The sequence below is a fragment of the Streptomyces sp. NPDC042102 genome, from assembly GCF_055582305.1.
Genome location: NZ_JBVJDL010000001.1, coordinates 1,861,227 through 1,918,897, shown reverse-complemented (window position 1 = coordinate 1,918,897; position 57,671 = coordinate 1,861,227). Strand labels below are relative to the sequence as shown.

The following is a 57,671-nucleotide window of genomic DNA, read 5'->3' as shown; positions in this document are numbered from 1 at the left end:
GCACGCTCTGTGGGGAACAATCGCTGGGCTTTTGCGGCATGCCCGGTCTGTATCAGGGAAGCAGCCTTGCGGACCTGCGGGGTGAGGTCGGTGAGGCTGACAATCCAGTCGTCGGTGAACGTGCGAATCAGATGGCGGCCGATGCCGACCTGGATGCTGTAGTGGTTGAGCGCTGCCCCGCGCGGTGAGCGCTCCGGGTCCCATTGGACGTGCACGGCCGCCTGGGCCACGGCCGCTGGGTCTGCGGTCGTGAGCACGGCCTGCGACAGGGCCTCCTCCCAGCCCTCGCGCGTTATCCGCACCGCGAGAACGCGCTCCTGACCGGGTTTGCGGGCCCAGTTGCTCCGGTGCATCAGCCACATGAACGACGGCTTGATCCACGTCATCCTGTGGAATGAGAACGGTGCAACGAAGCGGCCTGCCTGCAGTGCCGCGTCGGCGATGGCAGGCGCGTACGCCTGGTAGACCACGATCGTGCGAGCGTCGTAATCGGCACGAATCTGATACTGGGGGGCCATACGCCGCACCCTGCCACCGCCCCAGGAGCCTCGCGAGCCGTTTTTCTCGCACTGGCCGCGCAGCCGGTTACGAAAGTGCTGGTCACAGCCACTCGTTGAGAGCCGCGACGAGGACGGTTGCTTCGTAGCGGACGGCGAGTTTCTCGTAGCGGGTGGCCACCGCGCGGTGCATCCCACCTCAAGATCCACTTTCGATACACGGCCTAAGGCCTGCGGGGGTTGGGTCCGGTGTTCAGGACGGCCCAGACGCGGCGGCCGTCGTCCGCGAGGTCGTCGCCGCAGCTGTCCACCGTGGCCAGGGTGCGGAGCCCGCCGAACACGTCGCCTTCCGGGCTGCTCCCGGCCTGGTGGCTGAGCGCGACCACGAGGATCTTGTCCTCCTGATCGCCGAGGTGCATGCTGACCCGGCGCCCCCCGTCCCGCACGGCGGCGTCGACCAGAAGGCGGACGGCGGCCTCCAAGTCCTGCTCGTCCAGCCCCTGGTGGCCCCAGCCCCGTACCGTCCTCAGGACCTGTTCGGCGGCCTTCTTCGCGGCCCACCGGTCCGCCGGGAAGGTCAGGGCCACTGTCTGGCGGTTCCGGATCCTCATCCTCGGCCGGGGCAGGCTGAGCCGGGACGTGGGTCCGGTGTCCGGCTGGCGGCTGGGGGCCTCCACCGGCTGCTTCTGCGGCGGGTGCGACGGGGGAAGGTTGGGCCCACTGGCCTCTGGAATGCTCAACTCGTCCTCCTGGAACGGACGCCACGTGGAATCGCCCATTCTGGCAGTGCCCTCCGCGGCCAGGGGCCGAAACACTCCCACGGTCATGCCCCCTGGGTAGGCTGGCGGTCTGTTCGAACGGGACCAGGGGCTGCGGTGATGTCGCCGGAGGAGCGGGGGACTGTGATCCAGCTTCCGAAGGGGTCCTGGTGGGACTGGGACGTCGTGGCCTGGGACGCCGGACGGCTCACGCTGACTGCCGGCTACGACCTGGCGTACCACCACGGCCTGGAACTGGTCTTCGGCGAACCGGAGTTCGTCAGCTGCCCGTCCGCCTTCCAGGATCCGGTCTTCAGCGCTTCGCTCCCTGGGTGCGGTCCCCCGGGCGGTAGACGGTCTCGGGCCGGGCCCGCGAGGCACGCCGGGCTCGTGGGCCGGGACCCGAGGGGCGTGCGGGGTGCGGGGCGGGCGTGCGGGACGGGTGCGCGCTTCTGCTTTTTGGTGGTTCGGACCGTGTTCTGTGGCACCTCCCGCCCCGCTCCGGAACCCTGGCATTCATGATCACTGCACGCATGAGGCCCGCACGCCTCGGCCGCGCGGCTCTGGCCGCCGCTGCCGCCCTGGCCATCTTCGCCACCTTGCCCGCCAGCAGCGCCCACGCCGCCAACGGCACCTTCTTCTACCACTCCCCCCAGTCCGGTGACCTGGAGCTCGTCGACCCCGACAACGGGGAGTGCTACCTCCTGCTCCAAGGCGCTGACAGCGCCCAGAACCTCACCGACACCACCGCCACCCTCCACTACGACCAAGGGTGCGAGGATCCTGCGGACACCCTCGCCGCCGGGGAGGGACGTGGCTACGTCGGGGCCCTTCCCCACAGCGTGTCGTTCGGCTGAGGGGCGCGAGGGCGGGGGCGGCCGGCCCGGCGACGGGTGCTCCGTGCCGGCGTCCGGTCCCCCGCTGCATACCCTCGTCCTCGTGCCGCCCTCCTCACGACTCCGCCGTGTCGCCGTCCTCGTCCTCGAAGGGGCCAAGCCCCTCGACGTCGGCATCCCGGCGCAGGTGTTCAGCACCCGCGCGAGCATGCCGTACGAGGTGCGGGTGTGCGGTGCCGCGCCCGGGCTCGTGACCGGCGGCGACGGGCTGTCGTACCACGTCACCCACGGGCTGGAGGCGCTCGCCTGGGCCGACATCGTCTTCGTCCCCGGCTACCGCTTCCCCGACCGCGAGGACCCGCCGCCCGCCGTCCTCGACGCGCTGGCCGCCGCCCACCGGCGCGGCGCGCGGCTCGCCGCCATCTCCACCGGGGCGTTCGCGCTCGCCGCCACGGGCCTGCTCGACGGCAAGCGGGCCACCACCCACTGGCATTACGCGCGGGCGTTCATGGCGAAGCATCCGCTCGTACAGCTCGACGAGAACGTCCTGTTCGTCGACGAGGGCAGCGTGCTGACCTCGGCCGGGGCCGCCTCGGGCATCGACCTGTGCCTGCACATCCTGCGCCGCGACCTCGGCGTGGCCGCCTCGAACCACGCGGCGCGGCGGCTGGTCGCCGCCCCGTACCGCAGCGGCGGCCAGGCGCAGTACGTTCCGCGCAGCGTTCCCGAGCCGCTCGGCGAGCGGTTCGCGGCCACCCGCGAGTGGGCGCTGCACCGGCTCGGCGAGGCCCTCACGCTCGATGCGCTCGCCGCGCACGCCGGGGTCTCGCCGCGCACGTTCTCGCGGCGCTTCGCCGAGGACACCGGATACACGCCGATGCAGTGGGTGATGCGGGCCCGGATCGACGTGGCGCGCGAGCTGCTGGAGCGTTCGGAGCGCAGTGTCGAGCAGATCGCCGCCGATGTGGGCCTGGGCACCGGGTCGAACCTGCGGCTGCACTTCCACCGCATCCTCGGCACCACCCCGACCGAGTACCGGCGCACCTTCACCCGGGGTGAATGACCCCGGGTGGGTGGGAAGTGGGTGCGGGTGGGTGGGGGCTGCGAGCTCCTGGCGAGATCCTTGCGAACCGTGGCGATCTCGCCGCTGTCGCTGCCGGGCGGCGCGGGCGAACCTGAGGGCGAACGAAAGGGACATCGCTCATGACTCGCATCGCCATCAACGGTTTCGGCCGCATCGGACGCAACGTGCTCCGTGCGCTCCTCGAACGCGACAGCGACCTCGAGGTCGTCGCCGTCAACGACCTCACCGAGCCCGCCACCCTCGCGCGGCTGCTCGCCTACGACACCACCTCGGGCCGGCTCGGCCGGCCGGTCACCGTCGACGGGAACACGCTCGTCGTCGACGGCCGCCGCATCGCGGTGCTCGCCGAGCGCGAGCCGGAGCAGCTGCCGTGGGCCGAGCTCGGCGTCGACATCGTGCTGGAGGCGACCGGCCGCTTCACGTCGGCCGAGGCCGCCCGCGGCCACCTCAAGGCGGGTGCGCGCAAGGTGCTCGTCAGCGCGCCGTCCGACGGGGCCGACGTCACACTGGCGTACGGCGTCAACACCGACGCCTACGACCCGGGCGCGCACACGGTCGTCTCGAACGCCTCGTGCACGACCAACGCGCTCGCTCCGCTGGCCGCCGTACTCGACGACCTCGCCGGCATCGAGCACGGGTTCATGACGACGGTGCACGCCTACACGCAGGAGCAGAACCTGCAGGACGGCCCGCACCGCGACCCCCGGCGCGCCCGTGCCGCCGGCGTCAACATCGTGCCGACCTCGACGGGTGCCGCCAAGGCGATCGGGCTCGTGCTGCCGAACCTCTCGGGCAAGCTGTCGGGCGACTCGATCCGCGTGCCGGTCCCGGTGGGCTCGATCGTCGAGCTCAACACCACCGTCGCGCGGGACGTGACGCGCGAGGAGATCCTGGAGGCCTACCGCGCCGCGGCCGAGGGTCCGCTGGCCGGCGTCCTCGAGTACTCCGACGACCCGCTGGTGTCCTCGGACATCACCGGCAACCCCGCCTCGTCGATCTTCGACTCGGAGCTCACGCGTGTCGACGGCCGCCATGTGAAGGTGGTCGCCTGGTACGACAACGAGTGGGGCTTCTCGAACCGCGTGATCGACACGCTCACGCTCCTCGCCACCGCCGGCTGACCGAAGACCTCCTGGGGCCTTCCGGTTCTGTTCTGAATCCTTTTTCCCCGACGGTGTCTCTCATACGTGTGCGGACGAGCGTGTCCGCCGGTACCGGGAGGTTGTTGTCGTGGTGGTAGCGGTTGTCATCGCCGGGGTGGTCCTGGTGTGCGCCTGCGTCGTGACGCTGGCGCGGCGGCGGGGGCGTGCCCGTGGCTGAGGTCGAGTGGCCGGGCGAGCAGCTGATCGCGGCCGCCCGGTGCGGTGACGCGGAGGCGACGGCCGCCGTGCTGGCCGGGTCGCATCCGCACGTGCGGCGGTTCGCCCGGTCCCTGTGCGCCTCGCCGCAGGACGCCGAGGACGCCGCCCAGGAGGCGTTGATCATCCTGTACCGGAAGATCGGCATGCTGCGTGCTTCGGGGGCGCTGGCGTCGTGGATGTTCCGCATCGTGCGCAACGAATGCCTGCGCCGGGCCCGGCTGATGCTCCGCACCGACGGGCCGCCGGCAGCGGAGGAGGCCGTCCCCTCCTTCGAGGACGACGTACTGCTGCGCCTCGAGGCGGGGCGGGTGGCGCAGGCCGTCGCGGCGCTGCCTCCCGACCAGCGGCAGGTGCTGATCATGCGGGACATCCAGGGCTACAGCGGCCGGATGGTCGCCGACGCGCTCGGTCTGAGCACGGCGGCGATGAAGTCCCGGCTGCACCGGGCCCGTTCGGCCGTACGCCAGGCACTGGAGCCGGCCGACAGCACCCCCGGGAGGCCGTGATGCCCGGTCCGGGGGTGTTCACCAGCAGCACGCTGCCCCGGCACGTCGTGCGCGGGGCCGCGGGTTTCGGCCTCCTGGCCGCGGCGGTGCTGCTCATTCCGGTCCTGGGGGTGGGCAGCGTGCTGCTGGCGGTCGCGGGGCTCGTCGCGCTGCGCGGCTGCCCGCTGTGCTGGACGCTGGGCCTCGTGCAGATGCTCTCCGCCGGGCGTCTGCGCCGTACGTGCTCGGACGGCGTCTGCACGGTGCGGCGGTCCTCGGAGGGCCCGACGTAGGGGTGCGGTGAGGTGGCGGCAGGTGGCCCTCCCGGGGCGGGGCGGGGCGGGGCGGGCCACCTGCCGCCGATGGACGGGGGACGGGGGACGGGGGACGGGGGACGGCCGTTCGGACGGGACTGCTCCCGTCGTCGGTCGTGCTCAGGCGGGTGGCTGCGGCGGTGCTCCGGCTGCCGGTGACGTCGCGTGCGCGACGGTGTCCGGGTGCGGCCCGGCGTCGTCCTCGGCGGCACACCGCCCGGTCGCACGGATCCGTTGCCGTCGGAAGGCCGGCACGCCCAGCAGGGCGAAGCCGAGGGCCGCCGCCGTGAGATGGCCGACGGTGGTGAAGTCCGGCAGCGGCCCGGTCGTCCAGTCGGCGCCGCCGAGGGGCCAGGCGAGAACGAAGACGGCCCACGGCAGGCGGCCCCGGCGCGGCAGGGCGAGGGTGCCGACCGCCAGCACGGTCTGAGCGCCGTAGCTGACCCCGTAGTCCATGGCGTGCCGCACGTCCGCCGGGTACCAGCCGTGCCGTACGGCGACGGTGATGACGGCGGCGGTGAGCAGGGTGGCCATGACGTGCCCGCCGAGGAACACGGCCACGGCGCGCGCCGTGCCCCACCGGTGCTCCGCCCAGGCCAGGAAGCAGCCGACACCGAGCCCCAGGGTGATCAAGGTACCCACGAAGCCGGCGGAGGTGACGTCCGTGAGCGTGCCGTCGAAGAACAGCGCGCTGCCGGGCAGCGCGGACCACGGATGGTCTCGCAGGTTGTCCAGGTTGGTGCTGACGTGACCCAGCACGGCGGCCGCCCGGTCGGCGGACGGTCCGTGGCCGACCCAGGCGTGGCCGGCCAGCAGCAGGCAGACGTAGGCGAGGGTCAGCGGCGCGCGGCGCGGGTACTGCCGTACCGCGCGGGCCAGTCGTCCCAGAGGGCCCCACAGTGACTGAGCGTTCATGCGGTGGCATTCTCCAGGTCGAGGTGGTGCGGCGACCGGCCGGGGTCCGCGCCACCCGCAAAGCGGCCCGCGGTGACGGCTCTTCGGCTTCAATGGATTCAATCGCTTCCATGACTTCCATGGCTTCCATGGGGCGGGGACGACGGAGGGGGGCGTGATGAGCGACGGTTTACCCGCGGGGAGCGGCACGACGACGGACGACGTGGACGGGGACGCGGGCGGGCGCAGCAGCCGGACCCGCCGGATGGCGGAGCTCGCCGCCGTGGTCTCCGCCGCCACGGCGCTGGCGGCCCTGCTGCTGGGCATCTTCGGACTGACCGGCTCGGGCGGCGCGCCCCGGACGCCGTCGGCGCCGCCCGCCGAGACTCCCACGACCGCTCCCACGGCAACCGCCTCGCCCTCGCCCCGGTCGGCCGCCACTCCCCCGGCCACCGGTCCCACCGGTACGCCGCCCGCCGCCTTCCCCACGGTCATGCAGCCGCCCCCGGCGGGCTGGACCCGTACGGAGGTACGCGCGCTGACCGCCTCGCTCGCGCTGCCCGACGGCTGGCGGATCAAGGACGACGACGCGCTGCACGTGAACTGGACGTCCCCCGACGGCCGGTACGTGATCGGCGTCAAACGCGACGGCACCCACGGCAGCACCGCCCAGGCCGCTTCCATCGGGCAGCTCGCCTGGTACCGCGAGAGCCCCGAGTCGAAGATGGTCGGCCTCACGTCCACCTCCCACTCGGTCGACCACCACGGGCGTGCCGCCGTCCGGCTCGACATGGACTTCCGGTGGGAGGGCGAGAGCGCCCCCTCCCGCCGGGTCGAGCTCTTCGTCGCGGGCGAGAACGGGCAGGTCTACCAACTCCTGGCCGAGGACAAGCACATGGCCCAGGGCTCCGGGATCACCGAGCTGTTCGAGACCGCCCGCGCCCATCTCCATATCGACGTCCGCTGACGCACGCGCGCCCGCACCCGCACGCCGCCGCCCGGCGCCGGGCGGCGGCACTCCCGCGTCACCGCTTCGGCCAGTACCACAGCGGCTCGTCCAGGGGCCCTTCGCGGCCCGCGACCTCGGTACGGCCGAACTCCTTGATCAGTTCGACCGTCCGCAGGTCCACCCGGTGCCGGCGGGTGCCCTTGGCCAGGGCCTCGGCCAGGGGCGTCGCGTGGGTGACGACCACCGTCTGGGTGTCCCGGGCGGCCGTCAGGATCAGGTCCGCCAGCGGGGGCAGGAGATCCGGGTGGAGGCTGGTCTCCGGTTCGTTGAGGACCATCAGCGCCGGCGGGCGCGGGGTGAGCAGGGCCGCCACCCACAGCAGGTAGCGCAGGGTGCCGTCGGAGAGTTCGGCCGCGCCCAGCGGGCGCAGCAGGCCGTGCTGGTGGAGCTCGAGGCCGAAGCGGCCGTCCTGGTCGGTGACGGAGACCCGGGTCCCGGGGAAGGCGGCCTCGACGGCGGCGTCCAGCGCGGCCGCGTCGCCGGTCTCCCGGATCGTCTGGAGCGCGGCCGGCAGGTCGGAGCCGTCCGCGGCCAGTACCGGGGTGCGGGTGCCGACCCGGGGGGTGCGGGCCGGGGCGTCGGCGTCGGTGCGCAGGTGGTCGTAGAACCGCCAGGACCGGATGCGTTCGCGCAGGGCGAGCAGATCGGGGGCCAGTTGCGGGTCCGCGAGCTCGGTGAGCATGGAGTCGTAGGGGCGCAGCGCGTTCTGCGTACGGTGCCAGCCCCCGTCCGCCGTGCGGGTGCGTACGGCGGGCCCCGACCGGTCGGACAGGATCGCCGCCGGCCGCAGGACGGGGCCCGACCAGGTGCACTCGCGCTTGATCTCGGGGTCGAGGGTGAAGAGGGAGCCCGCGACCGGGACGGGGTGTCCGAAGTCCACGGCGTACCCGAACTCGTCCCCGGAGAAGCCCAGACGCAGGCTGACCGGTTCGGTGCGGACCGTGCCCTGGAGCGGGGCCAGCCCCTCGCGGACGGCGCGACCCAGCTTCTCCGGCCCCGCCCACAGGGTGGAGGGCAGGCCGCCCTCCCGGGCGAGGGCGGCGATCGCGCCGCCCCGGGCGGAGTCGGCGAGCAGGCGCAGCGAACGGTAGAGGCTGGACTTCCCCGTGCCGTTTGCCCCGGTGACGACGGTGAGCCGGCCGAGCGGGACGATCAGCCGGCGCAGGGAACGGTAGTTCTCGACGGCAAGTGTGGTGATCACACATCGATCATGCCGGGTCGCCGCGTCCGGCGGCGGCCGGGCAACATGCCGCGTTCGGCGTAATGGCCGGATCGGGCCGCGCTCGCTCCCCACGCTGTGACCGTCGGTCACCCTCGTGCCAGGAGGCCCATGTGTTCAGGTCCCGTCGGTGGGTGGCGCCGCGGACGGCGCGCGGGGGCGGGCGGTGACGCGCCATCTCGTCCACGCGAGATCGGTCGCCGAGGCCCTGATGCGGGCCCTGCTGCGACCGGTGCCGCACCAGGTCGGACACCTGCTGGCGGCCAGCCTGTACCGGCCGAGCGAGGTGGGCACCATGGTGGGCGGCGACCTGTTCGACATCCGCGCCACCCCCTTCGGGGAACGCGCCGTCATCGGTGACGTGCGCGGCAAGGGCCTCCAGGCGGTCCGCGCGGTCGCGGCGATCCTCGGCAGCTTCCGCGAGGCCGTGTACGAGGCCGAGGACCTGCCGGTCGTCGCGGCCCGGCTGGAGCGCCGGCTGGAGCGGGAGACGGACGGGCTGGTGGAGGCCCGCGCGGGGCGGCCTCACCCCCGGGGCTCGGGTGCGCGGGTGATGCTGCGGGTGGCGGAGCGCAGTGCGAAGGCCATGACCACTTCGAACACGCCGAGCAGGACGAGCCACAGTCCGAGCAGGCGGGTCAGGGCGACGGCCGAGTCCACCGGGAAGCAGAGCACCACGATGCCGGCGACGGCGCCCAGGACCCCCAGGCCGAAGAGCAGGCCACGGTGCATGAGGGCGTGGTCGGCGATCGCGACGTACGCCGTGAGCACACCGGTCATCAGCCAGAACACCCCGACGATGAGCGACAGTGCGCCGATCGTCTGCATGGGATGGCGCAGCACGAGGACGCCCGCCAGGAACGCCAGCATGGCGATCAGGATGCCGGCCAGTCTGCTGCCGCCGCCGTCGCCGCTGTGCGAGAAGGCCGCGACGAAGCGGAACCCGCCCGCGACCAGGAACTGCAGGCCGATGATCACGGCCAGGATGTGCAACGTCTCGTCGGGCCAGACCAGCACCAGAATGCCGGGAATGAGGGTCGCGAGGGCCAGGCCGAGCGCCCAGTGCCACGAACCTCCGAGCTGCTTGAGCGCGTCCTCGGGATCGCTTTGCGCGCGGTGCGGCGCCGCGTCGGGGGATACGGTCATCACGCCTCCCACCTTTTTAACCTTTGCCCCATTTTAGGGCGGTGGGGTGCGCCCCGCCGTTCCGGCGGGTCCACGATCCACGGCTGCCGGCGTCGGGGCTGACTCCGGCTCCGGACGGCTGCGGCGTCAGTCGCCGGTCAGGGTGAGCGCCAGCTTGCCCGTGACCCGGCCGTCGAGAAGGTGCCGGACGGCCGCGGCGGTCTCGGTGAGCGGGTAGACGTGGTCCACGGCGGGGCTGAGCGTGCCCGCGTCGATGAGCGAGGTGAGGTCGCGCAGTCCGTCGGCGTGCTCGGAGGAGATGAACGTGCCGAGGTGCTGTGTGGTGAACGGGGACAGCATCTGCGCGCGGAGCTGCCGGTCGGTGCCACCGAGCCAGAGTCCGTCCGTCTCACCGCCGGCGATGACCAGCGTGCCGCGGGGCGTGAGGGCGCGGCGCAGGTCGCGCAGGCTGCGGTTGCCCGCGATGTCGATGATGGTGTCGTAGCGGCGGGGGCCGGCGAGGAAGTCCTCGCGCGTGTAGTCGATCACGCGATCGGCGCCCAGCACCCGTACGAAGTCGAGTTTGCGTGTGCTCGCCACCGCCGTGACCTGGGCGCCGAAGGCGTGCGCGAGCTGGACGGTGAAGGTTCCCACGCCACCGGCGGCTCCCGTGATCAGGACCTCCCGGCCCTCCCGGACCCTGCCCTTGTCGCGGACGGCCTGAAGCGCGGTGAGCGCGCTGACGGGAACCGTCGCCGCCTGCTCGAAGGTGAGTCCGGCGGGCTTGGGAGCGATCCTGTCGGGGCGCGCGACGACGTATGCGGCGAACGCGGCGGCTGCCGTGCCGTAGACCTCGTCGCCGGGTGCGAACCCCGTCACTCCGGGGCCGACCGCCTCGACGACACCGGCGACGTTGCGGCCGGGGTTGGGGAGCTTCGGCCTGCGCAGCCCGCTGACGGGCCGGACCGCGTACGGCAGACCGGCCATCATGTGCCAGGTGCCCCGGTCGACGCTGGAGGCGCACACCCGCACCAGCACCTGGCCCGGTCCGACGCGGGGCCGGGCCAGTCGCGCCGTGCGCAGCACAGCCTCGGGTTCGGTGCCGTAGCGCTCCTGCACGACAGCCGCCATCGTCTCGGTCTCACCGGTGGTCGCGGTCGGCCCGCTCGTGTTCCGCATCGGTGCTGCTCCCGGTTCCGTCTCCCCCGTACTTACGGCGTAAGTGCAGGCTTACGCCGTAAGTACAGCACTTACGGCGTAAGCTCGTCAACGCCGGGAGACCACGAGAGGAAGGGACCGTCCACGTGACCCCACGTACCCCCGCGCAGCCGACCCGCGAGCCGCTCACCCGGCAGCGGGTGCTGCGGGCCGCCGTCGAGCTCGCCGACGGCGGCGGCCTGGAGACGCTCAGCATGCGCAAGCTCGGCGAGGCCGTCGGAGTCGAGGCGATGTCCCTGTACAACCACGTCGCCAACAAGGAGGACCTGCTCGACGGCATGGTGGACCTGGTCTTCGGCGAGGTCGAACTGCCCGCGCCGGGGGACGCCTGGCGGCCGGCGATGCGGCAGCGGGCGGTCTCCATGCGCCAGGTGCTCGCACGTCACCCCTGGGCGATCGGGCTGATGGAGTCGCGGTCCGCTCCGGGACCGGCCACGCTGCGCCACCACGAAGCCGTGCTCGGCTGCCTGCGTCAGGGCGGGTTCACGCTCACCCTGACCGCCCACGCCGTCTCGGTCCTCGACAGCTACATCTACGGGTTCGCCCTGCAGGAGAAGACCCTGCCGTTCGACTCCCCGGAGGAGACCGCCGAACTGGCGGGTTCCATCATGGGCGGTTTCGGCGACGGCGAGTACCCGTACCTGACCGAGATCGCGACCGCTCACGTCATGCGTCCCGGGTACGCCTACGGTGACGAGTTCGCGTACGGACTGGAGCTGATCCTCGACGGCCTCCAGCAGGCGGCGGGCTGACGAACCGGCACCGGGCGGGCCGCGCAGGCCTTAGAGGGCCTGGTCGCTCCCGGTGTCGGGGAGGTCCGGGGCGGCCAGCCGACGGCGCCATGCGTCGACGCCGTCGGTCTCCTCCAATGCGGTCGCGAGCTCGATGAGTGTGGTGAGCGTCCGGGCGACGTCCACGGGCGGGGACGTGGCCTCGTGCTTGCGCAGCGCCGTGGTGAGGACCCGGAGGGCGGTGCGGTCGTCGTTCTTGAACTCGCTGAGGATCCGGGCGTTGTCCAGGGCCTTGGCCAGGCCCGTGATGCTCTTCGAGCCGCCGTACTCCAGCTCGGAGGGCAGGTGCGGCGGTAGGGGGTCTCGGGGGCGAAGCGGTGCCATTCCTCCCGGGTGAGGTCGCGCGAGGCTGTCGCGCACAGCTCCGCCGCCGTGCCCTCCGTGTCCGCGTTCCAGAGCACGGCGGTGCCGTCGGCGCCGGCGGAGGCGACCAGGCGCCCGTCCGGGCTGAAGGCGACCGTCCGCACCTGACGGCTGTGGCCGGTGAGCACGGCCGGCTGCCGCCGCTGCCGGGTGAGGTCCCACAGGACGACCGCGGTGTCCGCGCCGGCGCCGGCCAGCGTACGGCCGTCCGGGCTGAAAGCGGTGGCCAGGACGGAGGCGTCGCCCTCGAGGGTGGTGAGCCGGACGCCGCGGGCCGCGTCCCACAGCACGATCCTCCGGTCGATGCCGGCGGTGGCCAGCGTCCGCCCGTCCGGGCTGAACGCGACCGCCCGCAACGATCCGGTGTGGCCGGTCAGTGTGAGCCGGCGGGTGCCGGTCGCCACGTCCCACAGGGCCGTGGTGCCGTTGTGGCCGGCGGACGCCAGCGTCCGCCCGTCCGGGCTGAACGCCACCGCGTTGACCGGGCCGGTCCCCCCGGTCAGCGTGGCCGTGCGGCTGCGCCGGCGTACGCTCCACAGCAGGGCGCTCTGGTCGTCGCCGGCCGTGGCCAGGGTGGTCCCGTCCGGGCTGAACGCCACCCTGTTGACCCGGTTGGCGTGCCCGGACAGGGAGATCCGGGCCGGGTCCCACAGCGTGACCGCGCCCTCCTCCCCCGCCGAGGCGAGCAGCGGGTCGGGGCCCGGCCCGAAAGCCAGGCCGTAGATATTGGTGACGTGACCGGTGAGCGTGGCCAGGCGGGTGCCGCGGGCGGTGTCCCACAGCATGACGGTCCGGTCGTGTCCGGCGGTGGCGAAGGCATGGCCGTCGGGGTGGAAGGCGACGGCCCGCACCGCGCCGGTGTGACCGGTCAGGGTGGCCGTACGGGAGCGCCGGGCGACGTCCCACACGGCGATCTTCTGGTCGATGCCGACGGAGACGAGTGTGCTCCCGTCCGGGCTGAACGCCACGCCTTCGACGGAGTCGGTGTGTTCGGTGAGCACGGCGTGCCGCTGCCCGGTCGCGACGTCCCACAGGGCCACCGTGCGGTCGGCTCCGGCGGTGGCCACGAGGCGGCCGTCCGGGCTGAAGGCCACCCCGTTGACGTTGCCCGAGTGGCCGGTGAGGCTCAGGCGCCGGGATCGGGTGGCGAGGTCCCAGAGGATGACGGTGCCGTCCGCCGAGGCGGAGGCGAGCTGCCGGCCGTCCGGGCCGAACGCCAGCTTCTTGACCTGCTCGCCGTGGCCGCGCAGCGTCGCCGCCGGGGTGCGGGCGGCCGCGTCCCACAGCACCACATTCCTGTCGTCGCCGCCCGTGGCGAGCAGGCGGCCGTCCGGGCTGAACGCGACGGTCCGCAGCCAGGTGTCATGGCCGGTGAGCGTGGCCGCCCGGGTACGGCGCAGCGGATCCCACAGCAGGAGACGGCGGTCGCGGCCGGCCGAGGCGAGCGTGTGGCCGTCGGGGCTGAACGTGGCCTGCGAGACGGCGTCGGTGTGGCCGGTGAGTTCGCCCTGGTGGAACTGGTAGGTCGACAGGGTGAGCAGGGCCTTCCGGGCCTCGGCCGTCGCCGCCGTACGGTACGCCTCCACGCCGAGCAGCTTCGCCAGGGTGGGCCGGGAGGGCGCCAGGCCCAGTGCCTGGGCCGCCAGCTGACGGGAGAGGGTGAGCCGGCGCTGGTGTTCGGCGTCCTCGCGCTCGCGCACGGCGGCCACGCTCGCGACCGTCGCGACGGCGAGCAGCACGGCCAGACAGAGGGCGAGCAGCCGCAGGCGCCGGTTGCGGCGGGCGGCCGCGGTACGTTCCCCCTCGGCCAGGCCGATGCTGGCGTCGAGGAAGGCGCGCTCGACGGCGTTGAGTTCGTCGCGGCTGCCCTCGCGGGCCGCCCAGTCGCGCAGGACGGCCAGGCGGGTGCCCCGGTAGAGGGCTCCGGTGTCGCGGTCGAGCTCCTCCCAGGCGCCGGCCGCTTCGGTGAGGCGGCGGTGGGTCAGGAGACGGTCGCGCTCCTCCTCGATCCAGCCGCGCAGGCGGGGCCAGGAGGTGATGAGGGCTTCGTGGGCGAGGTCGACGGTGCCGTCGTCGAGGGTGAGGAGCCTGGCGCGGGCGAGGCGCTCGACGACCTTGTTCGTGTCGGCGGCCGGGGACGCCGTGGGGGTGGCGGGGGCCGGGGCGTCCGGTTCCGGGAGGCCGAGTTCGGCCCGGTCGACCGGGCGGCGGGTGTCCTGGGCGCCCGCGCCGGGCGTGATCAGGCGGAGCAGGATGCGGCGGGCCAGCACGGCCTGCCCGGGGGTGAGTGCGCCATAGACCTCTTCGGCGGTCTTGGCGACCGCGCCGTGCACCCCTCCGGCGGCTTCGTAGGCGGCGAGGGTCAGGGTGCGTCCCTTGCGGCGGTGCCAGGTCTCCAGCAGTGCGTGCGACATCAGCGGCAGGCCGCCGGGCTCCCCCGCGACCACCTCGATGATCCGGGCGGTGAGCGGGCGTTCGACGATCAGGCCCTCGGCCGCGGCCGGTCCGACGATCGCCTCCCGCATCTCGGCCTCGGTCATGGGGCCGAGGAGCACGTGTGCCGTGCGCAGGGCGTCGGCGAGGTCGCGCTGCTGCGCGCAGCGGCCGTAGAAGTCGGCGCGCATGGCCGCCGTGACCCGTAATCGGCTTCCGGGCTCGCGGGCGGCGAGCAGCAGGCCGATGAACTCGGCGCGTTCCTCGGGGGCCTGGCAGAGGGTGAAGACCTCTTCCAGCTGGTCGACGACGATCCAGGTGTCGGCGTCGCCGGGTACGGGTGTCAGGGCGGCGGCGTGGGTGCGGACCGGGTGTGCCCCGGGGGTCAGGATCCGGATCGCGGCCGGCCGCTCGGCCGGTGGCAGCGTGCTGCGCAGCCTGGGGATCAGCCCGGCTCTGAGCAGCGAGGACTTTCCGCTGCCGGAGGCCCCGACCAGGGCGGCGAAACGGTGGCGCCGCCCGAGGTCGAGCAGGTCGTCGACGAACCGGTCACGCCCGAAGAAGCCCTCCTGGTCGGCGGGGCCGTAGCGGGCGAGCCCCTGGTACGGCGCCCTGGCCGCGGGATCGGCCGGCGCGGCCGCGGCGGCCGTCTCGTCGGAGGCCTCCCGCCAGCGCCGCTCCCACCGGTGGAGTTCCTCCTGACTCCCGCCGCACGCGCGGACGTAGGCCAGGGTCACCGCCAGCGAGGGCAGTCTCTCCCCCGCGGCCGCCGTGGACAGGGCCGGGGCCGAGTACGGCACGCGGCGCGCCATCTCGCGGTAGGTGGGGCCGCCCGCCTGCTGTCTGACGGCCCGCAGTTCGTACGCCAACCGCTGCACCAGCCGGGGCGGCCTGTGCCGGCTCCCGGCGGATTGAAAAGCGGCAGGTGAACGGGGTGCTTATCAATGCTCCGGGCCGCAAGACTCGGTGCCGCCGGCGGCGCGGGGCACGTCGTCGCCGGATGCGGGTCCGGACCGGAACGAACCATCCGACCGACTCAACCGACTGACCGACCTGACCTGTCGGTCACGTACGAGGGAGCAAGCATGCGCACACTGTCGAAGGCCGGCATCGCCGTGTCGGCCTCGGTCATCGCCCTGCTGGCCGGCGCGGTGCCGGGCAGCGCCACCCCCAGCGGTGCCGGGGGGGCCGCCGGGGACGGCTGGGGCGAGATCACGTTCGTGGACGCCCAGAAGTGTGCGGACGTCCCCGGGCTGAGCATGTAGAAGGGTGCCGCGCTCCACCAGTGGGACTGCAAGGCCCAGCCGAACCAGTGGTGGCGCCTGGAGTCCGCCGGCGGCGGCACGGTGCGGGTCAAGAACTACAACGATCACCTGTGCATGAACGTCAAGGGCGCGAGCAACGCCAATGGCGCCGCGCTCATCCAGTGGACGTGCGGCCTCGACAACAACGGCCGGTACTGGTTCAACGACTGACACCCCTGCGGCGACGGCCCGCCGAGCGAGCCCGGCCCCCGTGGGGGCCGGGCTCGTTCCGGACGCCGTCGGTCAGGCGGTGCAGCGGATCATGGTGAGCGGCCGGTTCGCGGCGTAGTCCGCCCAGAACTCCTCGCCGAACTCGGCCACCCCGGCGTCGGAGACGTCCAGCCGGACCCATTCGATGCCGGTGAACCCGGCAGCCGTCAGCGTCTGCTCGTACGTCTCCTTCGACGGCGTCGTGGCCTCGAACGAGACCGGCGGCTCGAGCAGGGCCGTGAGCCGGATCCCCCGGCCGATCTCGTTGTCCTTGCCCGTCGCCTCGCACAGGAACCCGTACGGGGCCAGCGACGGGCCGTCGAAGTCGAAGGCCGGGTCCATCACGAACAGGAAGAACGCGCCGCCGTCCACCAGGCTGCGCCGGATGTTGCGCATCATCCGCTCGATCTCGGCGACATCGCCGGCGTAGTTGAACGCCTGCACGGCCACGGCGATGTCGAAGGGCTGGTCGAACGTGCGCAGGGTCGCCGTGTCGGCGACCTCGTAGTCGATGCCGAGGGACTCGGACCGCTCGCGGTCGTCGGCCGCGTCGATCATCGCACTGGAGATGTCGAACCCGAGGACGCGGGAGGCCCCGCGGCGCTTGAGCTCACGGCTGTAGAAGCCGGTACCGCAGGCGACGTCGAGCACGGACCTGCCGGTGACGTCGCCGACCAGGGCGAGGAAGCCCGGTACCTCGGCATAGCGGATGACGGGCAGGGTCTTGAAGCCTTCAAAGGCTTCGCCGATGCCGTCGTACAACTGACCACTCATCGTGGTTCCCCCTCGATTTGTGGCGTCGGCTCCCGGAACGAGCCGCGGCCCTCGCCCAGAAGTCTTCTCCAAGATCCAAAGGACTTCGTACTGGCGGAACCTACCAACCTGCCGGGGTGGGCACCGAGATGCGTCCAAAGGTGGGCCCGGTCGCGGAGGGCGGGCGGTGCCCGGATGCCCGAGCCGCACGCACCCCCCGGTGCCGTCCGTGCGCCCCGTGGCGCGCCCGGCGATTTCGCGTCGTCCGCGCCCGGGGACCGCCGTGCCCCGGGCAACCGCGTCAGACTTGTGCCGTCGGCATGCCCGGTGCACCGGTGGTGCCGCCCGGTCCGTTGTGCCGGACGACCGGAAGTAGTCCGTTTAAATACCTACTTATCGCGACATCCCCCGGCGTCCGCTCCCCCGCTGCCAGGATGCGGGCTGGTTCCACGCAACCCGCCCAGGCCTGCCCGGGAGAACCCATGGCGTTGTCGCTCAAAGAACTGCTCGACCTGTTTCCGGGTGAAGGCGGAGACTTCCTGCTGCCCGTGGATCAGCTCGGGGACATCCCCGGCATCGGTCCGCTGCTGGAGACCTGGCTGGCCACCTCCGACCTCACCGTGGGCGGCTCGATACCCAACCCCGGTGAGGTGACCGTGGCGGGCACATACTCGTTCGAGGTCGTCCTCGGTCCCTGTCCTGTGCTCGTCTCCTTCACGTTCGATCCCGCCCAGACCGTGACCGGGATGACGCTGGACTTCACCCTGCCGGCGACCGAGTCCGACTCCGGCGAGGAGGACGACTTCGCCCCGCACCTGGTGCTGTCCGCCGGGGCGCAGGGGCTGTCCGCCGCGCTCGTGCTCGCCTTCGCCGGTGCCGACGGCGAGCGCAAGACCATGGAGTTCACCGCCTCCATGCAGGACACCACGCTGGTCGGGGACTGGTCCTCCGAGGAGGGTGTGTCCTGGAACGACGTCGCCCACGCGATCGGCAGCGCACCGGCCGACCTCCCGGACGCGCTGGTTCCCGTCCTGACCCAGGTGGCGTTCGCGTACGACAAGCACAAGCGGGCGTTCGTGTTCTCCGCCCGCACCGAACACGTCCAGCTCGCCTTCGCCTCGCTGCCGCAGCGGGCCGGCACCGGCACGGCCGGGCCCCGGATGCGTGCCGTCCTGCTGCAAGGGGTGTACGAGGCGGGGCTCGGCGACCTGCCGTCGATCGGCGACCACGCCCCCGTCGACGGCGATCTCGTGTTCGCGGGCCTGCAGGCGTTCCACCTCTCCGCGGCGCTGACCGTCCGCAAGGTCAAGGGCCTCAACGACCTGATGGCCAATGTCGGTGTCCAGCTGGGCCTGCCCACCCGTGCCCTGACCGCCGGCGCGTCCCTGGCCGTCACCGCCGGCATCGCCACGACCGTCAAGAACTACGGCCTCGTGTATCCGCTGCGCCGCCGCCAGCCGCCGCCCGTGCCGGCCCCACCGCCCACACCGGCCCCTTCCCCTCCGCCGCGCGGGCAGCTCGCCCGGCGCGCGCAGGAGCAGCAGGAGCCTCAGGACGAAACGGCCCGGGCCAGCCTCCCCGTCGACGCCGAGTTCGGCCCGCTGCGGGTCGCCGAGATCGGGCTGTCGTACGCGGACGGCACCGCCCGGATCACCCTCGACGCCACGCTCGACGCCGGGGGAATCGAACTCAGCGTCTCCGAGCTCGGGTTCGCCGTCGACCTGGGGCGGGGTGAGTGGTCCTTCCGGCCCACCCTCAGCGGGCTCGGGCTCACCTACGACGTGCCACCGCTCAAGATCGGCGGGGCCTTCCTCGTCAAGGAGTCCGAGCCGCCGTACGACATGCTCTTCGCGGGCATGGCCGTGATCGAGGCGCGCGTGGCGGCCATCAAGGTGCTCGGCGCCTATGCCCGCGCCGAGGGCGGCTACCCCTCCCTGTTCCTGTACGGGGTCCTGGCCGGCCGCAAGGGCCTGGGGCCGCCGCCGTTCCAGATCCGCGGCATCGCCGCCGGCTTCGGGTACAACAGCGCGGTCCGGGTCCCCGCGCCGGCCGAGACCCCGTACTTCCCCTTCATCTCCGAGCTCGGCCACGGCGGTCAGGAGCGCCCTCCCCTGGAGGTCCTGGACGATCTCCTCGACGGCACGGGCGGCCGTCCCCCCTGGCTGGCCCCGGCCCAGGGCCGGGTGTGGTTCGCCCTCGGCCTCGACTTCACCGTCTTCCAGCTGGTCCAGGGCCAGGCGCTGGCCCTGGTCGAGTTCGGCGACGAGTTCACCGTCGCCGTCCTGGGCCTGGCCACCGCCGCGTTCCCGGTGCGGCGCGGCTCCAGCGGGCCCACGTACGCCCAGGTCCAGCTCGCCCTCCAGGCGCTGTACACCTCCCGCGACGGCATGCTGGCGCTGGCGGCGGAGCTGACGCCGGAGTCGTACGTCCTGGACCCGGAGTGCCGGCTGACGGGCGGGCTCGCGTACCGTACCTGGTTCGCCGGGCCGCACGAGGGCGACTTCGTCTTCACCCTCGGCGGATACCACCGGGACTTCGATCCGCCCGCCCACTACCCGGTGGTGCCGCGGCTGGGCTACACCTGGGGTATCTCCGACTGCGTCACCGTCCGCGGCGAGGCGTACTGCGCGCTGACCCCCTCGGCGTTCATGGCGGGCGGACGGCTGGAGGTGTCGTTCCACTCCGGGATCGTCGACGCGTGGCTGACCGCCCGGATGGACGTGCTGATCCAGTGGAAGCCCTTCCACTTCCGGCTCGGCGTCGGAGTGCGGATCGGTTTCGCGGTCGACCTGTGGCTGTTCACCGTGCGCGGCGAGGTCGGCGTCGACCTCGACCTGTGGGGGCCGCCGGTCGGCGGTGTCGCCACCGTCCATCTGTGGTGCATCGACTTCGACGTGGCGTTCGGGGAGAGCGGCGCGCGCACGCCCGATCCGGTCGGCTGGGCGGAGATGCAGGAGCAGCTCCCGGCGCGCGACCAGATGCTGCGCATCACGCCGCTGACCGGGATCCTGCCCGAGGACGAGAGCGTCCGGGCCCGGCGTGCGAACGCCGGGGACGACCGCTGGGTGGTCTCCGCCGACGGCTTCTCCTTCGCCACCGCCACCGCCCTGCCGGCCTCGGAGGCGACGGCCGGGTCCGGGCGGGCGCAGGGCAAGGCGCTCGACGTCCGGCCGATGGACGTCACCGGGCTGGCGTCCGTACACCGCCTGACGGTACGGCTGGGCAGCGCCCCGTTCGACCCGTTCGACCCGTCCGTGCCCGAGGAACGGCGCTGGCGGCTCGAACCGGTCACGGCGAACGTCCCGGAGGCGTTGTGGGGCACCGGTGCCCCGGCGGACCCCACCGCCGCGGACTCCGGGCTGCTCCCGGACCAGCTGATCGGGCTCGGCGTCACCGTGCCCGGGCCGGTGGACGGCCCGACCCCGGGCCTGATGACCGACGTCTCCCTCGGGTTCGAGGAGCTGGCCTCCAGCGACGCGCTGCCGGTCTCTCCCGCCGACCGGCCCACCGGACCGGTCCCGCAGCGCTGGGAGCCGGGCCAGCCGACCCCCGTCTCGGTGATCGCCGCCGGAATCGCCACCACCACGGTGCCCGCCCGGGACGCCCTGTACGCCGAACTCGCCGCGCTCGGTGTGGCACCGCCCTCGCACGACCGGCTGGACGGCTTCGCCGCGCTCGCCGACAGCACGTTCACCGCCGAACCCCTGACGATCTGAACCACGCGAGGGAATCCGCCATGGCCCAGCCCGACGCTTCCGGGGACACGCCCGCGCCCCGGTTCGACATCCACTTCCACGACGACCACATCGCACCGGCACCCGCCGGGCTCTACGAGCTCACACTGGAACACGAGGTCACCGGCGACAAGGTCGGCTCGGACAAGCTGCCCCCCGTTCGGCAGGAGTTCGAGATCCGGGCGCCCCAGTTCACGCTGGACGAGTCCTTCGTGCACGCCCTCCACCCGGCCCCCGCCGCCGTCGGCTCCTTCGAGCGCGTCCTGCCGCACATCACCTTCAACCGGCTGATCCTGCCGTGGGAGCGCACGCTCGACCCCGCCGAGACCGGCTTCCCCTGGCTCGCACTGCTCCTGTTCGCCGAGGAGGAACTGCCCGGGGACCCCAAGGCCCAGGGGCACGTCGACACCAGGACCGTACGCGATCTCCTCACCCCTGACGACTCCGGCGTCCTGCGCCCCGGCATCACGCTCGACGACGTGCCGGCCGAGCTGCACGACAGCACGTGCACCACCATCGACGTGCCGTCCGAGGTCTTCGCCGCCCTCGTGCCCCGCCGCGCCGACCTGCCGTTCCTGTGCCACGTGCGCAAGGTCCGCGACCGGCGGGCGGCCGTGCGGCTGGCCTCCGGGGAGGTCCTGGAGGCGGGTGACCATTCCGTGGTCGTTGCCAACCGGTTCCCCCGTACCGCCGGGCGTCATGTCGCGCACCTGGTGTCGCTGGAGGGGTTCGCCGCGCACGTCGACGGCGAGCGGCCCGAGGAGTCCGCGGTCCGGCTGGTGTCCCTGCGCGCGTGGTCCTTCGAGGCGCGGCCCGACCCCACGGGGCACTTCGACGCGCTCGTGCGGCACATGGCCGAGGATCCGGCCGGCCTCGGCCTGCGGCTGCCGTACGGACGGGCCGAGGGCGGGCGCCCCGCCGCCACCGAGCGCCTCGATCTCGGGTACGCGCCGGTGGACTACGTTCTGCCGTCGGGCGAGCGGACCTTCGCCTGGTACCGCGGCCCGTTCACCCCGGTCGTGGCGCCGGCCGTGCCCCGGCCCGCCGGGGGCTGGCAGTCCGTGGACGAGGCCCTGGTCTACGTCACCGGTACCGGGGTCTTCGACGTCGGCCACGCCGCCGCCTTCGCCCTCGGGCGGGCGCTGGCCCTGTCCGACCAGGACCTGGCGAGCGCGCTGTCGGCCTTCCGGTCCCGGGCCCGGCACCTCGCCGGACGCGCCCTGATGCGTACGGCGACGCCACTCGCGGCGGGCCCGGCGCTGACGCGGTTCCACGAGCTGATCGAGGGCCGGCTCGGCGACCGTGTGCACGCCGCGGCGACCGCCGCCCCGGCCGGGTCGCGGGCCGGCGCGGGGACGCCGGCGCCCCGTCGCCGTGCGGGTGGCGTACCCCGGCCGCCGGCCGTGGAAGCGCTCCTTGGCGCGGCCGCGCGGGACGGCGGGCCACCGGACGGCGGGCACCGGGACGAGGGGGCCCTGGACGGCGGGGCCCTGGACGGCGGCCCGAGGGAGCTGCTGCGGCAGGCTCTGACCGAGCACCTCGAACCGCTGCTGAGCGCGGTCGACCAGGTGCGGCTGCTGGCCGCCACCCCGCTCTCCCATCTGGTACCCGACTCCCGCATGCTGCCGCCCGAGAGCCTGCGCTTCTTCCACGTCGACGCGCAGTGGTGCGAGGCGCTGCGCGACGGCGTGCTCAGCACCGGCCTGGGCACCTCGCTCGACGTCGCCGTGGGCCGGCTCGCCCGGGAGGCGCTGGCCGAGCCGGAGCCGCTGACCGGGCTGCTGATGCGGTCGACGCTCGTGCGGTCGTGGCCCGACGTCGTCGTCGAGCCGCGCCTGACCGGCGGCGGGAGCGGTGAGGGGGAACTGCTGGACATCGTCCACCGGGTCGTCATCGGACCCGACCTGCTGCTGTGCCTGTTCGACGGCGTCCCCGACATGGTGCGCCTGCGCGAGCCGCACGAGGGCATCCACTTCGGCATCGACGGCGAGGACCGCATCGGGCTGCGCAGGCTGACCGACCCGGTCGGGGAGTCCCTGGGCGACGGCGTGGTCTTCCCGCCGGCGGGCGAGGCGGGCGTCAGCCGCTTCCTGCGTCCCGTCGCCGAGGACGGGGAACCGGAGGTCCTCGATCTCGCCGCGGGCGCCGATCCCCTGGTCCCCGCCCTGGGCGCGGCCCTGCGGGCGGCCGGGCAGCTCGGCCCGGACGAGGACCTCTCCCCCGGCGCGTTCGCGGTGGAGCTGGTCAACGCGCCGCAGCGCATCGCCTTCACACCCGCCCAGCCCGGCGCCCGGTCCGGCCGACAGTGAGGAACCGCTCCATGGCCTCCCAGCCGCCCCTGATCGTCCCCGTCCAGGTGGACGCCCTCCTGGTGAACAGGAGGGTCCGCGACAACGAGCCCCACCGCCGCTGGTACCCCCAGTTCGACCGGCTGGATCTGCGGTACCCGCCCGAGCCCGACCCGTTCCAGAGCTCCTCGTCGGGCAAGCCGGGCCTCGGCGTCCACCTGCACTGGCTGCTGCCCGACGCGCTGCGGCGCGGCCGCCAGGACGGACCGGCCGGCCGGCTGGAGTTCCCGGCCGTCCCCAACCGCTGGCTCGTCGTCCGCTACAGCCGGCCCGCCGCGCGGCCCGGCGAGCCGCCCACGGCGACCGGCTGGGTCGTCGACAGCGACTACCTCAGCTACGACGACGGCACGTCCCCCTTCCTCGACCCCTTCGCCGAGGGCCTGGAGGAGACGTACATCGGCCGCGCCCACGACCTCGCCGACGGCCCCTGGACGGAGCCCGGCGGACGCCGGAAGTTCCTCACGGCGATCGGGCCGGGGCTGCCGACGTTCGCCAGCTTCCAGCCGTACAACGAGAACGTCTTCTCCCTGCACGACCCGCTGCGGGGGCTGACCGAACCCTCCCTGGTCAGCTACGCCGTGGCCGGCTGGTACTCCGACCCGACGTGGGACATCCTGCACGCGCCGCCGGCGGGGGACGTCCGGGCGCTGCTGGAGCACCTGCGGTGGTCGACCACCGACCCCGCGCTCGCGCCCACCCGGTCGTTCTGCGCGGGGACCGCCGTCGGCCTGCGCTGGGAGCCGGACGGCGACCGTCCGGAGTCGGACAAGCCCGATGTGCGCGAGGTCGACGTGGCCGTGGGGCACATCGTCACCGATGCCGAGACCGCTCTGCACCCGCCCACCGGGGACGACCCCGAGGCGGCGCTGCTGTGGCGGGCGTTCGTCTACGACCTCCTGGACGTGCTCGACGACGGCGGCGAGGACGCCCTCGAACACGCCACCCGGCGCACCTGGTTCGGTGCCGAACCCGGTGGCTACAGCTGGCGCATCGTGGACCGCCCCGCCCCGCCCGAGGGCGCCTGGCCCCAGCGGTCCGCACGGCAGATCGCCGAGGAGCGGCAGTGGCTGGCCGAGCTGAACGAGGTCCAGGACGAGCACGACGCGGCCTGCCGCGAACTGTCCCACCTCCAGAGGCGCCTGTACGGGCTGTGGTGGCTGCGCGGCCGGGAGAACCGGCCGGCGGGCTGGGACGGGTTGTGCGACGCCCAGCTGGAGCCCGGCACCGAGGGTTCTCTGGCCCAGCGGGTCCGCCAGCAGCTCATCACGGTCTTCGGCGACGTGGCCGGCGGCGTGAACGGGGAGGAGGGCGACGGCGGGCTGCGCGGGCGCATCCCGTGGGGCGACACCGCCGGGGACCTGGCCGACGCGGTCCAGGAGTATGCCGACCGGCACCAGCTGGCGCCGGGGCGGGAGCTCCAGCGGTGCGCCGATCCCGCGTTCCACAGCACCCCGGACCCCTCGGTGATCGTACGAGGGGCCAGGCTCGACCGCCCACTCACCGACGAGAACGCCCTGCCCTGCCGCGTCGCCACCGAGACGGTGACCGCGGTCCTCATCGACGGGGAGATGGCGCGGCCGCCCGCCGATCCGCCCGCCCCGGACCTGTCCGGACTGCCCGAACCCGCCGTACTGGCCGCGCTCCTGGGGGAGTTCTTCCTGCTCGACCGGGCCGCCGTCACCCCGGGCGCCGAGCCCGGCAGGACCGCCCTGGAGGAGGCGCTGGCCTCGCCCGGGACGCACGTCACCGGGGTGATCGCCCGCTGGACTCGGCCGTGGCGGCAGCCCTGGTCGCCGCTGCATCTGATCTGGAAGATGAACTGCTTCCCCACTCCGTACCGCAGCGGCGACGTGGACAACTGGCACTTCAACGGGACCCGCTACCAGTGGAAGGGCACCAACGCGGTACTCGACCCGGGCGTCCTCACCGGGCGCGCGCTGCTGAGCCCGCTGCCCGGCTTCGACACCCGGGCCCGGCTGGCGCAGCACGCCCACACGCACCCTCGCGGGCCCGTCGCCGAGCTGCACGAGCTGCGCGCCCGGGCCGAGGACTGGGACCAGCTGTCGCAGCGCATCGACGGGGTCAACCACTGGCTGGCCCAGCACTCGCCCGCCTTCAACATGGTCCCGTCCGACGAGCTCGGTGACCTCGTGGACAACAGCCGCTCCCGGGTGCCGCTCGGCGAAGTACCCGACCCGGGGCCCGCGTCCGGCTCCGGCCCCGGTGAGTTCCGCCCGGTACGGGCCGGCCAGCTGGCGTTCGAACAGCTCCACGTCATCGACCGGTTCGGCCGCTCGCTGGCGGTGATCAGCCCGGACAACGTGGATTCCTACCCGGTGCGGCGCGCGCTCAGCGTGACCCCCGACATCCCGGTGTTCCCGGACAACGAGTACCGGTACGTCGAACTGCCGCCCCGGCTCATCCAGCCCGCCCGGCTGCGTTTCGACTTCGTCTCCGCGCGGGACGACCACCACCAGGTGGACGTGGACGCCGGACCCCGCGAGGCCGCGGGCGAGAGCCCGGTCTGCGGCTGGGTGATCGCCAACCATCTGGCCGGCTCGCTGCTCGTGCACGCCCCGGAGGGCCACGGCCTGGGCGAGATCCGGATCGTGCTGGACACCGGGCACCGGCGGATCGCCGCCTGGTACCCGTTGCCCGACTCGCCCTACCCCGACCCGGATCCGGCGACCGGGTCCGGCCAGGAGTTCGCCGCCGACCTGCCCCACCTGCACGGCTTCGTCGTCGGAGTGCTGGACGGCGGCGAGGCCGCGTTCACCCAGCTCCTGGAGGTCGTCGACCGGTCCATGTCGGCGACCGCGCCCGGCGGGGACGACGACAGCCTCGCGGCCCTGGTGGGCCGGCCGATGGCGCTGCTGCGCTCCCGGCTGCGCCTGGAGCTGGACGGGCCCGCCATGACCTCCTCGTCCTGGGACGAGGTGATCGCGCCGGAGCCGCCGGAGTTCACCTCGTACCTGTGGAATGTCCGGCTGGGCGCCGGTGACATGCTCGGTGACGGGCTCGCCGGGTTCTTCCTGGGCACCAGGTACACCCGGCTGCACGCCGTCCCGGAACGGCCGGCCCCGTCCTCCGCCGACTACGCCGTCCCCATCGACGGCCTCGAGATCGCCCTGCCCGCCCGCCCCGCGTCGACGCCCGCCCGGCTGCGCGACGACCGTGCCGAGGACGAGCGGAGCAGTGTCTGGGTGACCCTGCTGGCCGATCCGTGGGCCGCCGTGCACGCCGTCAGCGACATCCTGCCGGTCGGCCGGCTGCTGCTGCCGCCGACCTGGGTCCGCGAGCCCCTGAGTCGCATGAGGCTGGCGTTCCGCATGGGTCCGCTGCTGGCGGGAACCCGCAGGGTGCCCGGGGAGGAGGGCTCGGCGCCGGCCGAACACGTGGTCATGCCCGGCCCGTCGGGCCGGCGGGGCACCTGGTCCTGGGCGGAGCCGGCGGCCGCGGGCGGCGCGCTCCCGGCCGGGGGTCCCGGGTCGTGGACCACGCTCCCGCTGACCTCACCCGACGACGCACTCGCCCTGTCGGACACCACGCCCGCCGCCCGCACCGGGTTCCTCCAGCTCACCGGCGCGCTGGGCGAGACGGGTGCCGCAGGTGGGAGCGGTGCCGTGGGCGGGACCGGCGCCCCGGGCGGGACCGGCGCCGGCCGGCGGAATCCGTCCCCACGGATTACGCCCCCCACCCCCGGGAGCAGCTCATGACCACGGCCCTGGACTACAGCCTCCACACCAGTCCCGCCCCGCTACGGGCCGGCACCGAGGACGCCCCCGGACGCGCCACGCTGCGGATCACCCTGGGCAACCCGGGCCCGGATCCGGTCAGCTGCGGGACGATCGCCCTGACCCTGCCGACCGGGGAGGGGAGCGAGGCGCTGACCGCCACACCGGGGACGATCACCGCGCGCACCGACGACGCCGGCTGGTCGGCGGAGCACCGGGGCGACGGGATCTTCCACGTACGGCCGGTCGCACCCGGCACCGAACTGGGGCCGGGCGCGCGGATCGTGGTCACGCTCGACGGCGTCGCGGTGAACCGGGCCGTCGGGACGGTCACCCTCGGGATCAGCGAGGTCGGGGATCAGGGCGTGCCCGGGGACGACGGGCCGGTGGGCTCGCCGCAGCGGGCCGGCGCCGAGGCCCTGCGGCTGGTCAAGGCGGCTCCGACCGCGATGCTGGAGGACTTCCGGCCCGACCGGGTCGCGGTCCCCAACGGCGAGACGGTGACGCTGACCTGGAAGTGCGAGGTGGGCCCGGACTACGAGATCTTCTTCGCGGACCAGCGTCGTTCGGTCAACGGCTTCATCGACACCGAGGGCAACGGGTCCTGGACCTCCCCCGCCCTGACCACCGCCACCGCGTTCATGCTGCTGGGTTCCACCGCGAAGGACGGCGTGCCCGTCACGTACGGTCTGACCGCGGCCGTGACCGTCGACATGCCCGATCTCGAGGTCGGCGACCTCGATGCCAACGGGTCCGTCCGCCTCTTCGGCCAGGCCCAGGAGGTCGACTGGGGGACCGAGAGCGAGCCCAAGTCGTATGTCGCCGACACCGACGGCCTGATCACGGGCTACATCAAGACCACCCTCGACGGTGCTCCGGCGCACCTGAACGTGTTCGTCACCCCGCCCCATCTGCGCCGGCAGAAGTTCGCCACACAGTCCTGGGACGCCCGCGGCGGCACCGACAACCAGGAGGCGAGCCTGATCGTGCCCGTGCCCCGGGGCTCGGCGGTGCGGGTGATCCGACGAGGGGACGAGAACTTCACCGCCGCCCTCACCTGGTTCCCGTTCGGCACCGGCCCGCTGCGCGAACCCCAGTCCTGAACCCCGTACGCTCCAAGGAGACTTCGGCATGACCCAGAACGACACCACCGCGGACCTCGTGGCCCGCGGCATCGACGCCGCCTTCACCATCCCGGACTCGGGCGGGTCCCGGGCCGCCGTCTTCATGGTCCGCGGCGGCTGGGCCGTCCAGTACGACGCCGCCTCGGTGGCCCCGCCCACCCGCGGAACCGCCCTGCGCGAGCTGTGGCCCAAGCTGCCCGCCGCCTATCTGAACGGGTTCGACGCCGCCTGTTCCACCGACTCCGCCCGGGTGTACCTCTTCAAGGGCGCGACCTGCGTCCTGTACGACATGGAGCGCAACGAGCCGGTGGGCGGGTCCGGCCCGGTGCCGATCGGGGACAAGTTCCCCGGTCTGCGCAAGGACGCCCCGGAGTTCGCCGACGGTGTCGACGCCGGCCTGCCGGCGCCGGACGGCACGGTGTACCTCTTCCGCGGCAGCCGGTGCGTCCAATACGACATCGAGTACGACGAGGTCGTGGTGCAGGGCCCGATCGCCGACATCTGGCGCAACCCCGCGTACCCCGACTCCGAGGTGTACGGCGGTGTCGCGGCCGCCTTCTCCCACCCGGCCACCAGCAACGGCTACCTCCTCACCCCGGACGGCACGCGCTACGTCGAGTGCGACACCGACCGGCACCGCGTCACCTCCGGCACCAAGCTGCTGCGGGACCGGTGGCCGTACCGCACGTTCCTCGGGGTGGTCGACAGCACGGAGGAGCTGCTGCGGGTGTTCGACGCCGACACCGGGCAGCAGATCCGGCAGGCCTCGATCGGCCGGTCCCAGAACGTCTCCTTCTCCCAGGACGGTTTCCTCGCGCTCGCGCCCACGTACCAGTCGGGGCAGCTCGCCCTCGTGGACGTCACCGCCGGTACGCTCACGACCGTGCCGGCCGGCTCGAACGCGTTCGGCCTGGGGGTCCTGCCCGACGGCTCCGCCGCGTACGTCGGCAGCCTCGACGGCCCGGACATCCAGGTGATCGACCTCGCCACCGGCGCCTCGGTCCCGGTGGACGTCGGCAGCGACACCACCGCCCTGCTGCCCTCCCCCGACGGCCGTCACGTCTACGTCACCTGCCGGTCCACGGACGACGTGGCCGTGGTGGACACCGCCACCCGTCAGGTGGTCCGGCGCGCGGACGGCGGCTCCCGGCCCACGGAGGCGGCGATCACCCCGGACGGCTCCGTGCTCGGTCTGGTCAACCGCACCTCGGGCAGCAGCTTCGTCGCCCTGGTGAACGCGGCGGGCGGGGGCGGCCCGCGGCTGGTCGAGGTCGGGCGGGACCTGTCGTGCGTGGCGCCGTCCCCGGACTCCCGGCTCTTCTACGCGGCGGACCTCGGCCCCGACGTACGGGTGGTCGACATCGCGACGGCGAGGGTGGTGGGTTCCGTCCGGGTGGAGGGCGAACGCCCGAACTCGGTCGTGGTCTCCCCCGACGGCGCGCACCTCTTCGTCGTCGGCTACCGCGGGAACGCGGTGAAGAAGATGTCGTTGTCCAGCGGGGAGGAGGTCGCCTCGTTCCCGCTCGGCGCCCAGTTGTTCGAGTACGCGTACCTGGGCATCGGCCCGGCGTGGGGCTGAGGGGAGCGGCGGGGGCGGCGGGGGCGGCGGTGGACGGGTACGACGCGACGGCCCCCCTGCTCACGTACACGGTGGAGACCGATCCGGCACCGCTCCAGGTCTCGCAGGGCCCGACGCCGACGCCGCAGACGCTGCGGATCACCGTCACCCACCACGGGGACGACCCGGTCACCGTCGAGGAGATCCGGCTCTCCTTCCCGGTGGGCCTCGGGCCGGACGACCTGACGGCCACCCCGGACAATGCCGAGCCGCAGGTCGACGACAACAGGCGGTGGCGGTTCGAGTACGACGACGACAGCCAGTCGTTCGTCCTGACCCCGCTGCGCAACCGCCCGCTGGATCCCGGGGACCAGCTGGAGCTGACGATCGCCGCCGTCGCGGTCAACTGGGAGGTCGGGACCAGCCGGCTGACCGTGGCCGAGAAGACCGAGGACGGCGGGGAGACCCGGTACCAGGAGTGGCCGCTGGCCAAGGTGCCCGCGGGATTCACGGTGGGCGACTTCCGGCCGGAGTACGTCCTGGTCCAGAGCGGCCGCTCCGCCGAGCTGACCTGGCGGGGCGACAGCCGGCCCGGGGCGACGTACACGATGCTGCACGACGGCGAGCCGGCCGACGTCACCGCCGTCCGCCGCTGGGTTTCCCCGGCGCTGCACCGCGACACGGCGTTCGCGCTGGTGGTGCGGGTCCGGGACGGGGCATTCGGGATGGAGGGGGCGGACGGGACGAAAGGAGCGGACGCGGACGCGGCGGAGGCCGAGTACGCGCTGACGACCCTGGTCACGGTCGCGCGCCCCGACCTGGCCGTCAACGACCTCACGGTGTGGGGGCGCGCGACGCTCACCCATCTGCCCGTCGAGTTCGGCCTGGGGGAGGCGGACGAACGGGTCTGCACGGCGGAGACGGACGGCTTCCTCGTCGGTCACCTGATCGCCGAGGAGGACGTCGCGGGGGACGGTGCCCCGACCCTCACCGTCACCGTCTCCGCGGACGGAGCGGACCGCCGTACCAGCGTGCAGGCCCGCCAGGCCCCGCCGGATCCCGGTGACGCCGGTTTCCCCGGGGTCCGGCTGACGGCCGTCGTCCCCCGGGGGGCCGTGGTGACGATCGGCCGGTCGGGCACCGCCGCGAGCCGGTACCGGCTCGCGTGGCTCCCCTTCGGTACCGGCGAGCTCAAGGAACCGGCGGGCGGGGCGCCACTGGGCCCTGTACGGACCGGCCGGCGCGAGGGGAGTGAGGCACGCCGGGCCCATGGCTGACCGTGCGGGGGTGGTGGGGCGTGGCGCGCGGGGGCTACCCGTGGACCGCGGACGTGTCGGCCGCGATGCTGCGGCGTACCTGGTCCTCCTGGGCGAGACGCCGCAGCATCTCGAACACCGGGGCGCAGATCGCGAAGACGATGACGGCCCGCTCGGCCAGCGCCACCGGGTCGTCGAGGCCTGCCGCGCGCTCGAGGTCCAGCCGGGCCACCTGCTCGGCCAGTCGCGCGTAGGCGGCGAGCTCGCCCGGGGCGTAGCGGGCGTCCAGCCGGCACAGCGCCTCCAGCGCCGTCGTCAGCCCCTGCACGTGCGGTGACGTGCCGGGCACCTGCCAGTCCAGGGCCGCGAGCAGCTCCGCCACCTCGGTGGCCGCGGCGCCCGCGCCGGCCTCGGCCCCGGCGTCCTCCTCCTCGTGGGCCGCGGCCCGCTGGGCGGCGACCGGAACCGGCAGGGCGTAGCTGACCGCTCCGAGGGCGCCCTCGGAGCGGTCGGCCTGGTCGACGGCTCCGAGCACCTCACGGGTGGCCGCGATGGACAGGCCGCCGAGCGTGGTCAGCGCCTTGATCAGCCGCAGCCGCTGCGCGTGCTCCTCCCCGTACTCGGCCAGGGTCGCTGCCGTCGCCCGCCCCGCGGGCAGCAGTCCCTGGCGCAGGAAGTACTTGATGCTGGCGACCGGCACGCCGGTGCGCCGGCTGAGCTCCGAGATCTTCATACGGCTTCCCTGCTGGTCACACGGTCCGGTGCCGGTCGTCGACGATTGGACACCACAACAAGATACTGCCACTATCCAATGACTGGATACTTCAGGTATCCAGCCCAGGAACGCAGCCGAAGCCGCACCGGAGAATCGATGCCCCACCCCACTCCCCCCTCCGTGCTCCGCCGACCCCAGCTGTGGATCGTGACGGGGCTCATCGCCGCGGTCGTCTCGATCCTGTTCGCCCTGCTCTACGTCGGTGGCAACGTCGATCCCAGAGGCAACCTGCGTGACCTGCCCGTGGCCCTGGTCAACACCGACCGCGGCGCGGACACGGGCGGCCGCCACGTCAACCTGGGCGAGCAGGTCGTCGCCGGCATCCAGAAGGCCGCCAAGGGCGACCGGAGCATCGACTGGCAGGTCGTCAGCCGCGCGGAGGCGGACAAGCGGCTGGGCCAGGGCAAGGTCTTCGGCGCCCTCGTCATACCCGCCGACTACTCCGCCACCGTGGCCGCGCTCACCGCGCCGCAGCCGGCGCCCCAGGGCAAGGCCGCACCGCCGACCCTGACCGTGCTGACCAACCAGGCAGCGGGCAGCATCGGCTCCTCCATGGCTTCCCAGGCCGCCCAGAAGGCCGCCCACACCGCCTCCACGCAGCTGGGCCAGGAACTCCTCCAGCAGGCCGGCTCCCAGAAGACCCCGCTCCCGACGGCCGCCCAGCTCACGCTGGCCGACCCGGTGACCGTGAACGTCACCGACGGCCACCCCGTCGGTGCCCGCAGCGCCATGGGGCTGAGCGCCTTCTACTACGCACTGGTACTGGTCGTCTGCGGCCTGCTCGGCGCCAACCTGGTCAACTCCCAGGTCGACACCGCCCTGGGCTACCTGCACGCCGACTTCGGCCCCATCCGCAAGCGCGAACCGGTCCAGCACACCAGCCGCGTCCGCACCCTGGCCATCGGCATCGCGCTCATGCTCGGCCTGTCCGTGGTGATGGGCACCCTGGTCGAGGTCGCCACGGTCGGCATCCTCGACATGGACGCCTCCCGTCTCGGCCTGCTGTGGCTCTACTCGGTCGCCACCATCGCGGTCGTCGGCATCGGCGGCCTGGCCCTGTTCGCCGCCTTCGGCGCCCCCGGCATGCTGGTGGCCACCATCGTCTTCATCGCCATGGCCGTCCCCTCCTCCGGCGCCACCGTGCCGGTGCAGGCACTGCCCGGGTTCTTCCGCACCCTCGCCGAGTTCGAGCCGCTGCGCCAGATCACCGAGGGCCTGCGCTCCCTCTTCTACTACGGGGCCCAGGCCGACGCGGGCCTGACCCGGGCGTGGACGGCGATGGGCGCCGCCCTGATCGCCGCGCTGATCTTCGGCTTCGCCGTAGCCCGCCTCTACGACCACCGCGGCCTGCACCGCATCCCCCTGCCGGACCCCGGAACCGACGCCGAGTCCGGGACCGTGCCGGGGGCCGAGTCCGGGACCCCCGAGTCCCCTGAACCCCGGCAGCCGCAGGTGAGTTCACCGACCGCCGGATAGCGGCCATCACGAACGGACCCAGGCACTGATCGGAACGTCGGGATCCGACCGGCTCGTCGACGCGTACGCGATCGAGGAGCCGGTCGGGGAGTTCGCCGGGGACCCCGCGACGGCCGCGCTGATCGCCGTGCTGGTCGCGAGGGTCGGACTCGGGACGTTCTGCTCGCAATGCTCGCCCTGTACCTGACCGAGCAGGCGCTCTTCGTCCGCCGCGGCTGTACGCATCCACCGGCCGCCACCCGTCCCCGGGGCGGGTGACCGGTGTCCGGGCGGCGGGCGGGGGCGTACCAGGCGGCGGAAGGCGGCCCGGTAGGCGCTCGGGCGGTGACCGGTGTGGCGGGCGAAGAGGGCGGCGAAGGTGCCGGGGTCCCGGTAGCCGACGGCCGCGGCGACGGCGGCGACGGTGCGGTCGGTGGTCTCCAGGAGGTGGCGGGCGCGGCGTACCCGGGAGGCCTGCAGATGGGCCAGCGGGCTGCGGCCGGTCTCCTCGGCGAAGCGGCGCAGCAGCGTGCGGGTGCTGACCCCGAAGGAGTCCGCCAGCGTGGCCAGGTCGTACCGCTCGGCGAGGCTCTGGTCGAGCCGGCGCATGACCCGCTCGGAGAACTCCCGGCCGGGCTGCGGCAGGAGCCTCGGGTCGACGTACGGCGCCTGGGAGGTCCGCGCGTCGTCGACGAGCGCCACGCGGGCGGTGGTGCGGGCCACCCGCGCACCGTTGTGCCGGCGGATCAGGTCCAGCGCGAAGTCGTACATGGCGCTGAACGCGGCCGTGGTCGTCACCCCTGTGTCGGTGACGACCAGGTGCTCGGGCCGTACGTCGGCTTCCGGGCGGCGCCTGGCCAGTTCGCCGGCGTGCAGCCAGGAGGTGGTGGCGCGGCGCCCGTCGAGCAGCCCGGCCTCGGCGAGGAGGAACGCGCCGACGCAGAGGGAGACGACGGCGGTCCCGGCGGCGGCCTGCGCGCGGATCGCCGCGATCTCGGGCGCGAGCCGGGCGAGCCGGGCGTCGAGATCGGCGTCCGGGCGCACTTCGAAGCCGGGGACCACGAGGACGTCGACCTCGCGCAGGGGGCGCACGTCGAGGATCGCGCCGCCCGAGGCGGTGACCCGGCGGCGGGGCGAGACGACCGACACCCGGTAGCCGGGCGCGTGTGGTCCGGCGACGTGCCCGGCCATCGTCAGCAGATCGGGGACGCCGAACACTTCGGACGCGAAGCAGTCCGGGTACGCCAGCACCCCGACCCTCAGCGCGCCCGGCCCGGGGCCCGGACCCGCGCCGTCCGCCGGCTGCCACGCCGTCCGCTCCATCGCCCCCGTACCCCCTGGTGTCCCCGGCCCCTGGCCCCGGCGATCGGCCCTGTCCCCCGCCCGGCCGCCCCCGCGTGTGGCGAGACTACCCCCGGCCCTGGCGATCCCGCCCCTCCCCCGGCGGCTGCCCGGGGCCCAGGCTGGCCCCATGAGCGACGACGATCCGATCACCGACTTCACCCGCCGGAACGTGACCGTGGAGGGGGTGGCGAAGACCGTGTACGTGGCCGGGACCGGGCCCGCGGTCGTGGTGATGCCCGAGATGCCGGGCATCAGTCCCGACGTGCTGCGGCTCGCGCGCTGGGTACGGGACGCGGGCTTCACCGTCCACGTGCCCTCCCTGTTCGGGAGCGACGGCGCCTTCCCCACGGTCGAGGGCGGCCGGGACGTGGTCCGGCGCGCCTGCGTGAGTGCGGAGTTCCGCGCCTTCGCCGGGGGCGGCACCAGCCCGGTGACGGTCTGGCTGCGCGGGCTGGCGCGTCAGGCCCACACCGCCTGCGGCGGTCCCGGGGTGGGCGCGATCGGCCTGTGCTTCACGGGCAACTTCGCCCTGACCATGGCCCTGGAACCGGCGGTGATCGCACCGGTGGTCAATCACCCGTCGCTGCCGCTCGACGACCCCGGCGGGCTCGAACTCGACGCGGCGGACGCACGCGCGGTGCGCGACCGGCTCCACCGCGACGGACTCACCGTCCTCGCCTACCGTTTCGAGGGCGACCGCTGGTGCACGGGGCAGCGCTTCGCCGCATACCGCGCGCTGCTCGGCGACGCCTTCGACGGGCGGGTCCTCCCGGACGGCGCCGCCAACCCGGCCCCGCCGCCCTTCTTCGCCGACCTGGTCGGCACCCCGCACAGCGTCGTCACCGCCCACCTCGTCGACGAGGCCGGACACCCCACGGTCCGGGCCCGCGACGAGATCCTCGCCTTCCTCACCGGCCGCCTGCGACCGCACGGGAACCGGTCGCTGCCCGCCACCTGACCGGGCGGCGGCGCGGGGCGGCATACGCGCGGACGCGCGAACGCCCGGCCGGGAGATCCGGGCCGGGCGTCCGCGCGTACCTGCGTGTGTCTGTGTGTCCACCGGCTTAGTACCAGTGGTTGGCCTGCCAGAAGTTCCAGGCCTTGACCGGGCTGCCGTAGCGCTCGTTCATGTAGTCCAGGCCCCACTTGATCTGGGTGGCCGGGTTGGTCTTCCAGTCCGCGCCCGCGGAGGCCATCTTCGAGGCCGGCAGGGCCTGGACCAGGCCGTAGGCGCCGGAGGAGGCGTTGGTGGCCTTGTGGTTCCAGCCGCTCTCGTGCGTGACGATCTTGTCGAACGCCGCGTACTGGGCCGGGTCCTTGATCATCTGCTGGGCGATCGCCTTGGCGCTCGACGGGGCGGCCTGGGCGGGAACCGCGGCCAGCATGGAACCGGCGGCGGCGAGGCCGACGACGGTGCCCGCGAGAGTCTTCTTGGAGGCGGCGATGCGGCGGATGACGGAGACGGACACAGGCGAACCTTCCGGAGGGGACAGAGACGGTCGCTCGCATGCCGAAGACATGCGTGAGCCACTCACGCGAGGGAGAGGGGTTCGTCCGGCGGGGGGCGGTGCGCCCCGGCCGCCTTGGCGACAACACCAGTTAGCCAGGCCGCCGAAGCCCTGGCAAAGAGCTCGCTTACTAGCCCTCCTCGCAGCGCGGGCCCCCAGGGCGGGCCCCGCCGTGATCAATGTCTGCGCAGGTGGGGGCCGGTATGAGGGGCCGTGCACAGGCCGTCCGCGGACTACTAATCCACGTCGTATGTGACGTGGGCCCTATGGGGCGGCTCACCAGCGGGAGGCCCGGATGTCACCCTTCGCAGCCGTGCGGACACCGGTACGTGGCGGGTTCCGGGCCGGCTCGCGGGGGTCAGCGGTTGTGGAAGAGCACTTCCGGGTTGGCCGCCGACGGTCCCTCCAGCAGCGGCCGTGCGGCGCCCTTCAGGTGCCGGTCGAAGAAGGCCCCGACGTAGGCGCGGGTGAGGGCCAGGGCCCGGTCGCCCGGCAGCGGAGCGCGTGGCACGCCGAAGTGGTCCAGGAAGACGGCCGCGTCGGTGAAGGTGAAGTGGTCGGACCCGGCGAGGGTCAGCCATCGCTTCCAGCCGCCGAACCGCTGCCAGGCGGCGTCCCACGTGTGGTCCAGGCCACCCGGCCGGTGCATCTCGTCGTCGGTGCCGAGCAGCATGAACGGGCGCCCGCCCAGCCCCTCCTCCGGCAGCGTGTCGTGGAAGGCGCCGTCCATGTTGACGCCCGCGCGGACGCGTCCGTCGGCCAGCATCGCGGTCGCGGCACTCGCTCCCCCGATGGAATGGCCGGCCATGCCGATCCGCCGCCGGTCGATCGTTCCCGCGTACCTCCACGCCGGACGGTCTCCCGTCAGCCGGTCCAGCACGTACGACACGTCCCGGGCCCGGCCGGCGGTGATCATGCTCTCCGGCACCTGTCCCTCGCTGACGGGCCCGCACGCCGCGCAGGTCAGCAGGCGGCCGTCGGGGGTCTGGATGCCCAGGGACTCGTAGGCATGGTCCACGGACGCCACCACGTATCCGCGGGCGGCGAGGTCTTCGGCCAGGGCGGTGAGGGTGTAGCGGGAGGCCGTGAAACCGGGAGACAGGACGACGAGCGGGTAGCGGCCGGGGGCCGGACGCACGTCGGTCCCGGCCCAGGTGCGCGTCGCGCTCAGGTCGGCCGCCGGTACGGCGTCGCCGAGTCCGTAGCCCTCGAGCAGGGCCCGGGTCTCCGGGGTGGTCGCGTAGGGGGCCGCGGGGCCCGTACCGGGGCGCCTGGCGGGATAGTGGAGCGTCACCATCAGCTCCCGTCCGTCGGCGGACGGCACCCACGGGTCGGGGCGGGACCGGTCCACGAGGTGGAGGACGGACCTGCCGACGGGCAACGGACCCGTCGGGCGCGGGAGTTCCGCAGGTCCCTCCGCCCTCGCGCCGGCCGCGGCGGTGGCCGGCGGGCGCGCTGCGGAGGGCGCGGAGGGCTCCGAGGCCGCGGACGGGCCCGCGAGGGCGAGCGGCAGGGACAGGGACAGCGCGAGGACGGCGGCCGTGGCCGCCCTGGTGAGAGTGGGCATGCCGACGACGCTAGCGAGCGGCGGCCGGGCGCGGCGTCAGACCGCGGTCGCGACGGCATACGCTGCTGGTCGGACTTCCGATACCAACTCGCATGCTGTGACGGCCGCTTGGAACGGAAGAGGCCCATCGGTCCGGGACGGCCGCTAAGGGTACGCCCCGCTGCCGCCGGCGCGCTGCCCGGTGGCCGCGTCGGTCCGGCGGCGGGCGCCGGCTGCCTCGTGCCGGAACTCGCGCGGCGTCATGTCGTACGTCCTGCGGAACGCGCGGCTGAACTCGGCGGGTTGGTGGAATCCCCACCGGGCGACCAGGGCCGCGATCGGGTGGCCGAGCAGGCGGGGGTCGGCGAGGTCCCTGCGGCAGCGTTCGAGCCGTCGGCGGCGGATCGTGGCGGAGACGGTTTCCGGTTCGGGCCGGAACAGCAGGTGCAGGGCTCGGATCGAGATGTGGTGCTGCGCCGCGATGCCGGCCGGTCCGAGGTCGGGGTCGCCGAGATGGCCGTCGATGAACGCGTGGATCCGCGCCAGCAGGACCTGACGACGGGTCTCGGCCGGCAGCTCCGGGGTGGCGTCGAGGTGGTCGGCGACGAGCGCCGCGGCAAGGTCGAGGGCGACGGTGCCGAGCCGGTACGTCGCCGCCGGCGTCAGTTCGCCGGCACGGCCGATCACGGTGGTCAGGTACCGGCACAGGAGGGCGCCCGGGACTCCCGCGGGTGACAGCGGCCGGGACAGGAGGCGGTCGGCCCGGCCCGCGGGCAGCGGGAAGACGCTCTTGGGGAGGGTCAGGAACGTGGACTCGCACGGGCCGTGTCCACCGGGGTAACAGACCTCCAACGGGTAGGAGGTGTCGAAGAGGACCAGTCCGCCGGTGTCGACCGCCGCCTCGTTGCGGCGCTGACTCGCCTGCAGCGGGCCGCCGTCGACCATCACCAGGGTGTAGGTCTCCGGGTCCGCGCGCCGGATGTGCGCGGGAGAGCGGACCGCGCGCAGGGGTGCGAAGGAGGACCACGTGACCCGCGTCGTGCCCAGATCCACGTCCCGGAGCCGGGCCCGGTAGTCGTGGGTGTGGGACGTGAGGAGCGTGAAGGGGGCGATGGTGCGGTCGACGACGTCGCACCACCAGTCGAAGCGGTCGCCGGCCGGCACGTCCGTGCTCGACGCGGCCAGCTGGGTCCCGGCGGTGCCTTCCGATGGCTGATCCACCCGTGTCATGGTGGGGTCGCGGGGCGCCCCGGAGAAGGCGTCGTTCGGTCAACTCCGGCTGCACGCACGCCGGGGGCCGGTGCCGACGGCCGGATGAGGGCTTGGATCATGTACGCATGACGCACACGTCCCGGCGAACCCTGCTGTCGGCCATCGCCGCCTCCGCGACCGTTCCGTTGTCCGCCCTGGCCACCGCGCCCTCCGCGCGGGCCACACAGGGGGCCGTCGCGGCCGCGCCGGGGGCCGTCGCGGCGTCGGCCCCGTCCGGGCTCGCCGGACCCGCGTCGTCCGTGACCATGACGGCCCTGGACGCCTCGTGGTTCACGCAGGTCACGCTGGAGTCCGAGCTCAGCGCCACCGTGCTGCCGGGGGCCCCGGCCCGTACCGAGGTCACCTCGGGAGGCCGCCGGGTCGCCCTGCTCACCCACGGCGCCCGCACCGTTCTCGTGCCGGGCCCGCGGCGCACCTTCACGGAGGACAAGCAGCCGTTCGCCGAGGACTTCGGCCGTACCCTGCCCGACCCCGCCCTGGCCCCCTCCCAGCGCGTCTACTGGGGCAATTCACCGGGCGGCGGCACATGGGAGACCCACGGCCCGGCCGACAGCGACTTCTCGGTGACGCCCGGCCGCGGTCTCATCGCGCTCACCACCGACGGTACGAGCCGCTACTGCACCCTGAAGGACGACGGGATCACGGACGTCGACGTCGAGGCCGTCGCGGGCTTCGACAAGGTACCGACGGGAGACGCCTGTTCGTTCGCCCTGGTCTTCGGTCACACCTCGCCGGACAGCCACCACCGGGCCCGGCTCTCCTTCCTCACCACCGGGGCCGTCGAGCTGCGGCTGGAGAAGGTGGCCGGCGGGAACGCCACCGCGCTGGCCGCGCCCCTCACCCTGGCCACCGGCGTGCCCGCCCGGACGGCGTGGGGCATACGGGTCCTGCGGGAAGGGACGCGCATCCGGGTCAAGGCATGGCGCGCGTCCGCGGGGCAGCCGGCCGCGTGGCACGTCGACGTCGTCGACGGCCCGGCCCTCCCGGGGCGGGTGGGCCTGCGCGCACTCGCCAACCAGGGCTGCACCAGCCTGCCCCTCACCCTGTCCGTGACCGGCTTCCGGGTCGCCGACGCCGCGTGGGAGGCACCGCCGAGCGTCACCCACGGCGACTGGGTGCGGGTGCTGCCCGAACCCTTCGACGGCACGTGGACCCCGGCCCTGGAGCAGACCGTGCGCGGCTGGATCGGCTCCCCCGCCCCGGACGTTCTGGCGTACGCGGCCATGTTCCTGCCCGGCGCGCCCGCCGTGAGCGCCGGCGCGGGACCCGCCGCGGGCCGCAAGGTGCTCGGCGAGGCGACGTACAGTCCCGCCGGCCTGCGCGGCGAACGCACGGTCGGCGCCGACTTCCACGAGTTCACGGGCGTCGACTGGACCTTCCCGAACGGCACGGTCAGGGCGGCGGACCCGGCCTTCGCGGGCTCGCTCGACTGCTCCGGCTACACCCGCATGGTGTACGGCTACCACGCGGGCGTGCCGGTGGCGGACGTGCACGACGCCTCGCCCGCCCGGCTGCCGCGGACGTCCGCGCAGATGGCCGACCGCGCCCCCGGCGTGCGTCTCGCCCGCACCACCGGATCCACCGCGCAGGTCATCGCCCTGCTCCAGCCCGGTGACCTGCTGCTGTGGGATGCCGATGAGGACGGGGAGGTGGACCACGTGGGCATCTACCTGGGCGCCGACGCGCTGGGCAAGGCCCGTTTCCTCTCCAGCCGCAAGACCGTCAACGGCCCCACGATGGCCGATGTCGCCGGCGCCTCACTGCTGGACGGGGGCGGCACCTACGACAAGACCCTGCACACGGTGCACCGCCTCTGACGCCGGACGCCTTCCCCTGCCGGGCCGTCAAGGGGCAACCGGGCGCTACGGCCGTTCCGGCTGCCCCGACGGCCCGGGCGGGAGGCGGCGCAGGGCCTCCTTGCGGGTGAGCGGGGCGACGCGCGTGCCGTGCCGCTCCACCCACGCGACCACGAACTCGGGGTCCCGTACGGAGGTTTCCCGCAGGACCCAGCCCAGGGCCTTGCGGATGAAGAACTCCCGCTCGTCGACGAGGGCGTCCGCGTAGCGGGTGAGGCGGCCCGGGTCGGGGCGGCCCGTCCTGATGCCGGGCAGCAGCGCCAGGAGCGCGGAGCGGCGGAGCCAGAAGTCGGCGTCCGTGACCCACTGGTCCAGTACGGTCCCGGCCGCCGGGTCGCGCAGCGCGATCACGCCGGCGCAGTGCACGGCCAGCGGGTCCACCAGGGCCCAGGTGCGGCACTCGCGCAGCACTGCCTCGACGTCCGGCAGGTGGGTGGCGTCCAGCGTCCGCGCGTACTGGACCAGGAGTTCGACCGCCGCCCAGCGGTATTCGTACACGGGCTGCCCGGCGCGCTCCGGTGCGGACCACAGCTCCCGGGCGAGGGCGAGGACGTACGGGGCCGGCCGGGCGCCGAGCGCCCGGCGGGTGCGGGTGACGCTGCGGCGCATGTCCGGCACGCCGACGCCGAGGTGGCGCAGGTCGCTGTGCAGGTAGGCGCGCTGCTGCTCGGCCCGGACCGGGTCGGCCCGTGCGGACAGGGCGGCCCTGAGTTCCGCCGCCGTCCCCTTGGGGTCGGTGTCGTCTGCCGTCATGCCGTGTCCTTCCCTTCGCTTCCCTTCGTGCCGGAGCGGACGCCGCCGGGCGCCGGATGCGCGACAGCGGTCCCGGGGGGCCGGTCGTGCGGGTCAGTCGTCGGCCGGATGCATCACGTCGACCCCCTGGTCGCGCAGTTCCGCGACCACGGGGTTGTCGGCGGGTGCGTCCGTGACGACCAGGGCGATCTCCTCCATGGAGCAGATCCGCCCGAGGGCCGCGCGGCCGAGCTTGTCGGCGGTCGCGACGAGGATCACCCGCTGCGCGGAGGCCACGGCGGCCCGCTTCACCTGGACGTCGTCGAGGTTGTAGGCGGTGGCCCCCTGTACCGGGTCGACGCCGCAGCAGCCCAGGACGAACGTGTCGAAGCAGAGGTCCTCGAAGGTCCGGAGGGGGGTGTGGCCGTAGAACGAGAGCTCCTCCTGGCGCACTTGGCCTCCGGGCATCACCAGCTGCACGCCGGGGTGCGTGGAGAGGGCGAAGGCCGCGTGCAGGGAGAGGGGGGCGACGGTGAACTGGCGGTCGGCCATCGCCCTGGCGACGGCCACGGCCGTGGTGCCGGTGTCCAGGGCCACGGTCTCGCCGTCGGTGAGCAGTCCGACCACGGTACGGGCCAGCCGTTCCTTGGCCGGGCCCCCCGACATGGCACGGACGGCGTACGGCGGTTCCATGCCGCCGGGCAGGCTGCTCACCGCTCCGCCGCGCACCCTGCGCAGGGCACCCCGGGACTCGAGCACCTCGAGGTCCCGCCGCACGGTCATCTCGGACGCGCCGGTCGCCCGGGCCAGCTCGGCCACCGTCGCGCGGTTCTGCTGCATGAGCAGGCCCACGACGAACTTGTGCCTCTCCATCACGTTCATGTGTCTGCTTTTAGCACAGCTGGGGGATGGTGGGGCCACCGTGAACGTTTCTCACACGCGATCTGTTGAATTGAACATCCAACATGATTAATGTGTGCGCTTCGACGTGAATATCACCCGCGTACGAACACATCGAGCGTTCATACGCTCATGAACACTGAGGAGAGCGATGCCCGCCATCAGTGGGACCGACCTGCCGCAGGCCCGGAAACCGCTCCTGACGACCGTCGCCATCGGCGCCTCGTGCCTGGCGTTCGTCGTGATCGGCGCCCTGCAGGCGCTCTACGGACCGGCGATCCCCGCCCTGCGGGAGGAATACGGCCTCAGCCCCGCCGTCGCCGGGCTCAGCCTCAGCGCCCACTTCATCGGCGCGCTGCTGGGCGTGCTGGTCTACCACCTGCTGCGCGGGCGGCTGAACAACCGGGTGCTGCTCGGTGGTTCCTACGTGCTCATGGCCGCGGGCGCGGCCGGCTTCGCGCTGTCGCCGACCTGGATACCGGCCCTCACCGGCACCTTCGTCATCGGCCTGGGCTTCGGTGGCATCGACTACGGCCTCAACCAGCTCTTCGCCGTCGGCTTCGGCCACCGCAGCACGGCCATGCTCAACCTGCTCAACGCGCACTTCGGGATCGGCGCCATCGCGGGGCCGGCCCTGATCGGGCGGCTGGGATCGGACGCCTACCCGGCGGTCTTCATCGGGATCGGCGTGATCAGCCTGCTGATCCTCGCCACGCTGGGCGGTGTGGCACCGCGCGAGCCCGAGCCCGAGCCCGGGCCGGACCCGGCGCGGGGCGCTTCGGCATCCGGGGCCCGGGTGCTGCCGATCATCTCGGTGTTCATCGGGATCTACGTGCTGCACGTCGCCATCGAGACGGGCGTCGGCGGATGGGAGCCCACCCACCTCGAAGCGGTCGGCTACGGAACCGCCACCGCCGCGACGGCGACCTCCGCCTACTGGGCCGCCATGACCGTCGGCCGGTTCGTCGTCGCCCCGCTCAGCCTGCGCTGGTCCGCGCCGTCGATCCTGGTCGTGGCGTGCGCGGGCATGGCCGGCTTCCTGCTCCTGGCCACCGTCCCGGCGCTGGCCCCGTACGCGTACGTCGGCGTCGGGCTCATGATCGCGCCCATCTTCCCGACCTGCCTGCCCTGGCTCAACCGTGCCGTGCCCGGCGTGGCCGCGGCCGGTGCGTACGTGATCGCCGCCTCGATGATCGGCGGGGTGGCCTTCCCCCCGGTGCTCGGCGCGCTGATCGGCTCGGCGGACGTGCGGACGGCGCCGCTGGTGCTGTTCGGCCTCGCCGTCGTGTGCGCCGTCCTGAGCCTGTGGCTCCGCGGGAACGCGCCCGACCCCGGTGGGGTGAGTGCCCGCGGCAGGTCCCGTCCGGCCCCGCCGAGGGGTGGTGAAGGCCGGCCCGAATAAATCCCGGCGGAGTCCGATCGCTTCGCTTACGCTGGTCCTACCGACGCGGGGTGGAGCAGTTCGGTAGCTCGCTGGGCTCATAACCCAGAGGTCGCATGGTTCAAATCCTGCCCCCGCTACCACGGCACCGGCCCCTCGACCACCAGGTCGAGGGGCCGGTCGCGCGTCCGGGAGACATCGGTCGGCGGGGCGCCGACAATGAGGGAGAGGGAACAGACCTACGAGGGAGTCCGTGCCCCGGCGCTGCCGTTCGTCCGTCCGGAGCCGGTCCGGAAGGGGATGCGCTCCCATGACCACCGTCGCCGCCTACGCCGCACCCGCCGCCAAGGCCCCCCTGGAGCGTACGACCGTCGATCGCCGCGCGGTCGGCGAGCACGACGTACTGATCGACATCGTCTTCGTCGGCATCTGCCATTCCGACATCCACCAGGTCCGTGAGGGCTGGGGCAAGGCGATCTTCCCGATGGTGCCCGGACACGAGATCGCGGGCGTCGTCTCCGAAACCGGTTCCGGCGTGACGAGGTTCGCGGTCGGCGACCGGGTGGGCGTCGGTTGCATGGTCGACTCCTGCCGCGCGTGCGAGAACTGCCGGGCCGGTCTGGAGCAGTACTGCTCCGACGGACCCGTCTGGACGTACAACTCCGTCGGCAAGGACGGAGCGCCCACGTACGGGGGCTATGCGCAGCAGATCGTCGTCGACGAGAACTACGTGGTGCGCGTCCCCGACGCCCTGCCGCTGGACGTCGCCGCCCCCATGCTGTGCGCGGGCATCACCATGTACTCGCCGCTGCGGCACTGGGACGCCGGCCCCGGCAGGTCGGTCGCCGTCGTCGGCCTCGGCGGGATCGGGCACATGGGCGTGAAGATCGCGCACGCGCTGGGCGCCGAGGTCACCGTGCTGTCGCAGAGCCTGCGCAAGAAGGACGACGGCCTGCGGCTGGGCGCCGACCACTACTACGCCACCGCCGATCCGGCCACCTTCACGGACCTCGCCGGCAGTGTCGACCTCATCCTCAACACCGTCTCGGCGCCGCTCGACTTCGGCGCCTACTTCTCGCTGCTGCGCACGGACGGGGCCATGGTCAACCTCGGCATGCCGGAGGAGTCGGTGGGGATCGAGCTGGGTTCGCTGTTCGGCCTCCGGCGCAGCATGAGCAGTTCCGGCATCGGCGGTATCGCCGAGACCCAGGAGATGCTGGACTTCTGCGCCGAGCACGGGGTGGCGGCGCAGATCGAACTGATCCGGGCGGACGAGATCAACGAGGCCTACGAGCGTGTCCTCGCCAGCGACGTCCGCTACCGCTTCGTCATCGACACCGCCACCATCTGAGCGCCGGCCGCCGTCCGCCGTCCGGAGGGCGTCCCCCGACCCGGGTCAGGAGACCATCGGAGCGGCGTTCACCTCCGTCAGCCTGACCGTGTACAACCCGCTGCGCTCGCTCTTGACGTCCGTCACCTTCAGCTGGGTGCCCGGTGCGAGGATGTACTCCTCCTCCCCGGTGAACGCGGAGAAGCTCCTGATCCCGACCGCCTGGGCGGGCGTCACCTCGAAGAGCGTCCGCTTGCCGCGGCTGCCGAGGAAGGAGCGGGCCACGTTCAGCTCGGAGGTGCACGAGGAGACGCCCCACCAGGTCACCGTGCGGCCCACCGGGTACTGGTTGCGCAGGTCCAGCGACACACCGCGCCACAGAGGCTGCGTGTGGGACGGCAGCCCGGAGAGCGCCGAGAACAGCAGCCGCAGGTACGGCAGGTAGGGCGTGACCCTGCTGCGGTCGGGGGACCGCAGGACCGCGTTGATCTCCCGGTAGAACGCGGACTCGCAGGTGTAGAGGTAGAGCGCGGCGATCTCGTCGGCGGACAGGCCGGTGGACGTCTCGTCCGCCCGCCGCTTGCCGAAGTGGTGGGAGCGGTCGATGTGTCCGGCCAGCCCGGACAGCGTCTTGGCGACGGGGGCGACGGCGTCCTGGAAATCCATCAGCGGGGTGTCGAACACGCCGGTGATCGCCGGGAGGACCAGGCCCTCGTCCTTGACGCTGGTGAGGCGCTCCAGGTACAGCTGGTGCAGGTTCATCGTCGACTCGATGAAGGCGCCCATGCGGGCCGCGACTCCCCCGTCCGCGCCGGCCGCCGCCTCGTTCCAGCCCTTGCTCGGCAGCCAGTCGATCGCTTCGGCACCCAGTGACGTGAGCGCGTCGTTGACCAGGGCGAAGTGGTCGCCCTCGCAGAAGATGTCTCCCTGCGCCGCCGGGTTCGCGTGGTCGATGTGCCGGACCTCGACGTCCGGGTACTTCTGCTGGAGCAGCAGGACGACCCTCTTCAGGCTGCGGGCGTGCGCGCCCCACCAGGCGAACACGATCCCGCGGTCCTCCTCGGCGGCGTCCTGCTTGGCCTTGAGGATCTCCTCGACGATCCGTTCGGCGACGGGCCGCCAGAAGGCCGTGTGCTGGTCGGTGCCCATCGCTCCGTCGCCGCTGGCGGTGAGCGAGGCGTTCAGCAGCAGCACGCCCTGCGTGAGCATCGCCTGGAACCACTCCGGCGGCTGGACGGTCTCCTTCTCCTTCAGCAGCGCGCGGACGTCGGCGATGGGCGTCTTCTTGGCGATGCCGTACTTCCACATCGCGGCCGCCTTGATGAGGCAGCGGATGCTGACGACCCTGCCGAACTGGCTGTCCTTCCAGTCGCTGAAGGTGTTGTCGAACATGGCGATGCCGGTCGCGCTCTCCGGCCGCGGGTAGGGGTTCTGGCCGAAGGCGACGACCTTCCACTTGTGCGGCGGGTTGGGCTTGAGCGCCTGGAAGGTCAGCTCGCGCACCGGCACGACCTCGGGGCTGCGGCCCTTGCCGATGAACCGGGCGGCGTCGGGCTGGGCCTCGATGACCGGCTTGAGGAGCGGCAGCCAGGGCTCACCGCCGCCGTCGAAGAGTTCCGTGAGCGCCAGGGGGTCGTGGGCGTCGGCCTGGGCCTGGGCCTGTGCCTGGGTCGGCGCGGCGCCGTCGGTCACGTCGGTCATGGGGGAAGCACTCTCGGTCGTCGTGGTCGGGGCAGGGGCAGGCTGCACGGACTTCGGTGGCACGATGCGTACCCGCTGTTCGACGGGGGCGTCGTCGATGCCGCTCAGCTGCGCGACGATCGTGGCCCGCAACTCGTCGTCGTCCTCGAACCAGTGGTCGTGGAAGAGCGTGTAGCCGGTCCACATGAGGTTGGCGCACACCCTGGCCGGGACCCGGCCGGTCTGCGCGCCCATCCCGACGAGCGCCACGGAGCGGATGCTGCCCGGCGCCTTCCGGTTCTGCCGGTGAACGGCCTGGAACGCGGCGGCGCAAGCCAGCGCCACGTTCAGGGTGTCGCTCACGTTCTGGGAGGACTGCACCATGGTCGGCGTCGATATCAGGTACCGGGGGGTGGTCGCTCCCGACGGGACGCAGACCGCGCTGCCGACGGGGAGGACTCCGGCGAACCGGTCGCGGATCGCGCGCCGCACGCGTACCTGGATGCCGGCTCCGAGGTGACGCTTGATGGCGGCGTCGACCCCGCCGTCCATCCGGCCCCGGGAGTTCGTCGGGGTGACCCAGGCGTCGACGTCCTCCCCGAGGATCGAGCCCCTGCGGATCTCGATGCCGGGGGTGTCCGCGAACGCCGCCCGCCACGCCTCCACCACGCGCTCGTTCACGTCCGTCAGCACCACCCTCAGCGTGGGCTGAGCACTGCTCTGGGTCATCGTCCACTCCTGTCGGGAAACGGGCCTGACCGGCGGATCACGGCCCCTGCAACACCTCGAACGTATCCCCCACCACTGACAACGGTGCTTCGGCCGGGGGACGCTGACCCGTCCTCAGGGCAGACGCGACCGACGGCGGCCGGGACCCCTCGAAGGAGTCCCGGCCGCCGTCGTCGGCGTGCGTCAGCGGATGGCCCGCGACCTCACAGCAGATCGGTGAAGAACTGGTAGCCGGTGGGGTCACCGGGCATCTGCCAGTGGAAGCCCTGGAGGAAGAAGCAGGCGACCAGGTTGCTGACCGCGAAGAACACCAGGACGGCCAGGGTGAAGCCGCTCGCGCGGCGCAGGGCCGGGGAGACCTGGGCGGCTCCCAGGGGCTGGAACTCCCACGCCAGCACGAGGTTCACGGCCGCGGCGAGCACGGCGACCAGGAAGGTGATCGCGGCCCAGGTGTACAGGTGCAGGCCGAAGAGGGCGCCGGCGTAGCCGGGGTCCGGGGGCACGATGTGCATCAGCACCTGCGAGGCGGAGACCGTGCTGCCGATCAGCGCCGAGACGATGGCGACGCCCCACCCGGACGCGAACTCCGCGGTACTCACGGCGCCCTTGCGCGAGCGGGCGATGATCATGGCCGGGCCGAGTGCGCTGAGCAGCATGAACATCCGCTGGAGCAGGCACATGGGGCACGGGTACTCCCACAGGCCGAACTGGAAGACGTACGCGCCGCCGATGGTGGCGCACATGCCGAGGACGTAGGCGTGGGCGAACCAGAGACCGAGGCGGTGGGTGAGCCGGGCCGGGGGAAGCGCTTGGCCGGCGACCGTTGCGGTGGATGCGGTGGTGGTCATGGGGTTCCTCCTCAGAAGCTCAGGCCGAAGGCACGGTCGAGGTGGGGAAGGAACGCGAGCGTGGTCAGCGCCAGGGTTCCTGCCCACAGTGACAGTCGCGTCCTGCGCGGCCAGTCACGCAGTACCGCCCATACGCACAGGGAGATCAGGAGGAAGAGGAGGGTGTACATGGCGTCCTTGCTTCATCGGAAGGCTCTTGCCTCCACCCTCGTCCGGCCCGTCGGCCGCCGGTAGGACCGGCCGGCCGATGGCCTCATAAACCGGGCTTATGCCCCGCCCGGCGACCGCCTACGGCGCGTGAGTTGTCAGTGGGCGGCTCCCGGGGACAGGTGGTAGCGGGCGGCGTTCGGCACGGGGCGGCGGTCCTCGGGGGCGAGCATGTCCCTGCGCTCGAACCAGGCGGTCAGCCGGACCCGTGCCTGCTCGTCCCGCTCCCGGAACCGGTCGTCGACGGCGCCGGCCGATCCCGTGCCGCAGCCCGCCGTGGCGGCCTCGGCGGGCGAGATCTCGCGCAGGAGGACCCGGATCGGGCCCTCGTCGTCGTCGGGCGGCCGCAGGGCCAGGACCGAGAAGGCCGTACCCGGCGGGAACACCACCTCGGGTTCGTCGTCCGGGCCGCCGAAGACGGACGTACGGCGGCCCGTGGTGGACCAGACGCCGAACTCGACGGAACCCTCCAACTCGGCGTCGCACGCCGGGACCGCCGCCACCGGGGCGGGCTCGACGAGCAGGGAGCCCGGCATGTACCGGTCCAGCGGCACGTCCTCGGCCGGGGCCGCGAGCATGACGGCCCCGTAGTGACCGGGCAGCCGGCGCAGGCCCGAGCCGAGACAGCGCAGCAGGTGCGTCAGGGGCCCGGGCCCGGCGGCCCGGGCGGCCTCGACGAGGCCGGCGCGGGAGACCGGGTCGGGGCCGTCGGCGTGGTAGAGCGCGACGGCGACCATGTCGGGCTTGAGGTCGTCCTGCGGCGTGGACCGCAGGGACGGCAGCCGGGAGGCCAGCAGCTCGGCCTTGCCGGCCAGGAGGTGGTACCGCTCGCCGAGCAGCTCCCGCAGCGCGGCCCGGTCGCCCGGACCACTGCGGGCGGCCCTGGCCGGAGTGGCCGCCGCCGTGACCACGGGCGGGGTGGGAGGACCTGCCGAGGTCACCGCAGGTTCCACGGGCGCCTGTTGGACAGCCGCCTGAGCCGCCGGGGCGACCCGTGAGCCGGCCGCCGTGCCCGCATCCGGCCCGGAAACCGGTCCGGCCGCGGCCGGCACGACCGGGCCCTGATCTGCCGGGCCCAGGTGCGCCGGGGCCGGGGACCGCGGCAGGTCCGCCTCGCCGCCGGCCGGACCGGGACCCGACGAGGAGGCCGGGTCCGAGCCCCCGGCCCCGGCCAGTGCAGCCGCAGCATCCGCCGACCCACCGTCCGCGTCGGCCGGAGTGGACGAAGCAGACGCCGACCCACCCTCGGCACCCGCCGGTGCGCCCGCGCCCCTCGAGCCGGCCGGTACGGCCGGGACTTGCGCCGACCCGCCCTCGGCCCCGGACGCACCGGCAGCCGTGCCAGCCGGTGCAGGCAGAGCGGGCTCGGACCCTGCGGCCGCCGCGGCCCGTGCTGGCGAGGCAGGCGTGGGGCCGTCCTCGGTCCTGGCCCGGGCGGGGGCGGGTACGTCCTCCGCCTGGCCGAGCCAGTCCAGGCCGTGCGTCTCGGCCCACGCCCGCGCGGCCCGCGTGTCCGTCCCCGGTCCGTCGGCCAGCAGGCCGTACGGCGCGGTGGCGCCCAGGTCCGGCAGGGCGGCCAGCACCTCGGGCAGGGCCTCCCAGACCTCCGGGCCGGCGCCGTGGGCCCGGTCGCCCACGACCAGCACCGGTCGTACCGGATCAGGGCGCAGCGCGCGGGGCCACGGGTGCTCCGAGCGGCCCTCCGGGCGCAGCCACACCCCGGCCGGCACGGTCTCCAGCACCCACCCCTCGCACATGGCCCCGTGCACGGCCGGAGCCGTCGTGTCGAGCCCGGGCAGGCGCAGCCACGCCGAGGGGACGACCCGGCGGTGCTCGGGCGAGGCGGTGAGCTCCACCAGGAGGGGCTGCCAGGTGGGCGTACCCCGTTCGTCGAGGAACGTCGTGGCGTAGTCGTCGGCGGTGCGTACGGGCAGGCCGACGGCGACCCGGACGGTCCGGCCGAAGCCGGCGGCCAGGGCGGCGGCCATGCCGGTGAGTTCGGCCGGGCCGGCCCACGGGGCGGTCAGGACCAGTCGGTCCGGCTCCGGGGCTGCCTCGCGTACGAGGTCCAGCAGGTCGGTGGCGGGCAGCGTCGGCCGCTGCGGTGAGCCCACGCCGAGGAGCAGGTCGTCGGGCCGGACTCCGATGAGCGGCTCGACGGCCTGTGGCACCTGCCCCAGCCAGAATCCGCCCGGAACGGGCCGGTGGCACGGTCCGCCCTGCTCCGCGCCGCCGGCCGGTCCGCTCGCGAACCGGTGCGCGCCGCCGCTGGACTCCGCCACCACGGGGACGGGCGGGGCCGGCGGCACGGCGCCGCCGCCGAGGGGGGCCGGTCCCTCGGAGCCGCCGTCGTCGGACCCGCGCGCCTCGGGGGCCGTCGGCTCGGGAGCGGACCGGGTTCCAGGGGCGGACGACGCCACGGGCGGCGTCCGCTCGTGCGGGTCCGGGGTCGTACCGCTCGACCGCGCGGACACCGGCTCCCCGGTGTCCGCGCCGTACTCGGTCGTCGGCGCCGGCGGCTCCGGGACCTGCCCGGCGTCCGGGCCCGCCTCGGCCGTAGGTCGCGGCATGAGCCCCCGGCCCGGGGCCCCTTCCGCCGGGCTGCCCCCTGCGGGCACCCGTGGCGGCCACGTGGGCTCCAGCGCCCTTGCCGTGAGTCCCGGTTCGCTCAGCCACCACGTGCCCGGCGGGGCAACGCGCAGGGAGCCGTCCGGTTCGACCGTGACCATGCCGTCCGGGGCGATCACGGGGAAGCCGGCCGTCGTGGCCACCGCGTCGACGGGGCGGGCGCCGTCGGGGCCCGGAGCGGCCAGGCCCGAGGCGGCCAGCACCAGGCAGGCGGCGCCGCGGCCGGTGGCCCGCTCCACGAGGTCCGGCAGGCTGCGGCGCAGGACCGGCGCCGCGTCGGGCGCGGCAGCCAGTACCAGCAGGGCGTCGGGCGGCGGCGCGAGGCCGGTGAGGGCTGCCGTCAGGGCAGGCTCGGCCTCCTCGGGGGCGATGACCAGGTGCGGCCCGACGGGCCACAGCCTCGATCCGGTCGCCGTGACGGCGGCGTCGGGCGGCGGCGTGCTCATCCTGGGGTTCCGATCTGCGCGTCGTGGCCGGGGCCGTCGGGGTCGAGCAGCGGCGTCTGCACCTGCACCGTTCGGCGGCGGGTGATGTGCAGGGCGCGGCCTGCCGGGAGCACCTTCGGCTTGGTGTTGCCGAAGAGGTAGCCCTCGCTCGGCGGACAGGACAGCAGCACGGCGGGCGTGTTGACGTCCTGGAGCTTGCGCAGGAGCTGGTCGGCCAGGCCCCGGCCGGCCCCGTTCGCGGAGCGGGCGACGATGACGTGCAGGCCGATCTCGGCGCCCTGGGCGAGGTGGTCGATGACGGCCGCGAACGGGTGCGCCGACATCGAGCCGCCCACCAGGTCGTAGTCGTCCACGAGTACGAACAGCTCCGGCCCGCTCCACCAGTCCCGCGCCCGCAGCCGGTCGGGGGTGATGTCGGCGGACGGCACCCGGTTGGCGATGGCCTTCCCGGCGCCGGTGACCATCTGCCGCAGCGGGTCGGCGGAGACGGCGTAGCCGAGCCGGTACTCCTCGGGCACCGTCTCGTACATCTCGCGCCGGAAGTCGACCAGCATGATGCGGCCCTGGTCGGGCGTGTACGCGTGCATGATCTGGGTGGCGATGTGCTTGAGCAGGTTGGTCTTGCCGGACTCGCTGTCGCCGACGACGATCAGGTGCGGGTCCTGCGAGAAGTCGTGCCACAGCGGCTGGACGTCGTGCTCCTCCAGGCCGAGCGGGATGCGCAGCGAGCCCTGCGGCTCGGGCAGTTCCGCCGGGTCCAGCAGCAGCGGCAGCATCCGGACCTCGGGCGCCCGGGGGCCCGTCCAGTGGTCGGCGACGACGTCGACGAGGTCGGCCACGCCCTCGCCGAGGTCGTGCGCGGTGCCGATGCCGTCCGTGCGCGGCAGTGCGCACAGGAAGTGCATCTGGTCGTCGGTGAGTCCGCGTCCAGGGATCTTGGGCACCTTGCCGGCCGCGCGCATGTTGATGACGGAGTCCACCGCGTCGCCCAGGCGCAGTTCGAACCGGGTCTGGAGCTGGTCGCGCAGGGCTCCGGTGATCTCGCCCCAGCGGGTGGTGCCGATCAGCAGGTGGACACCGTAGTTGAGGCCCCGCTGGGAGAGCAGGGTGAGCGCCGGGACCAGGTCCATGAACTCCTGGCGCAGGGTGTTCCAGCCGTCGATGACCAGGAACACGTCGCCGTGCGGGTCGTCGGGCAGCTCCCCGGTCGCCTTCTTGCGGCGGAAGGCGGCGACCGAGTCGATGCCGAGCTCCGCGAAGTACTTCTCGCGGCGGGTGATGACCGAGTTGACCTCGGCGATGGTCCGGGTGACCCGGTCGGGGTCGTGGCGGCCGGTGACCCCGCCGACGTGCGGCAGTCCGCGCAGGGCCGAGAGCGTGCCGCCGCCGAAGTCCAGGCAGTAGAACTGCACTTCGGCCGGGGTGTGGGTGAGCGCGAGGCCTGCCATGAGGGTACGGATCAGGGTGGACTTGCCGGACTGCGGGGCGCCGGCGATGCCGATGTGTCCGTCGGCTCCGCCGAGGTCGGCCACGAGCAGGTCGCGCACCTGCTGGAAGGGGCGGTCGATCACGCCGACCGGGACCTTGAGGCCTCCGCGCGTCTCCCCCTCCACGGTGAACCCGTGGACGGGGTCGGGCCCGAGCGGGGGCAGCAGTTCGTCCAGCGTCGGGGGGACGTCGAGGGGCGGCAGCCACACCTGGTAGGCGGGCGGCCCGGCGTCCAGGAGGCGCTCGGCGGCGATGTCGAGGAGCGACCGGGTCTCCTCCACCTCCGGCTCCGGCGTCTCCTCCGGTACGGCGGGCAGCGTGCGGGGGGCCACGTAGCCGGTGCCGAAGGCCACGACCTGGCCCTCGATCACGGCGCGCCGGGCCGAGGGGCGCAGCTTCTGCTTGTACGCGCCGGAGACGTAGGCGGCCTTGAAGCGGGTGAGGGTGGAGATGTCGCTGCGCAGGTAGCCGTTGCCCGGCTGGGACGGCAGCTGGTAGGCGTCGGGTACGCCGAGCACGCCCCGGGACTCCATCGCGGAGAAGGTGCGCAGGCCGATCCGGTAGGACAGGTGGGACTCCAGCTGGTGGACCCGTCCTTCGTCCAGGCGCTGGGAGGCGAGCAGGAGATGGACGCCGAGGGAGCGGCCGAGGCGGCCGATCATGACGAAGAGGTCCATGAAGTCGCGGTGGGCGGAGAGCAGTTCGGAGAACTCGTCGACCACGACGAAGAGGGTGGGCAGCGGGTCGAGCGGGGTGCCCGAGGCGCGGGCCGTCTCGTACTCCAGGAGGGAGGAGTAGTTGCCCGCGGCGCGCAGGAGTTCCTGACGGCGGATCATCTCGCCGTGGAGGGCGTCACGCATCCGGTCCACCAGGTCCGCCTCGTCGGCGAGGTTGGTGATGACGGCGGAGGTGTGGGGCAGCCGGTCGAGCCCGAGGAAGGTCGCGCCGCCCTTGAAGTCGACGAGGACGAAGTTGAGGATCTCCGAGGAGTGGGTCAGGGCCAGGGCCAGCACCAGGGTGCGCAGCAGCTCGGACTTGCCGGAGCCGGTGGCGCCGATGAGCATGCCGTGCGGGCCCATGCCTCCTTGCGCGGATTCCTTGATGTCGAGGTCGATGGGGCTGCCGTCGGGGCCGAGACCGAGCGGGACGCGCAGCTTGTTGGACTGGTTGCGCTGTGCCCACTGCTGCTTGACGTCGAAGCGGTACAGGTCGTGGATGCCGAGCAGGGCGGTGAGGTCGAAGTCGGTGGCCAGCGGCTCGCCCGCCTCCACGCTGTCGCCGAGCCGGTAGGGGGCCATCGACGCGGCCAGGCGGGTGGCGGCGGGCAGGGCGAGGCCGTCGGGGCGGCCGAGCGGGGTGGTCTCGTCCCTGCGGTTGCGGTCGGCGGCGACCATCTCCAGGGCGCTGTCGGAGCCGTCCGGGTTGCCGGTGATCCGCAGCCGGAGGGTGAGCCGGCTGTGCTTCCACTCCAGGGTCGAGCCGACGTCGACGACCGTGGCGTTGCGGTAGCCGCCGAGGGCCGCCCGGTGCGGAGCGGCGAACGTCGCCCCGTCGAGCACGATGACCGTGTACGGCTCGTCGCGGCTCGGGGTGGCATCGGGCTCGTACGGCGGCCGGGCGCCGAACTCGTCGCCGAGCAGCTGCTCCAGTTCACCCATGGTGCCGGCGACGAGCCGGAGCGGGCCGGCGCCGTCGGTCTCGCTCGGGTGCAGGGCGTGCGGCAGCCACTTGGTCCACTCCCAGTGGACGCGCCGGTCGGGGGCCGCGACCACGGCGATGCGCAGTTCGTCGGGCGCGTGGAAGGTGGCGAGCTGGGCGAGGACGGCCCGGACCAGCGCGCGGGACCGCTCCTGGAGCTCCCCCGGCTCGCCCGGCTCCGCCCGCTCCCCCGGGGTCACGGCCGGCGGGTCGGCGGCGGTGGCGGACCCGGTGGCGGACCCGGTGGCCGTGTCCCCGTCCGCCGCGCCGCCGGGCCCGGGACGTGCGGACCCGGCCCGGATCAGGACGTGCGCGAAACCGCGCAGGTGGATGGCGACGGGCTGGCCGGCGACCGCGGCGTACGCGTGGATGAAGCGCCGCAGCGCATGGGCGCTGAGCGGTTCGAGGTCCTCGACCGGCTTGGTGGCGAGCGGGGCCAGGCGCACGGCCAGCCGCTGCGCCCCGAGGGCGATCCGTACGTCGCTGAAGTCGGGGTGGGAGGAACGCCGCTCCCACAGGCGGGAGGTCCGTACCAGGGAGGCCAGCTCGGCCGGTTCCGGGTTGCGCCAGGCCAGGGCCTCCTGCTGGCGCCGGATCTCCTTGCGGACCTGGCGTCGCATCTGGGTGAGGTAGCGCAGGTAGTCGCGCCGTTCGCCGGTGAGCTCCTCCTTGCGGTCGGCGTTGCCGCGGATGATCTGGGTGACGACCATGCCGATGGCGGACACGGCCATGGTGCCCATGGCGATGTACGTCATGAGGCCGCCGTTGGGCCGCAGGAAGATGAACACCATGGACAGCGAGGACAGCGCCATCGGGACCATCGTGATGATGTTCCCGAGGCCGTTCTGCTTCTCGGGCAGCACCGGCGGTTCCTGAAGCTGGATCTCGCCGTCCGGCATCTCGGGGCCCGGCCGCCGTGGTGGGCGGTTGACTAGCACCACGCTCAACGAAAAAGCTCCTCACGCCTCACCGGCCGACCGGTGTCGGCGGTCTCCTTGCCCAGACGGGAACGGGTGCGCGGTGCGGGGTGGTTCAACCACGGCTCAAGAGGGGTGGTGAACCCTCGGGGTCCCGGCAGACGTTGCGTACGCCGTCGGAGCGGCAGCGGACGAACGGTGAAAGAGTGTGTGCATCTACGGGCGCATCCCCGGCCCTCGCGCCGGCCGGTCGCCGCGGTGGCCGGGGCGGTGGACGGGACGGTGCGGGATACGGCGCCGCGGCGTGGTCCGTGGCGGTGGGAGCTGTGGGAGACAGGTGCGGGCGGACGATCACACACAGGTGCACGACGAGGCGCGGGCCGGCGGCAAAGCATCCGGCGGCGACGGCGCGCCGGCGGACCGGGACGGGCAGGCGCACGATCCCGGGCGGGCCGACGAGGTCCGGGCGCTGCTGCGCTCGTGGGCGGCGGAATCCGTCCCCGCGGCCGACCCGGCCCCCGGCACCGCCCTGGACGTCCCGCGGGCCGCCGCGGCCGAGGTGACGGACGCGGCGCTGCGCCTCCTGGGGCTGCCCGCCGGCGCCACCTGCCCGGCCGGGCCCGACGCGCCCGACGCGTACGGCGGCCGGTCCGTCGGGCACTTCGAGGAGCTGTGCCGGATCGCACGGGTCCTGGTGGTGGACGAACACCCCTCGGCGGCCGGCTGGAGCGAGGACGAGCGGGCGGCCGTGGCCCGCTGGACCGCCGTACTCATCGCGCGCGACGGCGAGGACGGCGTGCAGGCCCTGCTGCGCGAGCTGCGCCGGGGCCACTGAACCCGGAGCCCGGATCCACCCGTTCAACTGGCCGCTGAGGGCGCTTCGGCCTCGGCTGAACAGCGGGAAGGACACGCGGGCAGTGAGCGGTAGCGCGGTGGCGGGGCTGTGCCGATTGAGATTCCACGGACCGCACAAGGTGGTCGAGCTCTCCGTGCCGGCCGACGTGCCCCTGGCGGACCTGTTGCCGACGATCATCGGCTACGCCGGGGACGACCTCGACGAGGAGGCCGTCGAGGCGGGTGGCTGGGTGCTCCAGCGGCTCGGTGAGGAGCCCCTGGACGACGAGCGGTCGGCGGAGGCCCTGGGCCTGCGCGACGGCGAACAGCTGTACCTGCGGCTGCGCCGGGAGTCCCTGCCGGCCGTCCACTTCGACGACGTCATCGACGGGGTCGCGGCCGGCCTGGAGGCGCGCGACGACTCCTGGCGTCCCTCGCTCACCCACCACGTGACGCTGGGCCTGGCGCTGTTCGCGCTGGCGGGCGGTCTCGTGCTGCTGGCGCTGTCCCGCGACATCGGCCCGCTGCGCGCGGTCACGGCGGCCGTGACCGGTGGACTGCTGCTCCTGGGCGCGGCCAGCGCCGCCCGCGCGGTGGGCGACGCCGGGGCCGGTACGGCGCTCGGCGCGGCCGCGGTCCCCTACCTGGCCCTGGCCGGTGTGCTGCTGCCGGCCGGCAGCGGTGACCTGACCGCGGCCCGGCTGCTGGCGGGAAGCTCCGCGGCCGCCGGCGGGGCGGTGCTCGCGCTGGCCGCGGTGGCCTGCTCCGCGCCGCTGTTCCTCGGACTGCTGGTCACGGCGGTGGCCGGTACGGTCACCGGGGCCATCGCCCTGGCGGGGCTGGGCGCGGTGGAGACGGCCGCGCTGCTGGCCGTGCTGGTGGTGGCGTTCGGGGCCTTCCTGCCCGGGCTCGCCTTCCGGATGTCGGGGCTGAGGCTTCCGGCGCTGCCGCGCAGTGCCGACGAACTCCAGGAGGACATCGAGCCGTATCCGGCGGGGGACGTACTGGACCGCAGTGCGGTGGCCGACGGCTACCTGACCGCGTTCCACGTCGTGACCGCCGTGCTCTGCGCCGGCTGCCTCACGCTGATCGCCCTGGGGTCCGGCTGGCCTTCGGTGGCGCTGGGGGCCGCGCTGTCCCTGCTGCTGATCCTGCACGCCCGCGAGGTCGGCTCCCTGTGGCAGCGCCTGGCCCTGATCCTGCCCGGTGTGTACGGGCTGGCCCTGCTCACCGCGCGGTGGGCGGTCACGCTCGACGGCACCGGCCGGCTGGGGCTGATCGCCGGGCTGACGATGGTGGCCTCGGCCCTGGCCATCGCCTCGTGGACGGTGCCGGGGCGGCGGATGCTGCCGTACTGGGGCCGGGCCGCCGACCTGCTGCACAGCGCGCTGGCGATGAGCCTGCTGCCGCTCGCGCTGACCGAGGCCGGAGTGTTCGCCTGGGTCCGCGGGCTCACCGGCTGATCCACGGCCCACCAGCGACCGGCCCACGGCCGGAACCGGCGGCGCACCGCGCCGTACCGGCAGCGGCCGCCCCGGCCGTCACAGAACCGTTCTCGCGGAGGAGTTCACATGCAGTCCAGGCGCGACCAGGTGCAGGCCCACCTGTTCGTGATGAGCAGACTCGGGGCCGGCATGCTGCGGGGCGAACCCGACGCGCTGGACCTGCCGACCCGGCGCACCACGCGCG

42 protein-coding genes, 1 tRNA gene and 2 pseudogenes (2 of these 45 cut by a window edge) are annotated in these 57,671 nt (G+C 73.6%); 25 read left to right on the top strand and 20 right to left on the bottom strand.

What is annotated here, in order from left to right; translation table 11 throughout:
- Positions 1 to 518: the 5' portion of a DUF4291 domain-containing protein gene (locus tag ACZ6KO_RS07875; protein WP_469301337.1), read on the bottom strand. It extends 49 nt beyond the left edge of the window; the window shows 518 of its 567 coding nt (coding positions 1–518); it begins with the start codon at positions 516 to 518; the stop codon falls past the left edge of the window.
- Positions 519 to 721: 203 nt separating this feature from the next.
- Positions 722 to 1,237: a hypothetical protein gene (locus ACZ6KO_RS07870; protein WP_469301335.1), complete on the bottom strand. Its 516-nt coding sequence runs from the start codon at positions 1,235 to 1,237 to the stop codon at positions 722 to 724.
- A 536-nt stretch (positions 1,238 to 1,773) separates the two neighbouring features.
- Here ACZ6KO_RS07870 and ACZ6KO_RS07865 point away from each other — a divergent pair.
- From ACZ6KO_RS07865 to ACZ6KO_RS07845, 5 genes are all read left to right on the top strand, one after another.
- Positions 1,774 to 2,112, top strand: coding sequence for a hypothetical protein (locus ACZ6KO_RS07865; protein WP_469301333.1), 339 nt, complete (start codon positions 1,774 to 1,776; stop codon positions 2,110 to 2,112).
- An 82-nt stretch (positions 2,113 to 2,194) separates the two neighbouring features.
- Complete coding sequence (locus ACZ6KO_RS07860) at positions 2,195 to 3,154, top strand: GlxA family transcriptional regulator (protein WP_469301331.1); 960 nt, start codon at positions 2,195 to 2,197, stop codon at positions 3,152 to 3,154.
- 140 nt (positions 3,155 to 3,294) lie between these two features.
- Positions 3,295 to 4,296, top strand: coding sequence for a type I glyceraldehyde-3-phosphate dehydrogenase (gap, locus tag ACZ6KO_RS07855; RefSeq protein WP_469301329.1), 1,002 nt, complete (start codon positions 3,295 to 3,297; stop codon positions 4,294 to 4,296).
- Positions 4,297 to 4,487: 191 nt separating this feature from the next.
- On the top strand, positions 4,488 to 5,042 hold the full coding sequence (locus ACZ6KO_RS07850) for an RNA polymerase sigma factor (RefSeq protein WP_469301327.1): 555 nt from the start codon (positions 4,488 to 4,490) through the stop codon (positions 5,040 to 5,042).
- Entirely contained in the window at positions 5,042 to 5,314 is a 273-nt protein-coding gene (locus ACZ6KO_RS07845) for a hypothetical protein (protein WP_469301325.1), read from the top strand. The genes ACZ6KO_RS07850 and ACZ6KO_RS07845 overlap by 1 nt, the downstream gene beginning before the upstream one ends.
- 141 nt (positions 5,315 to 5,455) lie before the next feature.
- Here ACZ6KO_RS07845 and ACZ6KO_RS07840 read toward each other — a convergent pair whose 3' ends face one another.
- On the bottom strand, positions 5,456 to 6,250 hold the full coding sequence (locus ACZ6KO_RS07840; RefSeq protein ID WP_469301323.1) for a rhomboid-like protein: 795 nt from the start codon (positions 6,248 to 6,250) through the stop codon (positions 5,456 to 5,458).
- A gap of 157 nt (positions 6,251 to 6,407) precedes the next feature.
- Here ACZ6KO_RS07840 and ACZ6KO_RS07835 point away from each other — a divergent pair, with 157 nt between their 5' ends.
- Positions 6,408 to 7,196 carry a hypothetical protein gene (locus ACZ6KO_RS07835; protein WP_469301321.1) on the top strand — a complete coding sequence of 263 codons (789 nt, stop codon included), beginning with the start codon at positions 6,408 to 6,410 and terminating at the stop codon, positions 7,194 to 7,196.
- A 58-nt stretch (positions 7,197 to 7,254) separates the two neighbouring features.
- Here ACZ6KO_RS07835 and ACZ6KO_RS07830 read toward each other — a convergent pair whose 3' ends face one another.
- A complete protein-coding gene (locus ACZ6KO_RS07830; RefSeq protein ID WP_469301319.1) occupies positions 7,255 to 8,439 on the bottom strand; it encodes an AAA family ATPase in 1,185 nt (394 codons plus the stop codon).
- Positions 8,440 to 8,668: 229 nt separating this feature from the next.
- On the opposite strand from ACZ6KO_RS07830, the pseudogene ACZ6KO_RS07825 reads away from it, so the two are divergent.
- Positions 8,669 to 8,941, top strand: a pseudogene (locus ACZ6KO_RS07825) (SpoIIE family protein phosphatase); the annotation flags it as partial.
- 41 nt (positions 8,942 to 8,982) lie between these two features.
- Here the strand turns inward: ACZ6KO_RS07825 and ACZ6KO_RS07820 are convergent.
- Positions 8,983 to 9,603 carry an HdeD family acid-resistance protein gene (locus tag ACZ6KO_RS07820; protein ID WP_469301602.1) on the bottom strand — a complete coding sequence of 207 codons (621 nt, stop codon included), beginning with the start codon at positions 9,601 to 9,603 and terminating at the stop codon, positions 8,983 to 8,985.
- A 126-nt stretch (positions 9,604 to 9,729) separates the two neighbouring features.
- Entirely contained in the window at positions 9,730 to 10,761 is a 1,032-nt protein-coding gene (locus ACZ6KO_RS07815) for an NAD(P)-dependent alcohol dehydrogenase (protein ID WP_469301316.1), read from the bottom strand.
- A gap of 125 nt (positions 10,762 to 10,886) precedes the next feature.
- Here ACZ6KO_RS07815 and ACZ6KO_RS07810 point away from each other — a divergent pair, with 125 nt between their 5' ends.
- Positions 10,887 to 11,552 carry a TetR/AcrR family transcriptional regulator gene (locus ACZ6KO_RS07810; protein WP_469301314.1) on the top strand — a complete coding sequence of 222 codons (666 nt, stop codon included), beginning with the start codon at positions 10,887 to 10,889 and terminating at the stop codon, positions 11,550 to 11,552.
- Here ACZ6KO_RS07810 and ACZ6KO_RS07805 read toward each other — a convergent pair.
- A complete protein-coding gene (locus ACZ6KO_RS07805; protein ID WP_469301311.1) occupies positions 11,486 to 15,265 on the bottom strand; it encodes an nSTAND1 domain-containing NTPase in 3,780 nt (1,259 codons plus the stop codon). The two genes, ACZ6KO_RS07810 and ACZ6KO_RS07805, sit on opposite strands and share 67 nt — an antisense overlap.
- A 207-nt stretch (positions 15,266 to 15,472) precedes the next feature.
- Here ACZ6KO_RS07805 and ACZ6KO_RS07800 point away from each other — a divergent pair, with 207 nt between their 5' ends.
- Both ACZ6KO_RS07800 and ACZ6KO_RS07795 read left to right on the top strand, forming a co-directional pair.
- Complete coding sequence (locus tag ACZ6KO_RS07800; RefSeq protein WP_469301309.1) at positions 15,473 to 15,652, top strand: hypothetical protein; 180 nt, start codon at positions 15,473 to 15,475, stop codon at positions 15,650 to 15,652.
- 15 nt (positions 15,653 to 15,667) lie between these two features.
- Positions 15,668 to 15,862, top strand: a pseudogene (locus ACZ6KO_RS07795) (RICIN domain-containing protein); the annotation flags it as partial.
- A gap of 72 nt (positions 15,863 to 15,934) precedes the next feature.
- On the opposite strand, the gene ACZ6KO_RS07790 reads toward ACZ6KO_RS07795, so the two are convergent.
- A complete protein-coding gene (locus tag ACZ6KO_RS07790) occupies positions 15,935 to 16,675 on the bottom strand; it encodes a class I SAM-dependent methyltransferase (RefSeq protein WP_469301308.1) in 741 nt (246 codons plus the stop codon).
- A gap of 461 nt (positions 16,676 to 17,136) precedes the next feature.
- On the opposite strand from ACZ6KO_RS07790, the gene ACZ6KO_RS07785 reads away from it, so the two are divergent.
- Genes ACZ6KO_RS07785 through ACZ6KO_RS07760 form a run of 6 tightly spaced genes read left to right on the top strand, consistent with a single transcriptional unit; the run spans position 17,137 to position 30,429 of the window.
- Positions 17,137 to 20,370, top strand: a complete 3,234-nt coding sequence (locus tag ACZ6KO_RS07785; protein WP_469301304.1) for a DUF6603 domain-containing protein — start codon at positions 17,137 to 17,139, stop codon at positions 20,368 to 20,370.
- Positions 20,371 to 20,390: 20 nt separating this feature from the next.
- Complete coding sequence (locus ACZ6KO_RS07780; protein ID WP_469301301.1) at positions 20,391 to 22,697, top strand: hypothetical protein; 2,307 nt, start codon at positions 20,391 to 20,393, stop codon at positions 22,695 to 22,697.
- An 11-nt stretch (positions 22,698 to 22,708) separates the two neighbouring features.
- Positions 22,709 to 26,452 (top strand): hypothetical protein, encoded by a 3,744-nt coding sequence (locus tag ACZ6KO_RS07775; RefSeq protein WP_469301298.1) that lies wholly within the window; start codon positions 22,709 to 22,711, stop codon positions 26,450 to 26,452.
- Entirely contained in the window at positions 26,449 to 27,573 is a 1,125-nt protein-coding gene (locus ACZ6KO_RS07770; protein WP_469301296.1) for a hypothetical protein, read from the top strand. Before ACZ6KO_RS07775 ends, ACZ6KO_RS07770 begins: the two co-directional genes overlap by 4 nt.
- A 28-nt stretch (positions 27,574 to 27,601) precedes the next feature.
- Positions 27,602 to 29,173 (top strand): cell surface protein, encoded by a 1,572-nt coding sequence (locus ACZ6KO_RS07765; RefSeq protein ID WP_469301294.1) that lies wholly within the window; start codon positions 27,602 to 27,604, stop codon positions 29,171 to 29,173.
- Positions 29,164 to 30,429, top strand: coding sequence for a hypothetical protein (locus tag ACZ6KO_RS07760; RefSeq protein WP_469301291.1), 1,266 nt, complete (start codon positions 29,164 to 29,166; stop codon positions 30,427 to 30,429). The genes ACZ6KO_RS07765 and ACZ6KO_RS07760 overlap by 10 nt, the downstream gene beginning before the upstream one ends.
- A gap of 34 nt (positions 30,430 to 30,463) precedes the next feature.
- Here ACZ6KO_RS07760 and ACZ6KO_RS07755 read toward each other — a convergent pair whose 3' ends face one another.
- Positions 30,464 to 31,141: a MerR family transcriptional regulator gene (locus ACZ6KO_RS07755; protein WP_469301289.1), complete on the bottom strand. Its 678-nt coding sequence runs from the start codon at positions 31,139 to 31,141 to the stop codon at positions 30,464 to 30,466.
- A gap of 138 nt (positions 31,142 to 31,279) precedes the next feature.
- Here ACZ6KO_RS07755 and ACZ6KO_RS07750 point away from each other — a divergent pair, with 138 nt between their 5' ends.
- Entirely contained in the window at positions 31,280 to 32,659 is a 1,380-nt protein-coding gene (locus tag ACZ6KO_RS07750; RefSeq protein WP_469301286.1) for a YhgE/Pip family protein, read from the top strand.
- A gap of 6 nt (positions 32,660 to 32,665) precedes the next feature.
- On the opposite strand, the gene ACZ6KO_RS07745 is transcribed toward ACZ6KO_RS07750, so the two are convergent.
- Positions 32,666 to 33,961, bottom strand: coding sequence for a GlxA family transcriptional regulator (locus ACZ6KO_RS07745; protein ID WP_469301284.1), 1,296 nt, complete (start codon positions 33,959 to 33,961; stop codon positions 32,666 to 32,668).
- A gap of 148 nt (positions 33,962 to 34,109) precedes the next feature.
- On the opposite strand from ACZ6KO_RS07745, the gene ACZ6KO_RS07740 reads away from it, so the two are divergent.
- Positions 34,110 to 34,940, top strand: a complete 831-nt coding sequence (locus ACZ6KO_RS07740) for a dienelactone hydrolase family protein (RefSeq protein ID WP_469301281.1) — start codon at positions 34,110 to 34,112, stop codon at positions 34,938 to 34,940.
- A gap of 106 nt (positions 34,941 to 35,046) precedes the next feature.
- Here ACZ6KO_RS07740 and ACZ6KO_RS07735 read toward each other — a convergent pair whose 3' ends face one another.
- From ACZ6KO_RS07735 to ACZ6KO_RS07725, 3 genes are all read right to left on the bottom strand, one after another.
- Entirely contained in the window at positions 35,047 to 35,451 is a 405-nt protein-coding gene (locus tag ACZ6KO_RS07735; protein WP_469301278.1) for an aggregation-promoting factor C-terminal-like domain-containing protein, read from the bottom strand.
- Positions 35,452 to 35,848: 397 nt separating this feature from the next.
- Entirely contained in the window at positions 35,849 to 37,057 is a 1,209-nt protein-coding gene (locus ACZ6KO_RS07730) for an alpha/beta hydrolase family protein (protein ID WP_469301276.1), read from the bottom strand.
- Between the two features lie 144 nt (positions 37,058 to 37,201).
- Positions 37,202 to 38,257 carry an AraC-like ligand-binding domain-containing protein gene (locus ACZ6KO_RS07725; protein WP_469301274.1) on the bottom strand — a complete coding sequence of 352 codons (1,056 nt, stop codon included), beginning with the start codon at positions 38,255 to 38,257 and terminating at the stop codon, positions 37,202 to 37,204.
- Between the two features lie 116 nt (positions 38,258 to 38,373).
- On the opposite strand from ACZ6KO_RS07725, the gene ACZ6KO_RS07720 reads away from it, so the two are divergent.
- On the top strand, positions 38,374 to 40,125 hold the full coding sequence (locus tag ACZ6KO_RS07720) for an NlpC/P60 family protein (RefSeq protein WP_469301272.1): 1,752 nt from the start codon (positions 38,374 to 38,376) through the stop codon (positions 40,123 to 40,125).
- Positions 40,126 to 40,170: 45 nt separating this feature from the next.
- Here the strand turns inward: ACZ6KO_RS07720 and ACZ6KO_RS07715 are convergent, their stop codons facing one another.
- Both ACZ6KO_RS07715 and ACZ6KO_RS07710 read right to left on the bottom strand, forming a co-directional pair.
- Positions 40,171 to 40,917, bottom strand: coding sequence for a DNA alkylation repair protein (locus ACZ6KO_RS07715; protein WP_469301270.1), 747 nt, complete (start codon positions 40,915 to 40,917; stop codon positions 40,171 to 40,173).
- A gap of 93 nt (positions 40,918 to 41,010) precedes the next feature.
- Positions 41,011 to 41,778 carry a DeoR/GlpR family DNA-binding transcription regulator gene (locus ACZ6KO_RS07710; protein ID WP_469301268.1) on the bottom strand — a complete coding sequence of 256 codons (768 nt, stop codon included), beginning with the start codon at positions 41,776 to 41,778 and terminating at the stop codon, positions 41,011 to 41,013.
- A 169-nt stretch (positions 41,779 to 41,947) separates the two neighbouring features.
- Here ACZ6KO_RS07710 and ACZ6KO_RS07705 point away from each other — a divergent pair, with 169 nt between their 5' ends.
- From ACZ6KO_RS07705 to ACZ6KO_RS07695, 3 genes are all read left to right on the top strand, one after another.
- Positions 41,948 to 43,198: an MFS transporter gene (locus ACZ6KO_RS07705; protein WP_469301266.1), complete on the top strand. Its 1,251-nt coding sequence runs from the start codon at positions 41,948 to 41,950 to the stop codon at positions 43,196 to 43,198.
- Positions 43,199 to 43,242: 44 nt separating this feature from the next.
- Positions 43,243 to 43,320 (top strand) — tRNA-Met (locus ACZ6KO_RS07700).
- Positions 43,321 to 43,487: 167 nt separating this feature from the next.
- Positions 43,488 to 44,528, top strand: a complete 1,041-nt coding sequence (locus ACZ6KO_RS07695; protein ID WP_469301264.1) for an NAD(P)-dependent alcohol dehydrogenase — start codon at positions 43,488 to 43,490, stop codon at positions 44,526 to 44,528.
- Positions 44,529 to 44,573: 45 nt separating this feature from the next.
- On the opposite strand, the gene ACZ6KO_RS07690 is transcribed toward ACZ6KO_RS07695, so the two are convergent.
- From ACZ6KO_RS07690 to eccCa, 5 genes are all read right to left on the bottom strand, one after another.
- Positions 44,574 to 46,916: an ADP-ribosyltransferase domain-containing protein gene (locus ACZ6KO_RS07690; protein ID WP_469301260.1), complete on the bottom strand. Its 2,343-nt coding sequence runs from the start codon at positions 46,914 to 46,916 to the stop codon at positions 44,574 to 44,576.
- Between the two features lie 203 nt (positions 46,917 to 47,119).
- Positions 47,120 to 47,764 (bottom strand): disulfide bond formation protein B, encoded by a 645-nt coding sequence (locus ACZ6KO_RS07685; protein WP_469301257.1) that lies wholly within the window; start codon positions 47,762 to 47,764, stop codon positions 47,120 to 47,122.
- Between the two features lie 11 nt (positions 47,765 to 47,775).
- The gene (locus ACZ6KO_RS07680; RefSeq protein WP_469301255.1) at positions 47,776 to 47,934 is read right to left on the bottom strand and encodes a hypothetical protein; all 159 of its coding nucleotides are present in this window, start codon (positions 47,932 to 47,934) and stop codon (positions 47,776 to 47,778) included.
- A 135-nt stretch (positions 47,935 to 48,069) separates the two neighbouring features.
- Complete coding sequence (locus ACZ6KO_RS07675; protein WP_469301253.1) at positions 48,070 to 51,045, bottom strand: hypothetical protein; 2,976 nt, start codon at positions 51,043 to 51,045, stop codon at positions 48,070 to 48,072.
- Complete coding sequence (gene eccCa, locus ACZ6KO_RS07670; protein ID WP_469301600.1) at positions 51,042 to 55,130, bottom strand: type VII secretion protein EccCa; 4,089 nt, start codon at positions 55,128 to 55,130, stop codon at positions 51,042 to 51,044. Before eccCa ends, ACZ6KO_RS07675 begins: the two co-directional genes overlap by 4 nt.
- A 379-nt stretch (positions 55,131 to 55,509) precedes the next feature.
- Here eccCa and ACZ6KO_RS07665 point away from each other — a divergent pair, with 379 nt between their 5' ends.
- From ACZ6KO_RS07665 to eccB, 3 genes are all read left to right on the top strand, one after another.
- Positions 55,510 to 55,983 carry a hypothetical protein gene (locus ACZ6KO_RS07665; RefSeq protein WP_469301251.1) on the top strand — a complete coding sequence of 158 codons (474 nt, stop codon included), beginning with the start codon at positions 55,510 to 55,512 and terminating at the stop codon, positions 55,981 to 55,983.
- An 82-nt stretch (positions 55,984 to 56,065) separates the two neighbouring features.
- Positions 56,066 to 57,445 carry a type VII secretion integral membrane protein EccD gene (eccD, locus tag ACZ6KO_RS07660; protein ID WP_469301247.1) on the top strand — a complete coding sequence of 460 codons (1,380 nt, stop codon included), beginning with the start codon at positions 56,066 to 56,068 and terminating at the stop codon, positions 57,443 to 57,445.
- 108 nt (positions 57,446 to 57,553) lie between these two features.
- Positions 57,554 to 57,671, top strand: the 5' portion of a protein-coding gene (eccB, locus tag ACZ6KO_RS07655) for a type VII secretion protein EccB (RefSeq protein WP_469301244.1). Its footprint extends 1,355 nt past the window's final position; 118 of the gene's 1,473 nt are visible here — the first part of the coding sequence; the start codon lies at positions 57,554 to 57,556; the stop codon falls past the right edge of the window.

Bases quoted from the DNA above. Each gene is read 5' to 3' on its own strand.
- ACZ6KO_RS07845 (WP_469301325.1), top strand. From the start codon at position 5,042: ATGCCCGGTCCGGGGGTGTTCACCAGCAGCACGCTGCCCCGGCACGTC.
- ACZ6KO_RS07820 (WP_469301602.1), bottom strand. From the start codon at position 9,603: ATGACCGTATCCCCCGACGCGGCGCCGCACCGCGCGCAAAGCGATCCC.
- ACZ6KO_RS07835 (WP_469301321.1), top strand. From the start codon at position 6,408: ATGAGCGACGGTTTACCCGCGGGGAGCGGCACGACGACGGACGACGTG.
- ACZ6KO_RS07785 (WP_469301304.1), top strand. From the start codon at position 17,137: ATGGCGTTGTCGCTCAAAGAACTGCTCGACCTGTTTCCGGGTGAAGGC.
- ACZ6KO_RS07780 (WP_469301301.1), top strand. From the start codon at position 20,391: ATGGCCCAGCCCGACGCTTCCGGGGACACGCCCGCGCCCCGGTTCGAC.
- ACZ6KO_RS07755 (WP_469301289.1), bottom strand. From the start codon at position 31,141: ATGAAGATCTCGGAGCTCAGCCGGCGCACCGGCGTGCCGGTCGCCAGC.
- ACZ6KO_RS07690 (WP_469301260.1), bottom strand. From the start codon at position 46,916: ATGACCCAGAGCAGTGCTCAGCCCACGCTGAGGGTGGTGCTGACGGAC.
- ACZ6KO_RS07685 (WP_469301257.1), bottom strand. From the start codon at position 47,764: ATGACCACCACCGCATCCACCGCAACGGTCGCCGGCCAAGCGCTTCCC.
- ACZ6KO_RS07695 (WP_469301264.1), top strand. From the start codon at position 43,488: ATGACCACCGTCGCCGCCTACGCCGCACCCGCCGCCAAGGCCCCCCTG.
- ACZ6KO_RS07800 (WP_469301309.1), top strand. From the start codon at position 15,473: ATGCGCACACTGTCGAAGGCCGGCATCGCCGTGTCGGCCTCGGTCATC.
- ACZ6KO_RS07815 (WP_469301316.1), bottom strand. From the start codon at position 10,761: ATGCGGAACACGAGCGGGCCGACCGCGACCACCGGTGAGACCGAGACG.
- gap (WP_469301329.1), top strand. From the start codon at position 3,295: ATGACTCGCATCGCCATCAACGGTTTCGGCCGCATCGGACGCAACGTG.
- ACZ6KO_RS07730 (WP_469301276.1), bottom strand. From the start codon at position 37,057: ATGCCCACTCTCACCAGGGCGGCCACGGCCGCCGTCCTCGCGCTGTCC.
- ACZ6KO_RS07775 (WP_469301298.1), top strand. From the start codon at position 22,709: ATGGCCTCCCAGCCGCCCCTGATCGTCCCCGTCCAGGTGGACGCCCTC.
- ACZ6KO_RS07740 (WP_469301281.1), top strand. From the start codon at position 34,110: ATGAGCGACGACGATCCGATCACCGACTTCACCCGCCGGAACGTGACC.
- ACZ6KO_RS07720 (WP_469301272.1), top strand. From the start codon at position 38,374: ATGACGCACACGTCCCGGCGAACCCTGCTGTCGGCCATCGCCGCCTCC.
- ACZ6KO_RS07750 (WP_469301286.1), top strand. From the start codon at position 31,280: ATGCCCCACCCCACTCCCCCCTCCGTGCTCCGCCGACCCCAGCTGTGG.
- ACZ6KO_RS07765 (WP_469301294.1), top strand. From the start codon at position 27,602: ATGACCCAGAACGACACCACCGCGGACCTCGTGGCCCGCGGCATCGAC.
- ACZ6KO_RS07710 (WP_469301268.1), bottom strand. From the start codon at position 41,778: ATGAACGTGATGGAGAGGCACAAGTTCGTCGTGGGCCTGCTCATGCAG.
- eccCa (WP_469301600.1), bottom strand. From the start codon at position 55,130: ATGCCGGACGGCGAGATCCAGCTTCAGGAACCGCCGGTGCTGCCCGAG.
- ACZ6KO_RS07790 (WP_469301308.1), bottom strand. From the start codon at position 16,675: ATGAGTGGTCAGTTGTACGACGGCATCGGCGAAGCCTTTGAAGGCTTC.
- ACZ6KO_RS07865 (WP_469301333.1), top strand. From the start codon at position 1,774: ATGATCACTGCACGCATGAGGCCCGCACGCCTCGGCCGCGCGGCTCTG.
- ACZ6KO_RS07705 (WP_469301266.1), top strand. From the start codon at position 41,948: ATGCCCGCCATCAGTGGGACCGACCTGCCGCAGGCCCGGAAACCGCTC.
- ACZ6KO_RS07745 (WP_469301284.1), bottom strand. From the start codon at position 33,961: ATGGAGCGGACGGCGTGGCAGCCGGCGGACGGCGCGGGTCCGGGCCCC.
- ACZ6KO_RS07715 (WP_469301270.1), bottom strand. From the start codon at position 40,917: ATGACGGCAGACGACACCGACCCCAAGGGGACGGCGGCGGAACTCAGG.
- ACZ6KO_RS07675 (WP_469301253.1), bottom strand. From the start codon at position 51,045: ATGAGCACGCCGCCGCCCGACGCCGCCGTCACGGCGACCGGATCGAGG.
- ACZ6KO_RS07840 (WP_469301323.1), bottom strand. From the start codon at position 6,250: ATGAACGCTCAGTCACTGTGGGGCCCTCTGGGACGACTGGCCCGCGCG.
- ACZ6KO_RS07770 (WP_469301296.1), top strand. From the start codon at position 26,449: ATGACCACGGCCCTGGACTACAGCCTCCACACCAGTCCCGCCCCGCTA.
- ACZ6KO_RS07680 (WP_469301255.1), bottom strand. From the start codon at position 47,934: ATGTACACCCTCCTCTTCCTCCTGATCTCCCTGTGCGTATGGGCGGTA.